This window comes from Planococcus sp. FY231025, from assembly GCF_052078085.1.
Taxonomy (GTDB): Bacteria; Bacillota; Bacilli; order Bacillales_A; family Planococcaceae; genus Planococcus.
In genome coordinates this window covers 114,698-172,045 of record NZ_JBQJJG010000005.1, presented here as the reverse complement: position 1 = coordinate 172,045, position 57,348 = coordinate 114,698, and the positions used below count along the sequence as shown (strand labels likewise).

General features: G+C 50.1%; 56 protein-coding genes, 1 riboswitch and 2 other annotated features (2 of these 59 only partly in view). Of the genes, 8 read left to right on the top strand and 48 right to left on the bottom strand.

Annotation, left to right across the window (positions count from 1 at the left end):
• The 4 genes in view from ACTL32_RS07210 to zapA are tightly spaced (at most 60 nt apart) and all read right to left on the bottom strand, a layout consistent with a single transcriptional unit that may run on beyond the window.
• On the bottom strand, positions 1-201 hold the 5' end (the start) of the coding sequence (locus ACTL32_RS07210; protein ID WP_441340826.1) for an endonuclease MutS2. Its footprint begins 2,160 nt before the window's first position; only the first 201 of its 2,361 coding nucleotides appear in the window; its start codon is at positions 199-201; its stop codon lies beyond the left edge, outside the window.
• 12 nt (positions 202-213) lie between these two features.
• Positions 214-1,917: a DNA polymerase/3'-5' exonuclease PolX gene (gene polX / locus ACTL32_RS07205; protein ID WP_441340825.1), complete on the bottom strand. Its 1,704-nt coding sequence runs from the start codon at positions 1,915-1,917 to the stop codon at positions 214-216.
• Positions 1,918-1,977: 60 nt separating this feature from the next.
• Positions 1,978-2,514 carry a CvpA family protein gene (locus ACTL32_RS07200; protein WP_204890305.1) on the bottom strand — a complete coding sequence of 179 codons (537 nt, stop codon included), beginning with the start codon at positions 2,512-2,514 and terminating at the stop codon, positions 1,978-1,980.
• A gap of 5 nt (positions 2,515-2,519) precedes the next feature.
• Positions 2,520-2,780 carry a cell division protein ZapA gene (zapA, locus tag ACTL32_RS07195; RefSeq protein ID WP_441340824.1) on the bottom strand — a complete coding sequence of 87 codons (261 nt, stop codon included), beginning with the start codon at positions 2,778-2,780 and terminating at the stop codon, positions 2,520-2,522.
• 84 nt (positions 2,781-2,864) lie between these two features.
• On the opposite strand from zapA, the gene rnhC reads away from it, so the two are divergent.
• Complete coding sequence (gene rnhC / locus ACTL32_RS07190) at positions 2,865-3,797, top strand: ribonuclease HIII (RefSeq protein WP_441340823.1); 933 nt, start codon at positions 2,865-2,867, stop codon at positions 3,795-3,797.
• A 156-nt stretch (positions 3,798-3,953) separates the two neighbouring features.
• Here the strand turns inward: rnhC and pheT are convergent, their stop codons facing one another.
• The 9 genes from pheT to ACTL32_RS07145 all read right to left on the bottom strand — a co-directional run bounded on the left by pheT (position 3,954) and on the right by ACTL32_RS07145 (position 12,945).
• Positions 3,954-6,353, bottom strand: coding sequence for a phenylalanine--tRNA ligase subunit beta (gene pheT / locus ACTL32_RS07185; protein ID WP_441340822.1), 2,400 nt, complete (start codon positions 6,351-6,353; stop codon positions 3,954-3,956).
• A 14-nt stretch (positions 6,354-6,367) separates the two neighbouring features.
• Positions 6,368-7,405, bottom strand: a complete 1,038-nt coding sequence (gene pheS, locus ACTL32_RS07180; protein ID WP_441340821.1) for a phenylalanine--tRNA ligase subunit alpha — start codon at positions 7,403-7,405, stop codon at positions 6,368-6,370.
• Between the two features lie 39 nt (positions 7,406-7,444).
• Positions 7,445-7,673: a binding site (T-box leader), on the bottom strand.
• A gap of 45 nt (positions 7,674-7,718) precedes the next feature.
• Positions 7,719-8,486, bottom strand: coding sequence for a TrmH family RNA methyltransferase (locus ACTL32_RS07175; protein ID WP_441340820.1), 768 nt, complete (start codon positions 8,484-8,486; stop codon positions 7,719-7,721).
• A gap of 53 nt (positions 8,487-8,539) precedes the next feature.
• Entirely contained in the window at positions 8,540-8,980 is a 441-nt protein-coding gene (locus ACTL32_RS07170) for a small multi-drug export protein (RefSeq protein ID WP_204890677.1), read from the bottom strand.
• Positions 8,980-9,480, bottom strand: a complete 501-nt coding sequence (locus ACTL32_RS07165) for a hypothetical protein (RefSeq protein WP_441340819.1) — start codon at positions 9,478-9,480, stop codon at positions 8,980-8,982. Before ACTL32_RS07165 ends, ACTL32_RS07170 begins: the two co-directional genes overlap by 1 nt.
• Positions 9,470-9,685, bottom strand: a complete 216-nt coding sequence (locus ACTL32_RS07160; RefSeq protein ID WP_441340818.1) for a helix-turn-helix transcriptional regulator — start codon at positions 9,683-9,685, stop codon at positions 9,470-9,472. Before ACTL32_RS07160 ends, ACTL32_RS07165 begins: the two co-directional genes overlap by 11 nt.
• Positions 9,686-10,029: 344 nt before the next feature.
• Positions 10,030-11,019 (bottom strand): nuclease-related domain-containing protein, encoded by a 990-nt coding sequence (locus ACTL32_RS07155; protein ID WP_441340817.1) that lies wholly within the window; start codon positions 11,017-11,019, stop codon positions 10,030-10,032.
• Between the two features lie 283 nt (positions 11,020-11,302).
• A complete protein-coding gene (locus ACTL32_RS07150) occupies positions 11,303-12,391 on the bottom strand; it encodes a M42 family metallopeptidase (RefSeq protein WP_204890296.1) in 1,089 nt (362 codons plus the stop codon).
• A 68-nt stretch (positions 12,392-12,459) separates the two neighbouring features.
• Complete coding sequence (locus ACTL32_RS07145; protein ID WP_441340816.1) at positions 12,460-12,945, bottom strand: dUTP diphosphatase; 486 nt, start codon at positions 12,943-12,945, stop codon at positions 12,460-12,462.
• An 89-nt stretch (positions 12,946-13,034) separates the two neighbouring features.
• Here ACTL32_RS07145 and ACTL32_RS07140 point away from each other — a divergent pair, with 89 nt between their 5' ends.
• Positions 13,035-13,421, top strand: coding sequence for a sigma-w pathway protein ysdB (locus ACTL32_RS07140; RefSeq protein WP_441340815.1), 387 nt, complete (start codon positions 13,035-13,037; stop codon positions 13,419-13,421).
• A gap of 14 nt (positions 13,422-13,435) precedes the next feature.
• Here ACTL32_RS07140 and ACTL32_RS07135 read toward each other — a convergent pair whose 3' ends face one another.
• The 28 genes from ACTL32_RS07135 to ACTL32_RS07000 form a co-directional block, all read right to left on the bottom strand.
• Positions 13,436-13,708 (bottom strand): DUF1294 domain-containing protein, encoded by a 273-nt coding sequence (locus ACTL32_RS07135; protein WP_441340814.1) that lies wholly within the window; start codon positions 13,706-13,708, stop codon positions 13,436-13,438.
• Positions 13,709-13,767: 59 nt separating this feature from the next.
• Entirely contained in the window at positions 13,768-14,127 is a 360-nt protein-coding gene (gene rplT, locus ACTL32_RS07130; RefSeq protein ID WP_036804741.1) for a 50S ribosomal protein L20, read from the bottom strand.
• A 171-nt stretch (positions 14,128-14,298) separates the two neighbouring features.
• Entirely contained in the window at positions 14,299-14,499 is a 201-nt protein-coding gene (rpmI, locus tag ACTL32_RS07125; protein WP_204890291.1) for a 50S ribosomal protein L35, read from the bottom strand.
• 28 nt (positions 14,500-14,527) lie between these two features.
• On the bottom strand, positions 14,528-15,034 hold the full coding sequence (gene infC, locus ACTL32_RS07120) for a translation initiation factor IF-3 (RefSeq protein ID WP_215098906.1): 507 nt from the start codon (positions 15,032-15,034) through the stop codon (positions 14,528-14,530).
• Positions 15,035-15,118: 84 nt separating this feature from the next.
• Positions 15,119-15,257: a sequence feature (ribosomal protein L20 leader region), on the bottom strand.
• A gap of 782 nt (positions 15,258-16,039) precedes the next feature.
• Positions 16,040-17,968 (bottom strand): threonine--tRNA ligase, encoded by a 1,929-nt coding sequence (thrS, locus tag ACTL32_RS07115; protein ID WP_441340813.1) that lies wholly within the window; start codon positions 17,966-17,968, stop codon positions 16,040-16,042.
• 398 nt (positions 17,969-18,366) lie between these two features.
• Positions 18,367-19,302: a primosomal protein DnaI gene (dnaI, locus tag ACTL32_RS07110; RefSeq protein ID WP_441340812.1), complete on the bottom strand. Its 936-nt coding sequence runs from the start codon at positions 19,300-19,302 to the stop codon at positions 18,367-18,369.
• Entirely contained in the window at positions 19,303-20,670 is a 1,368-nt protein-coding gene (locus ACTL32_RS07105) for a replication initiation and membrane attachment family protein (RefSeq protein ID WP_441340811.1), read from the bottom strand. It abuts the gene before it with no gap.
• Between the two features lie 11 nt (positions 20,671-20,681).
• A complete protein-coding gene (gene nrdR / locus ACTL32_RS07100) occupies positions 20,682-21,158 on the bottom strand; it encodes a transcriptional regulator NrdR (RefSeq protein WP_204890287.1) in 477 nt (158 codons plus the stop codon).
• 183 nt (positions 21,159-21,341) lie between these two features.
• Entirely contained in the window at positions 21,342-21,725 is a 384-nt protein-coding gene (gene speD / locus ACTL32_RS07095) for an adenosylmethionine decarboxylase (protein WP_135500321.1), read from the bottom strand.
• A 314-nt stretch (positions 21,726-22,039) separates the two neighbouring features.
• A complete protein-coding gene (locus tag ACTL32_RS07090) occupies positions 22,040-23,053 on the bottom strand; it encodes a glyceraldehyde-3-phosphate dehydrogenase (RefSeq protein WP_441340810.1) in 1,014 nt (337 codons plus the stop codon).
• A 106-nt stretch (positions 23,054-23,159) separates the two neighbouring features.
• A complete protein-coding gene (coaE, locus tag ACTL32_RS07085) occupies positions 23,160-23,759 on the bottom strand; it encodes a dephospho-CoA kinase (RefSeq protein ID WP_441340809.1) in 600 nt (199 codons plus the stop codon).
• A 9-nt stretch (positions 23,760-23,768) separates the two neighbouring features.
• A complete protein-coding gene (gene mutM / locus ACTL32_RS07080; protein WP_441340808.1) occupies positions 23,769-24,638 on the bottom strand; it encodes a bifunctional DNA-formamidopyrimidine glycosylase/DNA-(apurinic or apyrimidinic site) lyase in 870 nt (289 codons plus the stop codon).
• A 15-nt stretch (positions 24,639-24,653) separates the two neighbouring features.
• The gene (gene polA / locus ACTL32_RS07075) at positions 24,654-27,305 is read right to left on the bottom strand and encodes a DNA polymerase I (RefSeq protein ID WP_441340807.1); all 2,652 of its coding nucleotides are present in this window, start codon (positions 27,303-27,305) and stop codon (positions 24,654-24,656) included.
• A 707-nt stretch (positions 27,306-28,012) separates the two neighbouring features.
• Positions 28,013-29,227 (bottom strand): carboxylate--amine ligase, encoded by a 1,215-nt coding sequence (locus tag ACTL32_RS07070; RefSeq protein ID WP_441340806.1) that lies wholly within the window; start codon positions 29,225-29,227, stop codon positions 28,013-28,015.
• A 13-nt stretch (positions 29,228-29,240) separates the two neighbouring features.
• A complete protein-coding gene (gene pnpS / locus ACTL32_RS07065; RefSeq protein WP_441340805.1) occupies positions 29,241-30,638 on the bottom strand; it encodes a two-component system histidine kinase PnpS in 1,398 nt (465 codons plus the stop codon).
• Positions 30,635-31,342, bottom strand: coding sequence for a response regulator transcription factor (locus tag ACTL32_RS07060; protein WP_441340804.1), 708 nt, complete (start codon positions 31,340-31,342; stop codon positions 30,635-30,637). The genes pnpS and ACTL32_RS07060 overlap by 4 nt, the downstream gene beginning before the upstream one ends.
• Before the next feature lie 45 nt (positions 31,343-31,387).
• Positions 31,388-31,864, bottom strand: a complete 477-nt coding sequence (locus ACTL32_RS07055) for a MaoC/PaaZ C-terminal domain-containing protein (RefSeq protein ID WP_204890279.1) — start codon at positions 31,862-31,864, stop codon at positions 31,388-31,390.
• A gap of 138 nt (positions 31,865-32,002) precedes the next feature.
• Entirely contained in the window at positions 32,003-32,941 is a 939-nt protein-coding gene (gene mdh / locus ACTL32_RS07050; RefSeq protein ID WP_441340803.1) for a malate dehydrogenase, read from the bottom strand.
• Positions 32,942-33,003: 62 nt separating this feature from the next.
• Entirely contained in the window at positions 33,004-34,272 is a 1,269-nt protein-coding gene (icd, locus tag ACTL32_RS07045; RefSeq protein ID WP_204890277.1) for an NADP-dependent isocitrate dehydrogenase, read from the bottom strand.
• A 123-nt stretch (positions 34,273-34,395) separates the two neighbouring features.
• Positions 34,396-35,511, bottom strand: coding sequence for a citrate synthase (gene citZ / locus ACTL32_RS07040; protein WP_441340802.1), 1,116 nt, complete (start codon positions 35,509-35,511; stop codon positions 34,396-34,398).
• Between the two features lie 184 nt (positions 35,512-35,695).
• The gene (locus ACTL32_RS07035) at positions 35,696-36,079 is read right to left on the bottom strand and encodes an FxsA family protein (protein ID WP_441340801.1); all 384 of its coding nucleotides are present in this window, start codon (positions 36,077-36,079) and stop codon (positions 35,696-35,698) included.
• A gap of 26 nt (positions 36,080-36,105) precedes the next feature.
• Positions 36,106-37,866: a pyruvate kinase gene (pyk, locus tag ACTL32_RS07030; protein ID WP_441340800.1), complete on the bottom strand. Its 1,761-nt coding sequence runs from the start codon at positions 37,864-37,866 to the stop codon at positions 36,106-36,108.
• Positions 37,867-37,887: 21 nt separating this feature from the next.
• Entirely contained in the window at positions 37,888-38,847 is a 960-nt protein-coding gene (gene pfkA / locus ACTL32_RS07025; protein WP_441340799.1) for a 6-phosphofructokinase, read from the bottom strand.
• A 135-nt stretch (positions 38,848-38,982) separates the two neighbouring features.
• Positions 38,983-39,966 (bottom strand): acetyl-CoA carboxylase carboxyl transferase subunit alpha, encoded by a 984-nt coding sequence (gene accA, locus ACTL32_RS07020; protein ID WP_441340798.1) that lies wholly within the window; start codon positions 39,964-39,966, stop codon positions 38,983-38,985.
• A complete protein-coding gene (gene accD, locus ACTL32_RS07015) occupies positions 39,959-40,831 on the bottom strand; it encodes an acetyl-CoA carboxylase, carboxyltransferase subunit beta (protein ID WP_441340797.1) in 873 nt (290 codons plus the stop codon). Before accD ends, accA begins: the two co-directional genes overlap by 8 nt.
• On the bottom strand, positions 40,815-41,465 hold the full coding sequence (locus ACTL32_RS07010) for a FadR/GntR family transcriptional regulator (protein WP_441340796.1): 651 nt from the start codon (positions 41,463-41,465) through the stop codon (positions 40,815-40,817). Before ACTL32_RS07010 ends, accD begins: the two co-directional genes overlap by 17 nt.
• A gap of 114 nt (positions 41,466-41,579) precedes the next feature.
• Positions 41,580-44,639, bottom strand: coding sequence for a DNA polymerase III subunit alpha (gene dnaE, locus ACTL32_RS07005; RefSeq protein ID WP_441341195.1), 3,060 nt, complete (start codon positions 44,637-44,639; stop codon positions 41,580-41,582).
• Between the two features lie 22 nt (positions 44,640-44,661).
• Positions 44,662-45,600 carry a DHH family phosphoesterase gene (locus ACTL32_RS07000; protein WP_441340795.1) on the bottom strand — a complete coding sequence of 313 codons (939 nt, stop codon included), beginning with the start codon at positions 45,598-45,600 and terminating at the stop codon, positions 44,662-44,664.
• A gap of 94 nt (positions 45,601-45,694) precedes the next feature.
• On the opposite strand from ACTL32_RS07000, the gene ACTL32_RS06995 reads away from it, so the two are divergent.
• Positions 45,695-45,994, top strand: a complete 300-nt coding sequence (locus tag ACTL32_RS06995) for a YtpI family protein (RefSeq protein WP_441340794.1) — start codon at positions 45,695-45,697, stop codon at positions 45,992-45,994.
• A gap of 41 nt (positions 45,995-46,035) precedes the next feature.
• Here the strand turns inward: ACTL32_RS06995 and ACTL32_RS06990 are convergent, their stop codons facing one another.
• On the bottom strand, positions 46,036-47,343 hold the full coding sequence (locus ACTL32_RS06990) for a DRTGG domain-containing protein (RefSeq protein WP_441340793.1): 1,308 nt from the start codon (positions 47,341-47,343) through the stop codon (positions 46,036-46,038).
• Between the two features lie 147 nt (positions 47,344-47,490).
• Positions 47,491-48,171 (bottom strand): metal-dependent hydrolase, encoded by a 681-nt coding sequence (locus ACTL32_RS06985; protein WP_441340792.1) that lies wholly within the window; start codon positions 48,169-48,171, stop codon positions 47,491-47,493.
• Between the two features lie 86 nt (positions 48,172-48,257).
• Here ACTL32_RS06985 and ACTL32_RS06980 point away from each other — a divergent pair, with 86 nt between their 5' ends.
• Complete coding sequence (locus ACTL32_RS06980) at positions 48,258-49,355, top strand: M24 family metallopeptidase (RefSeq protein WP_441340791.1); 1,098 nt, start codon at positions 48,258-48,260, stop codon at positions 49,353-49,355.
• A gap of 368 nt (positions 49,356-49,723) precedes the next feature.
• Here the strand turns inward: ACTL32_RS06980 and ald are convergent, their stop codons facing one another.
• A complete protein-coding gene (gene ald, locus ACTL32_RS06975) occupies positions 49,724-50,839 on the bottom strand; it encodes an alanine dehydrogenase (protein ID WP_204890263.1) in 1,116 nt (371 codons plus the stop codon).
• 278 nt (positions 50,840-51,117) lie between these two features.
• Between ald and ACTL32_RS06970 the strand changes: the two genes are divergently transcribed.
• Positions 51,118-51,672: a universal stress protein gene (locus tag ACTL32_RS06970; protein ID WP_441340790.1), complete on the top strand. Its 555-nt coding sequence runs from the start codon at positions 51,118-51,120 to the stop codon at positions 51,670-51,672.
• A gap of 58 nt (positions 51,673-51,730) precedes the next feature.
• On the opposite strand, the gene ACTL32_RS06965 is transcribed toward ACTL32_RS06970, so the two are convergent.
• From ACTL32_RS06965 to ACTL32_RS06950, 4 genes are all read right to left on the bottom strand, one after another.
• Positions 51,731-53,266, bottom strand: a complete 1,536-nt coding sequence (locus tag ACTL32_RS06965) for a hypothetical protein (protein ID WP_441340789.1) — start codon at positions 53,264-53,266, stop codon at positions 51,731-51,733.
• Between the two features lie 250 nt (positions 53,267-53,516).
• Positions 53,517-53,948, bottom strand: coding sequence for a DUF4362 domain-containing protein (locus ACTL32_RS06960; protein WP_441340788.1), 432 nt, complete (start codon positions 53,946-53,948; stop codon positions 53,517-53,519).
• A 64-nt stretch (positions 53,949-54,012) separates the two neighbouring features.
• The gene (locus ACTL32_RS06955; protein ID WP_441340787.1) at positions 54,013-55,401 is read right to left on the bottom strand and encodes a M1 family metallopeptidase; all 1,389 of its coding nucleotides are present in this window, start codon (positions 55,399-55,401) and stop codon (positions 54,013-54,015) included.
• Positions 55,398-56,012 (bottom strand): kinase, encoded by a 615-nt coding sequence (locus tag ACTL32_RS06950; protein ID WP_441340786.1) that lies wholly within the window; start codon positions 56,010-56,012, stop codon positions 55,398-55,400. Before ACTL32_RS06950 ends, ACTL32_RS06955 begins: the two co-directional genes overlap by 4 nt.
• A 132-nt stretch (positions 56,013-56,144) precedes the next feature.
• A riboswitch (PreQ1 riboswitch) is annotated at positions 56,145-56,188 on the top strand.
• 7 nt (positions 56,189-56,195) lie between these two features.
• Between ACTL32_RS06950 and queC the strand changes: the two genes are divergently transcribed.
• The 3 genes in view from queC to queE are tightly spaced (at most 11 nt apart) and all read left to right on the top strand, a layout consistent with a single transcriptional unit that may run on beyond the window.
• Positions 56,196-56,861, top strand: coding sequence for a 7-cyano-7-deazaguanine synthase QueC (gene queC, locus ACTL32_RS06945; RefSeq protein WP_441340785.1), 666 nt, complete (start codon positions 56,196-56,198; stop codon positions 56,859-56,861).
• Complete coding sequence (gene queD, locus ACTL32_RS06940; RefSeq protein ID WP_441340784.1) at positions 56,858-57,283, top strand: 6-carboxytetrahydropterin synthase QueD; 426 nt, start codon at positions 56,858-56,860, stop codon at positions 57,281-57,283. The genes queC and queD overlap by 4 nt, the downstream gene beginning before the upstream one ends.
• Before the next feature lie 11 nt (positions 57,284-57,294).
• Positions 57,295-57,348, top strand: partial view of a 7-carboxy-7-deazaguanine synthase QueE gene (gene queE, locus ACTL32_RS06935; RefSeq protein WP_441341194.1) — the beginning only. Its footprint extends 639 nt past the window's final position; the window shows 54 of its 693 coding nt (coding positions 1-54); the start codon lies at positions 57,295-57,297; its stop codon lies beyond the right edge, outside the window.

Genomic DNA, 57,348 nt, shown 5'->3' with positions numbered 1-57,348 from the left:
GCCCAACGGCACATTGCCTTTGACGCGGAGGACGCTTGCGCCTTCGTCCATCTCCTCTAGCAGCCGGTTGACTTCGTTGATATCGGTGGAAGGCAATAGGCCTTCTATATGTGCTTTTCCGAGCGATGAAGTGGTATAGCGCGCCACTTCGTCCCGGATTTTATAAAATTCAAGTGTTCTTAATGCGCGTTCTGCGATCAAGAGGGACACCTCCTAATTTTTCAGGTACTCCCTTAGCCGCTCAAGCGGCCAAGTATTAACGACATGGTCTTTTTTCAGCCATGCCTTTTGTGCATGCCGCACGCCGATGGCCATGACTTCGAGCTGGTTGACGGCATGGGCATCGGTATTGATTGCGACCGGCACGCCTTTCTCCTGGGCCATTTCCAAATATTCGACGGCCAGATCGAGCCGGTACGGGCTCGCATTGAGTTCCACGATTTTGCCGTATTCCTTGGCCCAATCGAGGAGCTGCTCCACATCCGGATCATAGCCGCTGCGCTGGCCGACGATGCGGCCGGTCGGATGGGCGATCATATCGACATGCGGATTTTTCATCGCCGTCAAAATGCGCTCCATGATCTGTTCCCGCGGCTGCTGGAAGCTTGAATGGATGCTCGCAATGACGAAGTCGAGCTGGCTCAGCACTTCATCGCTGAAATCGAGCGACCCATCCGGCAGGATGTCCATTTCCGTCCCGGACAGCACTTCGATGTCGCTGTATTGTTTGTTGAGCTCCCGGATTTCCGCGTTTTGCGCCAACAAGCGCTCCGGCGTCAAGCCGTTCGCCACTTTCAAATAATGCGAATGGTCGGTGATGACCATATATTCATAGCCGCGGCTGCGGTTCGCTTCAATCATTTCTTTTAGGGAATGTGCGCCGTCCGACCAGGTTGTGTGCATATGGAGATCAGCGCGGATATCTTCAAGCGATACCAGATTTGGAATATCGTCCAGCCGGTCGAATTCGCGCCCGTCTTCGCGGACAGTCGGCGGAATGAACGGCAGCCCGAAATGGGCATAAAAATCTGTTTCTGAAGTGAACGTGGCGACCGCCCCGTCTTCCTGTTCCACGCCGTATTCACTGATTTTCTTGTTCTGTGATTTCGCCAACTGGCGCAATTTTACATTATGGTCTTTCGAACCGGTGAAATGGTGCAGCGCCGTGACAAACTCTTCAGGTGCCACCAAGCGGAAATCGATGTCGATCGGATCCTGGAATTCGACGGTCACCGATACTTTTGTATCCCCTGAGGCGATCGTTTCCTGAATGGGAAGGGCCGCAAGCAATTCCTCTTTCACCTTCGCCGGTTCGGCCGTTGCAACGATAAAGTCGAGGTCCTTGCTCGTCTCTTTTGTCCGGCGGTAGCTGCCCGCGACAGAGAATTCGCTGACGCCTTCGATTTTTTCCAGGACGTCTTCGATGAACCGGACCGCTTCTTCCGTCTTCCAGATCGGATGCCGGCCCGGCTTTGATTCGAAATCGGTCAATTCTTTCAGGATCTTGTCTTCCGATTTCGGCCCGAAGCCCGGCAGTTTCTGGATCTGATGGTCAAGGCACGCCTGCTTCAATGCTTCAGCGGAATCGATGCCGAGTTCCTTGTAGAGCTTGGCCAGCTTTTTGCCGCCCATCCCTTGGAGTTTCAAGAGCGGTACCAGGCCGCTCGGCACTTCCGCCTGCAATTCTTCTAGCACAGTGGATTTGCCCGATTCGATCAATTCCACAATGACGTCGCCTGTGCCCTTTCCGATGCCTTTCAGTTTCGTGACATCCTCGATTTCGTCCAAGCTGCGCTGGTCGAGTTCAAGTGCCTGCGCGGCTTTTCGGAACGCGCTGACTTTAAACGGGTTTTCCCCTTTCAGCTCCATATACAACGCAATCTTTTCAAGCGTTCTGATGATGATTTTTTTATTCATAGGGAGGCCTCCGGCATTTTGACTTAAAAAAACTTCCCTCGGTAAGAGAGAAGTCCTTACTTACATATAAATATACCACCATTCCTTCACTTTCTCGGAGAAATAAGGTGTATTCTCGAGGATACCCTGGGCGATTCCCGAGTTTTCCAGATGCGTTTGGATCGCGTCCATCGGGAACAGCGCAAAAACATACAGGAATATGAACAATAAGAGATAGATTTCGATAAAGCCTAACACCGCACCAAGGATTTTGCTGAGAAAACCAAGCACGGGCAGGTACTTCAGGAAATCAAACATCGACGCAATCAATTGCAGTCCGAACTTCACCGCGAAGAATATGAGTGCAAATGCGAAAAGCTGATAAAACGTCTGGTCAAGATCAAGCTGGTCGATGGCGATTGTGAAACGCGAATCGCTGTCGACTGTCGGATACGGAATCCACAGCACGAAGTATTCGGCAAGCGGTTTGTAATACAGATACGCTACGATAAAAGCGATGACAAACCCGACCATGTGGATCAGTTGGAGGACAAAGCCCCGTTTGGCGCCTACTATGATGCCGCCAAGCAATAAAATCAATAAAATAATATCAAGCATTTACGTCAGCCCTTCAACTTTTTCAATTCATTTTCTAATTGTTCTACTTGCTCTTTAAGTTTAAGATAGTCATGTACGGTATTGATCGCCGTCAGGACTGCAAGCCGAGAACTGTCGAGAGATGGATTCATCGCATGGAATTCACGCATTTTCTCATCCACCATCGATGCAACCAACCGCATATGGCCGGATGATTCTGTGCCGACGATTTTATAAGTATAGCCGTAGATTTCGACTGATGTACGAATTTTATGTTGCTCCGACAATGTTCCACCCCTCCTTAGAAATCCTATACATAATCATAACATGAACCGAACTAGAATGTGAATTATAAGAAAGGCGGCTCATCCATGTCAAACACCGTGCTAAAACTGCCTGAGGAAAGCCTCCTTCAGGTCATCGAATATTACAGCAGCAAGAAGATTGAGGCTAAAGCGCCGTATGTCCGCTTCACCGCAAAACTGGCCGATGCGGTCGTAACTGTCTATACATCCGGCAAAGTCATGTTCCAAGGCGCAGGCGCCGATCGCGAAGCCGCCAAATGGGGGTCCGTATCCGCTGACGCTCCAAAAACGCCGAATGCAAAAGGCGACACCCTGCCGCCAGGATTTGCCCATAAATCTGTCCTCGGCTCAGATGAGACCGGCACCGGCGACTTTTTCGGGCCCATCACCGTTGCCGCTTGCTTTGTGCCGGCGGAAGGAGTGGAACTTGCCCATGAGCTTGGCGTAAAGGATTCAAAATTGCTGACAGATGACTATATGCGAAAAATTGCTCCAGATTTGAAAGAAGCGTTTATCCACAGCGTCTTGACGCTCAAGAATGATAAATACAACGCCGTCCAAAGCAAAGGCTGGTCGCAAGGCAAGATCAAAGCACTGCTGCACAATCAGGCATTGAAGCATGTGCTACAGAAAATCCAGCCGCAAAAGCCTGATGCAATCCTGATCGACCAGTTCGCTGAGCGCGGCATCTATTATAACCATATTAAAAATGAACCCGAAATCATCCGTGAAAATGTGCTGTTCTCTACTAAAGCCGAAGGCCTGCATGTGTCGGTCGCCTGCGCTTCCATCATTGCCCGCGTCGCTTTCCTCGATGAAATGGATGCGCTCAGCGCAAAAGCCGGTGTGGTTTTGCCGAAAGGCGCCGGCAAGATCGTCGATGAAGCCGCGGCAAAAATTCTGCTGAAGCACGGCGAAGCTTTTCTGCAATCTTTGACCAAAGTCCATTTCGCCAATACCAAAAAAGCGAAAGACTTGGCAGCAAAGCGCCGCTCATGATAACCGATTACTTTTTTCGGCCGCTTTCAATTAAACAATTTTTCCGAACATTCTTATATTAACATACTGATTTCAGATTACTAGTAGTTTTAGGAGTTAAGGATTAGAAAATTTCCATAAAAAAAGCGGAATCCGAGGATTCCGCTTTTTTTGTTTTTATGAACGCAGTTCTGCGCCGGCTTGCGCCAAGGCAGTGCGTACTTTTTCATGGACTTGCGTCACTTCTTCATCTGTCAAAGTTTTCTCCGGATCAAAGTAAGTCAGTGAGAAGGCGACGGATTTCTTGCCCTCTTCCATCTTGTCTCCTTCATATAGGTCGAAGACGCGGACATCTTTCAGCAATTTGCCGCCCGCATTGCGGATGACCGATTCAATCGATCCCGCCTCAACGATTTTCGACAAGACCAATGCGATATCGCGGGAAATCGACGGGTAGCGCGGAACGGGCGTGTAAAGCAATGGCGCGACTTCTTCGTTCAATAATGCGGCCAAATTCATCTCGAGCACCAAAGTTTCTTTCAAATCGCGTGCTTTTTGCTCGTTCGGGTGCAATTGGCCGAGGATGCCGACGCGGTTGCCGTTCATCATGACGAAGGCTGTACGGCCCGGGTGCAGCCCGTCCATTTCGCCCCGCTCGAATTCCAATTCCACTCCGAGTTTATCGCCCAGGCCTTCCACGATGCCTTTCAGCACGAAGAAATCGACCGCTTTCTTTTCGCCCTGCCAGCTATTGTCGAGCCATAAGCCGGTCATGGCGATTGCCAAATGCTCTTCTTCGTCCAATAATTCGCCATCGTTCTTCAAGAACACGGCGCCGATTTCGTAAAGGGCGACCGAATCGCTGCGGCGCGCCGTATTGTAGGATACCGATTCCAAAAGATGCGGAAGCAGGCTTTGGCGCAACGTGCTGCGTTCTTCGCTCATCGGCATCAGCAAGCGTGTCATTTCAGTTTCCGTCAATGCGAATTTGTGTGCCGAAGCTTCTGACGTCAATGAATACGTCACAGCTTGCAAAAGGCCAGCGCCTTCCAAGTAATTGCGCACGATGCGGCGCTTTTGCTGGTAAGGCGTCAACCCGCCAGGCGCTGTCTCGGTTTCAGGAAGCGTTGAAGGAATTTCGTCGTACCCGTAAAGGCGGGCAATCTCCTCCACGACATCCTCTTCAATCTGGATGTCCTGCCGGCGTGTCGGCACGGAAATCACCAATTGTCCGTTGACCGCTTCCGTGTTGAACTTCAAGCGCTCCAGGATACGCATCATGTCTTCAAACGAAATCTTCATGCCAAGGCGTGCATTGATGAAGTCAGGCGACACTTTGACGATTTTCTCTTCTTTGTCCAATTGATCGAACATGACCGAGCCAGCCAGTACTTCCCCACCGGCAAGCTCAGCAATCAAGCTCGCTGCACGTTCTGCAGCCGGGATGACGCGGTTCGGGTCGACCCCTTTTTCATAGCGTGAACTGGCGTCACTGCGCAATCCATGGTCTTTCGACGTCTGGCGGATCGAGCCTGATGCGAAATAAGCGGATTCGATGACGATTGTCGTGGTTGAATCGCTGACTTCCGAATTCGCGCCGCCCATTACGCCGGCCAAAGCGACCGGCTCTTCCCCGTTCGTGATGACCAGGTTATGTGCAGATAGGGTGCGTTCTGCGTCATCAAGCGTGGTGATTTTTTCGCCTTCTTTTGCGTGGCGCACGGTGATATTGCCTGTTTTCAATGAATCATAGTCAAACGCATGGAGCGGCTGGCCGTATTCCATCAAAACATAATTCGTCACGTCGACGACGTTGTTGTGCGGACGGACGCCGGCAGCCATCAAGCGCTGCTGAAGCCACATCGGCGATTCTTTCACTTCGATGTTGCGGATCACTTTGGCGACGTATAACGGGTTCGCTTCTGGTGCGTCGATGTTCAGCGTCAGCATGGAATCCGCTGACTCCGCAGCTTCCGTATAAGTTGCTTCCGGCAATTTCACGTCTTCCGACAAGATCGCCCCTACTTCGTACGCGACTCCGAGCATGCTCATGGCATCTGCACGGTTCGGCGTCAAGCCAAGTTCAAGGACCGTATCATCTAGATCGAAGTTTGTCAGGACGTCGCTTCCGACTTCCGCATCTTCCGGCAATACGTAGATGCCTTCAGCATACGCTTTAGGCACGAGCTTGCCTTCGATGCCCAGTTCCTGCAGCGAGCAGATCATGCCGTTCGACTCTTCGCCGCGCAGCTTCGCTTTTTTGATTTTGATGCCGCCCGGCAGTTTCGATCCGGGGCGCGCCACGATGACATTCTGCCCTGCCGCGATATTCGGTGCGCCGCAGATGATCTGCGTCGTCTCTTCGCCGACATTCACTTGGCAGATCGACAATTTATCCGCTTCCGGATGTTTGGTGCATGATTCCACATAGCCGACAACAACATTCGTCATGCCGTGGGAACGGTCGATCACGGCGTCCACTTCGATGCCGGAGCGCGTGATTTTCTCGCCCAAATCTGCAGGCGCCAAGCCTTGTGTATCTACATACTCTTTCAGCCATTTAATGGATACTAACATGTTTTATTTCCTCCTTAAACTTCAGTGCGTTGGAATTGGGATAAAAAGCGGACGTCGTTCGTATAGAAATGGCGGATGTCTTCAACGCCGTATTTCAGCATGGCAATGCGCTCCGGCCCCATGCCGAAAGCGAATCCTGTCAGGCGCTTCGAGTCGTAGCCTGCCATTTCGAGTACGTTCGGATGCACCATTCCGGCACCTAGGATTTCAAGCCAGCCAGTCCCTTTGCAGACGTTGCAGCCCGACCCGCCGCATTTGAAGCAGGAGATGTCCATTTCAACAGACGGCTCTGTGAACGGGAAGAAGCTTGGGCGCAGACGGATTTCGCGGTCTTCGCCGAACATTTTCTTCGCAAATACTTCAAGCGTCCCTTTCAAGTCGCTCATGCGGATGTCTTCGCCGATGACCAATCCTTCAATCTGTGTGAACTGGTGGGAATGCGTCGCGTCGTCGTTGTCGCGGCGATACACTTTCCCCGGGCAAATGATCTTGATCGGCTCTCCGCCTTTCGCTTCCATTGTGCGCGCCTGGACCGGAGAAGTATGCGTGCGCAATAGAATATCTTCTGTTATATAGAAGGAATCCTGCATATCGCGCGCCGGATGCCCTTTCGGCAAGTTCAGCGCTTCGAAGTTGTAATAATCCTTCTCCACTTCCGGGCCTTCTGCAATTTCATAGCCCATCGAGATGAACAGGTCCTCGATTTCCTCGACCACGCGCGTCAATGGATGCGCATTGCCCGTTTTGACTGGGCGGCCAGGCAGCGTGATGTCGATCGTTTCACTCTGCAATTTTTCATTGATCGCCTGCTCTTCCAAGATCGCCATGCGCTCTTCAAGCGACGCAGTCACTTCTTCGCGGACGACGTTGACTAGCGCCCCCATTTTCGGCCGCTCTTCAGCTGGGAGTTTCCCCATGCCTTTCAAAAGATCCGTGATTGGCCCTTTCTTGCCTAAATACGCGACGCGGACGTCGTTCAATGCCTTTACGTTCTCTGCATTCGCGATCTTTTCGAGTGCTTCTGTTTTTAATGCCTGCAATTGTGCTTCCATCTTTTCTCCTCCTTTGAACATAAAAAAGCCCCGTCCCAGAAAAGGGACGAGGCATTATTCGCGGTACCACCCTAGTTATTGCGCCAAGCGCAATCACTCATTTGCATAACGGCTCTTCACCGGCCCGTCTTTACAGCACTTCTGCTGGTCCCGTCAGGCAGCTCGCGGGGTGAACTTCTGTGGCGTATGCATTTCCGCACTTTCAGTCAAGGTGCAGAATCCCTTCGATGCATGGGCGCAACGTACTTTTCCCGGTCGACGCTTTTGTTTATTTACCAATTAATTATACGAAAGTTCGAAGCTTTTATCAAATTTAGTTTTTCGGCACCAGGCTGTAGAGCAAAATGCCGGTCGCCACAGCCACGTTCAGCGACTCCGCATTGCCGTATAAGGGAACGACGAGATTCTGGTCTGCCTGTTGCAAGAGGATCGGATCCACTCCGCTGCCTTCATTGCCAACCAGCAGCGCGAATTGCTCGCGGCTTTCGGCTTCGTGCACCGGCGTTGCGTTATGGAGCGCAGTGCCATATACCGGGATGCTGCGCTTCTGCAAAGCGACGACCCATTCCAACAAGTCGCCTCTGACGACAGGCACTTGGAAATTCGCACCTTGCGCCGAGCGGACCGTCTTCGGGTTGTACGGGTCAGCGCTTCCTTTGCCGAGCACGACCGCGTCGATTCCGCTGGCTGACGCCGTGCGGATCATCGTGCCGACGTTGCCCGGATCCTGGACGGCATCAATCAGCAGGAGCTTGGTCCACGCCTGCTGCTCCTCTTCCGTAAACTCCGGCTGGGCGCAGTGTGCAAAAATCCCCTGCGAATGCTCCGTCTCTGAAATCTCTTTTGCCACTTGGGCCGTGATGGAATATTGCGGAACATCATCCACGTCCCAGTCCGCCGGGATGTCGACGCCTTCACGGACAATCAATGACTTGATGAGCTCTTTCTTCTTCAATGCCTCTTCCGTCATATGGAAACCTTCCACTAGGAATTCCGCAAACTTGTCGCGCTCTTTGCGGGTCGTTCCTAGCTTTTTCCAATGCTTGACGAGCGAGTTCTGTACCGATTCAATTCTTTTCATAGATCGTTCACGCCTTTATTTCAGAATAAAATCAGTATAGCACAGCTTTATGGCTAACTCGTGAAAAAGTCGAAGCCAAGTGCAGTCGCGATGCCAAAGACAAGGCTCCAGAGCGCAATGCTGGCTGTCAGCCACACCGTCGTGTTCCTCTTGGTCGCGCCGAGTGTCATGCCTATGAATGCAGCAATGTGGGTGCCGATTAGGATCGGGCCGAGCAGCGCAAGGCCAGGAAGGCCGTATTTGTTCATGATCTTTTTCGCCCGCTCGCTTTTCTTCGACGGCGCCTTGCCTTTCGCTTCCTGCCGTTTCGCATACCACACCCTGAATTTCTCAAAGCCGATGATCAGCGCGAGCACCGTCAGCATATTGCCGACAAATGCCGTAACGATGACCCAAAAAGGCGAAAGCCCCCAGACAATGCCGAGCGGGATGACCAGCGCAATCTCAAGCCACGGAACCGCAGCTCCGACAAAAACCATCAAATATTCGTACATCATTCCGCTTCCTCCTTGAAATGGCTCCGTATTTCCCGGTAGTAGATCCAGTACTGGCCGAGTGCGAGGAGGAGAATCCCCCAGATGATGAAAATGCGCGGCATCGGTATAACAATCGCAAATGCCGCGAGCAGCGGCAAGCTCCAAGTGATATAGGTATAGACTTTCTGCGCGGCCTTCCGGGTGATGAATGTCATCCCTTCATCCTGCTCCAAATATTCGGGCGGGCGGATGGAAAATGCCTTCACTTTTTGCTGCGGATTGTTTTTATTGTGCTTTCTTAATTGCAGGCTGAATATCAGCAGCATGATTAGGTAAACGATCACTGAACCGACTGCGAACATGCCCCCTGTCCCACCGATGCTGATTGTCATACTGGTTTCTGTCCCATTGTCGATCACCTCGGTGATCGGTGAACTGATCCCGTAAGCAAAAAGCCCAAGCACAACAATAAACCCCATCATCCATAATGGATACTGCAACCGAAAATCATTTTTCATGCGTCCCATCCCCTTCCAGCCAGAATAAATCATCCACTGTCGTTTCCAATGCTTTTGCGAGCTTCAGCGCAAGCGTGATCGAAGGCGAGAATTCCCCTTTTTCAATAAACGCTACCGTCTGCCTGGTGACATCCACCAGCTTGCCCAAATCACTCTGCGTAAAGCCGTGCCGTGCACGAAGCTCCTTGACCCGATTCTTGAGCATTTGCGTCATCCTCTCGACTATAATGTTCGGTATATATAACATAATGTACAGTATACTTAACATTAAGTAAAGTATTATTTACATATTTTTGGTTTTTCGGACCGCTATGGGCGGTCCCGGCATTTTAAAAGCCCTTCGCTGGAAGCGAAGGGCTGGAGTTTGGTTGGGGTGAGTTAAAGATCAAAGTCAAAGGCAGAGATGGATGCTTTTCGCAGGCGAAAAGCGAAAAAACTCCAGTAAGATTATTTATCGGCGATATTTTTGATTTATCGGCGATATGTTCATTATATCGGCGATTCCAGCGTTTTATCGGCGATTCTAGAAATATATCGGCGATTTTTGGATTATATCGGCGATTCCGACTTTACAGGTGAATCTACTTTGTCCCTCAACTGATATTTCCTGCCTTTTAACTCGCCTGTCTTTTGTAAATTCAAAGACGTGATCAACCTCTTAGCAACCGATTGTGATTCGATCAAACAAAACGCGCGAAATTGACGATTCGATATTGAACTGTCTATTAAAGAGAAATATTCACTGATGGCATAAACGTGGGCATGGGAATTTTTCTCTCCGCACTTCGTGCATTTCCAACTATGATTCGTCCGTTCCATCGAATACATGATGCATTTATTGCACAGTACACCTCTCTTCAACTCCCGCCAATCCAGCCGGTATTGTTCACACAACGGCATCCGCTGATAAGGCGCTTGGTTGTTTTCAATCGCTTTTTTGATGTCGTCTAATTTGAGTGATGCCATTCTTTGAGGATAATTCTGAAGAATCATATGCAGGTACTCCACCATCTGATAAGTCTTGCAAATGTACTTATCTTTCGGCTTTGATACAATTTCGCATTGTTTGGGGGTGAACACTACGAGGCCGTCGATCGGCACGGTGATATTCTGGATCTTGAACCACGCTTCGAGAAAGCGCATATGCTTGTTCAATTGTACGATTGGATCTTCCATTATCGTTTTTTCATCGTCATCGTTGAACCGGTAAAACTCACCTGTTTCTTCGTCAAAGACGATTCGGCCGCTGATATTCTTGGATTCGATGATTAACGCACAGCGGTCTGTCAGCAATAGGCCATCCATTTGCACCCGCCAACCACCGATGGCTAAACTGACATTCCAAATGATGTGGTGCTCTTCAGACAAATAAAATTCATTGAACTTCCTTTTCATCCGGGCTTCGCCTCTCTTGCCCGATTTGCTTCGGTGCAGCTCCACTTCGAAAAATTTCCGATATGAATGCTCCTCTGGCAATCGACGGAGCAGGCATTCCAGAGACTCTGCTTCACTCAGCATGACCACTTTTTTCTTCTCCATTCAACACCTCCTATAGTTAAATTAAACTATTCGAAAAGCCGTTTCAAACTATTTCTCAACGGGTATTTTTGAGGCGATTTCTTTAATGAAAAGCTACGTTTGCGGTTGTTTATTCCGTTGTGCGTTTCTAAGAGTAATTCTGTTTTCCGTGGCTTGTGTAAAAAAATTGCTTACTTGCAGTATTTTGAGTTTACTTGCAGCATTTCAGATTTGCTTGCAGCAACACCTCCTTCACTTGCACCAACCAAAAAAACCCCGCCAAATGGCGAGGTCTGAAACACAATTACTCGAACGTGATACGGGCAACCGTGTCCTTATCCAATTTCTTGATCACTTCGATGATCAATTTTACTGCGTTTTCGTAATCGTCGCGGTGCAGGATGCCTGCGTGCGAGTGGATGTAGCGGGTAGCAACGCCGATCGATAGCGACGGGACGCCGTTTGCCGTCAGGTGGATCGAGCCGGCATCCGTTCCACCGCCTGCAATCGTTTCGAACTGGTACGGGATGCCTGCTTCTTCAGCTGTATCCACAACGAGTTCACGCAAGCCGCGGTGAGACACCATGGAAGCGTCGTAAAGCAGGATCTGCGGGCCGTCGCCCATTTTGCTGTTGGATTCCTGTGCCGTGATTCCAGGCGTGTCGCCTGCAATGCCGACATCCACTGCAAAGCCGATGTCCGGCTGGATTTTCGCTGCCGCTGTGCGCGCGCCGCGAAGGCCGACTTCTTCCTGGATGGTGCCCACTCCGTAAACGATGTTCGGGTGGTCGACGCCTTTCAATCCTTTGAGCACGTCGATGGCAATCGCACAACCGATGCGGTTGTCCCAAGCTTTAGCCAAGAGCAATTTTTCATTTGTCATGACCGAGAATTCGAAATACGGCGTGACCATATCGCCTGGCGTGATGCCCCACTCTTTTACCTCGTCGCGGGATGAAGCGCCGATATCGATGAACATGTCTTTGATTTCCACCGGTTTTTTGCGTGCTTCCGGAGATAGGATGTGCGGCGGTTTCGAGCCGATGACGCCTGTGATTTCCTTGCCGCTGCGTGTCGTGATCGTCACGCGCTGTGCCAGCATGACCTGCGACCACCAGCCGCCGACCGTCTGGAACTTCAGGAAGCCTTTGTCGTCGATTTGGGTGATCATAAAGCCGATTTCGTCCAAGTGGCCAGCGACCATGATTTTCGGGCCGTCTGCTGCGCCTTCTTTGCGGGCGATCAAGCCGCCCAAGTTGTCCGTTTCCACAGAATCTGCAAACGGCGCTATGTATTTTTTCATGACTTCACGCGCTTGGCGTTCGTTGCCGGGAATTCCATTTGCGTCCGTCAATTCTTTTAGCATCACTAATGTATCGTCCATTTTAACCATTATTTCGACCTCCTAAATATTCATTCTGTTTTATTATAAATGAAAGCTCTTCCATTATCAAAACATTCTTAATAGCCTTCGTTCTGGCGCTCGTAATTGGTTTTGTTTTTTGCGATATACGCTTCCAAAATCTCGTCGTAGGTGAAGCCGAGCGCGTGGGCGATGCCGCCGTACCAGCTCCAGATGTCCTGATAATTCGAGACGGAGTAGTCTTCAAGGAACTCCAGTATCTGCCGCTGCGTGCCGATAAACAATTCGGTCAGGTCCGTCTCTCCAACGCGGTCCGGCCATTCTAACAGCATATTCAGATCTTTTTCGATGCCGAGCGACAACAAAAAGTGGATTGAATCGACGTATTCCTCCAGAATCACTTCGCGGGCGGATGCTTCTTTTGTGCTCCAGAATTTGAAGCACCGCGTCTCGTTTGCCAGTTCTGCAAGCTCCACCAAAAGCGCCAGCCCTTTTTTACGGAAAAGATCTTCTTCCATCCCGCGGTTCGATTGGATAAACCGGTCTAGTTCCTCCTGCATCACAAACAATTCCTGCAAATTCATGCAACCACTCCTTTTCCAATAAAATCTTGAAACCATAATACTTTCCGTACGTATTATACAATATAACGCTCGGAGCGGGGGGAAATTGGATGGGTTTTATGATTCGCCTTATTGTTATCGCTATTATCATTTACATTGCTTACCGTCTAGCAAAATACATGTTTGATCCGAAACGGAAAATCGAATCGGCTATGGCTTCGGGCACGTTCTATTTTCATGACGACCAGACCGATGCGCGGAAAAATTTCCACATCGTGTATCAAGGGGTTTTATTCTCAGGGGAAAAATACATGGGGACCGGCGAGGATGCCGGCACAGTTGAGTCCATCTTTGTCTGGACCGAGGATTCGGCCAAGCTGGATGCCCTGGGCAAAGAAGATTTCCGGTTCTTGGAGGATGAAATCCGCAAGAACTACCCGGATGCTCGGATCAATTGGAAAAATCCGATTGAACAAGTGATCATGCAGAAAGGGTGATAGCTCACCCTTCTTCAGCCAAATTCCTTGAAACTCCATACCAATAACGCCACATCAATAGCCGCGAGCAACAGAAAGCCGACGCGGAAATTGGTGTGTTTTGTTTTGTGGCGAAATGCCATCATGCCGGCATATGCTCCGATGCCGCCTCCAAATATGGCGACCGACCACAGATTCTTTTCAGGGATGCGCTGTCCGCGCCGCTGTGCCTGCTTCTTGTCGATGCGCATCATGGCGAATGCCAACAATGAAAGCACCGCAAAATAACCCAGGATAATCAAAAACATCGCATTTCCTCCTATAGAAAAAGACTGGCGAAGTTTCGCCAGTCTTTTCATTTGTATTCTTATTTGTTCATTGCGTTTTTAGCTTGGTCAGCCAATGCTGTGAAAGCAGCTGCATCAGATACAGCGATTTCAGCTAGCATTTTGCGGTTGATGTCGATGCCCGCAACTTTAAGGCCATGCATTAGGCGGCTGTATGAAATATCATTCAAGCGCGCTGCTGCGTTGATACGCGTGATCCACAGTCTGCGGAAATCACGTTTTTTGTTGCGACGGTCACGGTAAGCATAGTTACCAGACTTCATCACTTGTTGGTTAGCTACTTTATATTGAATGTGCTTAGCACCATAATAACCTTTTGCTAATTTAATGACCTTTTTACGACGCTGGCGCGTCACTGTTCCACCTTTTACGCGTGGCATAATACATTACCTCCTGCTTGAATATGAAAATTCGATTTTTAATTTTTGTCTAGACTGCAGCGCCCAGATTCTCGGGGTCATAAGCCGAAGTGGCTGTGCGGCAAAAAGCGCCGCTTCGCCCCTTCGTCTTATGCCCGTCGAATCTACATGGGCGCTTACGCTTTTCTAGTCTTACTTCATGTTGTAGATCAAAGATTTGATGCGCTTCAAGTCGCCTGCAGAAACAAGTTTCCCTTTGCGAAGGTGACGTTTTTGCTTAGTCGATTTGTTTGCAAATAAATGGCTTGTGTGTGAACGATTGCGTCTTACTTTACCAGTTCCAGTTTTCTTGAAACGTTTTGACGCACCGCTATGGCTTTTCATTTTCGGCATTTCGAGTTCCTCCTAAACAATTGTACTATTATTCTTTTTCGTTAACCGGCGCAAGCATCAAGAACATGCTGCGGCCATCCATTTTCGGGCGCTGCTCAACCGTAGCTACCTCTTTGCACGCTTCTGCGAAGCGTTCAAGGACGCGCTGTCCGATTTCTTTGTGCGTGATCGCACGGCCTTTGAAACGGATTGAAGCTTTTACTTTGTCGCCTTTTTCAAGGAACTTGATCGCGTTGCGAAGTTTCGTGTTGAAATCGTGATCGTCAATTGAAGGGCTTAGGCGCACTTCTTTGACAATGATGACTTTCTGATTCTTGCGGATTTCACGATCTTTTTTCTGCTGCTCGAACTTGAATTTCCCGTGGTCCATGATACGTGCGACCGGTGGCTTAGCTTGAGGAGCCACAAGTACAAGATCCAAGTTGACACGTGCCGCAATTTCAAGTGCTTCGTTACGTGTTTTAATGCCGAGTTGTTCACCGTTCTGATCAATAACCCGCAGTTCACGTGCACGAATACCTTCGTTTACATTAATGTCTTTGCTAATATTAATCCACCTCCGGATAGTGTCGCGAATAGCTTAAATGCTCGAACCGACGATTGCCGGCTTACAGGTTCCGATCCAAAACAAAAGCGGATGGACCACAGAGGTCCACCCGCAAATATGACAATACGCACGCATGCATATAGTAGTCAATCGTGTATACCTGCCAACAATCGGTCGATCAGGTGAGAAGCGGGTGCTCCTGCTTTGCACATATAAGTATTCTATAACCTTATCTATAATATCACGCGTACATGTCCTTGTCAACAGCTATATCAATATAAGCTGCGCTGAATAAATTCACTCTTCAACTTCACTTTGAGCGCTCGGAGCATGACTTTTATATAAAGCTAGTTTTTAACTCCGCATCGGTCGCTCAGGGCATGGCTCCAGCAATAAGCCGAGAAGACCACTCGTCTCATTGCTTCGCCTAGCCCATGGTCGCGCCGATGCTTAGTTATTTCTTAGCTGTATAAAATTCATCCTGTGATTTCTGTGTTTCATTATTGATTAAAGATATTGAGCAAGACAACGGAGCCCGCAGGAAAGTCATTAGTAGGATTCTATAGCACATAAATAATACATTATATGCTTCTATCTCTGCATGGCTACGCTGGCTATATTGTATGATAACCATCTCCGCGCCGCTAGCTTCATCGCAAATAAAAAGGCCCAAAAGTAATTTGGGTCTTTTTATCGCCTAGCCCGCAGGCGCGTCGGCGCTAGTATAGTTCATTGTAAGTTGGTAACTCACTCATTTAGCAATACTCCCTGAGATATGGAGCAAAACAGCGCAGAAAACCGTACTGCTCCTGCAGCACTGCGTGCTTCGTCGCAAAGTATCGGCCAAATGCTGTTTGGCCGATACTTGCCTGCGGGAGCAGCGTAGCGACGAAGTGCTGAGCTAACTCGGGCGGCTAGCCCGAGTTAGCTCAGCGCGAGCCCGCGGCAAGCGCAGCGGTTTTGCGGAAAATCGACAGTTATAGCTAATTAACCTTACCGAAGTTCGCTCTTAACCATGTTGAGGAAGTCGTCGAACGGCATGCTTTCGGACTTCTGTTCGCCGTACTTGCGGACGTTCACTGAGCCGTTCTCGAGTTCCTGGTCGCCGATTACGAGCATATAAGGGACTTTCTGCATTTGGGCTTCGCGGATCTTATAGCCGAGTTTCTCATCCCGCTCGTCGATGTCGACGCGCAGGCGGTTCAAGCGAAGCTTGTCCTGTACTTGTTTCGCATATTCGCTGTGCGCATCAAGCGAAACCGGGATCACTTCCACCTGTATCGGTGCGAGCCATGTCGGGAATGCTCCTTTGTATTCTTCAATCAGGAAGGCAACAAAGCGCTCCATTGTTGAAACGACGCCGCGGTGGATGACGACTGGGCGGTGCTGTTTGCCGTCTTCTCCGATATAGTTCAAATCGAAGCGCTCTGGCAATAGGAAATCAAGCTGGACAGTCGACAACGTTTCTTCTTTGCCGAGTGCAGTTTTCACTTGGACGTCCACTTTCGGGCCGTAGAATGCCGCTTCCCCTTCCACTTCAGTGTATGGAAGCGCCAATTCGTCCATCGCTTCTTTCAGCATCGCCTGGGCGCGGTTCCACATGGCATCATCGTCGAAGTATTTCTCTTTGTCTTCCGGATCGCGGTAGGACAGGCGGAATGAATAATCTTTGATATCGAAATCCTTGTAAACTTCGATCACCAGATTCACAACACGCTTGAACTCTTCTTTGATCTGGTCGGGGCGCACGAAGATATGCGCATCGTTCAATGTCATGCCGCGCACGCGCTGTAGCCCTGAAAGCGCACCGGACATTTCGTAGCGGTGCATCAACCCAAGTTCCGCGATGCGGATCGGCAGGTTGCGGTAGGAATGGATCCCCTGCTTGTAGATCATCATGTGGTGCGGGCAGTTCATCGGACGGAGCACAAGGTCTTCATTGTCCATGGACATGACCGGGAACATATCGTCCTGGTAATGGTCCCAGTGGCCGCTTGTCTTATAAAGTTCAACGCTTCCCATGACAGGAGTATAGACGTGGTCGTAGCCCAGGCTTTCTTCCTTGTCGACGATATAGCGCTCGATGATGCGGCGGATTGTCGCGCCTTTTGGCAGCCACATCGGCAACCCTTGGCCGACTTTCTGGGAGTTCATGAACAAGTTCAGCTCTTTCCCGATTTTGCGGTGGTCGCGCTCTTTCGCTTCTTCGAGCATAGCCAGATGCGCTTTCAGCTCGTCTTTTGTGAAGAACGCAGTGCCGTAGATGCGCTGCAGCATCTTGTTGTCGCTGTCGCCTCTCCAATATGCGCCTGCTACGCTCAGCAATTTGAATTCCTTCAGTTTGCCAGTCGATGGCACGTGGATGCCGCGGCAAAGGTCGAAAAAGTCGCCTTGCTCATAGATTGAAACTTGATCGTCTTCCGGAATGGCTTCAAGAAGCTCCAATTTGTATGGGTCTTCGATTGCCGCGAAGCGTTTTTGCGCTTCCGCACGCGAAACATCGTGGCGGACGATTTCAATATTTTCGTTGATGATTTTCTTCATTTCTTTTTCGATGACCGGCAAATCTTCTGCAGTAATGGCAGTTTCGGAATCGATATCGTAGTAGAATCCGTTCTCGATGACCGGGCCGACGCCAAGTTTGGCATCCGGATAAATGCGTTTCACCGCTTGGGCCAATAGATGCGCAGTCGAGTGGCGCAGGATCTCAAGCGCTTCATCGGAATCCGGTGTGATGATCGCAATGCTGCCGTCTTGGGAGATCGGCCATTTCAAATCCACCAGCTGGTCGCCGACTTTTCCGGCCAATGCTTTCTTGCGGAGGCCTGGCGAAATGGATTGAGCAATTTCTTCAGTAGTCGTGCCTTTGGAAAACTCCTTTACTGCTCCATCAGGGAATGTTAATTGAATCATGTCTGACATATTACTCTCTCCTTTTTCATTTAGATTTGAACAACTTGCCCGATCCAATTGGCAGCCAAGGGACTGCCGTTTTCCGGACAAATAAAAAAAGCCTCATCCCAAAGGGACGAAGCTATGTTCGTGGTTCCACCCTTCTTCTATTTGGGACAGAAAGATCCTGTCCAAAACGAAGCTCTGCATCGGCTAACGGGCCGGTACCGTCAGCTGCTACTCCAAAGTTTCACAGCTGCTGCTCGAAGGTGGTAAGCGTTGTGCCGGTACTTGAGAAGCTTGCAGCCGGTGGCTTCTCTCTCTAGAAAGTCGTACAGTTCCGCTCTTGTCCTTGTCAAAGCATTTCAAATCATATTCTGATTGTTATTACTATACTGCGAAAATCTCCAAAATGCAACACCCGCAAATCAATTCCTGCGGTTTCTGCCGTCCAGCTTCACCGGCTCTGTCAATGCGCGGATGCGTTCCATGACCCGGGCCGCTTTCAAGTCTTCCTTTTCGCCGCGCTGGGAATATGTCAAATGGTGCTGGAGTTCGGAATAGCTGAAGTTCGATGTCATGAACGTCGGCAGCCGCTCCGCCATCCGGTAGTGGAGAATTGTGCCGAGCACTTCGTCGCGCGTCCAACTCGACATCGCTTCCGCACCGATGTCGTCAAGCATGAGAACATCGGCTTTTTTCACGTAGTCGACTTTTTCCTGCAACGTCTGGTCGCCGATCGCCTGTTTCATTTCCCGCATGAATTCCGGGACAAAGACCAGGACGGACCGGATGTTCATCTCTGCCAGTTCGTTGGCTACGGCACTCAGCAAATAGGATTTCCCGATGCCGAATTTGCCGTACAAATACAGGCCTTTCTTCGGCATGTTGTCCGGGCCGGTCGTTTCATCCAAAAACTTGCTGACGGCACGGAATGCTTCCATGCGGCTGTCATCCAACTCGAAGCCGCTGAGCGTCGCCTGCATCACTTCTTTCGGCATGTACATGCTGTGGATCATTGAAGATGCCCGGCGTTTATTGTCGTGGGCATTTTTCAGGCGGCACGGCGTATAGGAAATGCCGATGGTTCCGCGCTCCAATACCAGATTCGGTTCGAAGCCTTTCAGATGGTTGATGCAGCCTTCAAAGCTCGGGCATTTATTGCAATCGTGGGACTGGTCGATGTACTCGTATAATTTATGCAGCCCTCTGTCCACGGTGCTTTTATCGATTTCCGAAGAATGCTCCTCCAGGAACTTCTGGACGCCGGGATTTTCAAGCACTTCTTTTCGCATATCGTTGTAGCGCTCCGAGAAAGCGGGGGCATTGACCACCCGTTTCAATGTTTCGCGAATCGGCTCCATTTAATCACCCTTGCCTTTCTTCATCGCCAATCTAGCGAGGAGTTTTTGTTTTTCGATTTCCAGATCGGTGTTCTGCGGCTTGGCAGCGGCCGGCTGCGCCTCGTCTTTCTGATAGAACCATTCCGGCAGCTTCTCTTCCCGCACCGGCTTGCCGCGGTTGGAGCGAGTGGCAGATTTGGCGGCGGAAGAAGGCGAACCGTCCGCTTTCCATTTCATGTATTGTTCGTGTTCGATGCGCGCCAAATCCATCGCTTCCTTGGCTGTCGTGACATTTTTACGAAGCCAATGCGAAGCGATTTTCTCGACATACGCTTTTGTCAGTTTCATATCCGTCCGAAGCAGGACGTATTGCAGCAGCACGTTCACGACGGCCGGTTCCATGCCGTGCTGAATGACCAATTGGTTTGCCAGCTGGACATCAGCCGGCAGCGGCTCTTTGCCATTGGCAATATCGCGCAGCACTTCGACAGGCGAAGCGGATTCCAGGTACTGGATCAACTCCTCCTGCCGGGTTTTCGGCTCTGCCGATTCTGCCGGCTCTTTTTTGCGGGCCTGGACAAGTTTAGGGGCCGTCGTCGCCACGGTCAGTTTATAGTATTCCGAAGCCGCTTTTTTCAGGCCTTCGGGCGTCAGTTTGGAATCGTCGTCGATTGCCAAAAGCACCACTTTCTGCATATCTAGCGGTCCCCAGCTATAGAGGAACGCCAGTTTGGCAATGGTGTCTTTGACCGAAGCCGTCAATACGCGCTTTGGCACAAGCTGTTCCGACAACCCTTGCCGGAGCAGCGCAAAATCGAAATCTTCCTCTGTCTTATAGCCGCCTTCCGTCCGTTCGTGGAAATCCTTCGGTTCGGACGGGTAGCCCGCCTTGGCGTGGACCGGCTGGAAGATGTCTGTGAATGTGCGCGACACTTCTTCAAAGCCATCCGGGATCTCGGTCTGGTTCAAGAAGCGGTCCCGCACTTTCCGGTAGGACGTCTCACCGATCTTGCTGAAAAGGAACATTGAAAGCAGCGGATCCTGGAAAAACTTCTTGGGGTCGAGCGGCGGGCAAAGTTCATAGACGAACGACCGGTGATCGCCGTCCCTCTTGAACGTCTTCATGAGGCCGATCGCCTCGAGCTGTATGCGGGATTCGAAAATCCGTGCTATGGGCACACCCAAGGTATTCATCAAGGAATAATGGGTTGCTTCTTCTCCGCCGGCTTCCCCTTCCGCCCAGAGCGTCAGGTAGAAAGCCGTAGCTTCCGCGCCGATCATCGGCTGATACAGGAGCGTCAACAGCTGGCGGTCATAATTTGAAAAAGGGTACGGCAAACGGATTTTAAACGAGTCCGCGGGTTGGAGTTCTTTATAAAGTGCAGACATGGTTCACCGCCTTACTCGGTTTTCTTGTCTTCCGGATTCTTTTTTAAAAGATCCTTCAGTTCATCAATAAATACAGTAATGTCTTTGAATTGGCGGTAGACGGAAGCGAAACGGACATACGCCACTTCGTCGATTTCCGCCAGCCGGTTCATGACCAGCTCACCGACTTCTTCGGATTTCACTTCAGCATTGCCAGTTCGGCGCAGTTCCTTTTCGATGTCAAAGACGACATTTTCAAGCGTCTCCAGCGGCACCGGCCGTTTTTCGCAAGCCCGGATCAAGCCGCGCAATACTTTCTCGCGGCTGAACTCTTCGCGCGAACCGTCTTTTTTCACGACGATCAGCGGCATTTCTTCCACTTTCTCGAAGGTCGTATAACGGTAGCCGCACGCTTCGCATTCCCTGCGCCTCCGAATTGATTTGTTATCATCTACCGGGCGCGAATCGACTACACGCGTCCCGTTATGCTGGCAAGCCGGACATCTCATATGGACCTCTCCCTAAACGTTCTATCTGTTTCTTCTATATATAAATCTCATCTTTCATACCGCTCCTGCAGATTATCGACAATGATTTTTTAGCCTAATATATATAGTATAACAAAACTTCCTCTGTAAAATAGAAAAAGCAGAGGAATTTATCCTCTGCTTAGTATGTTTCATGTTAACGGATTATGCATTTACTGAAACTTTGGATTGGCCAGCACTGACTGGACCCATTCCACGCGGAATTTCTACGAATTCGCGTGTACCTGAATTCAACGCTTCAGCAATATAATTCGCTGCAACAGTTGGATCAAGATCGCCGCAAGTATAAACATCGATACTTGCATAGCCGTGTTCCGGGAAGCTGTGGATCGTTAAATGCGATTCAGAAATGATGACTACCCCGCTTACGCCTTGAGGTGCAAATTTGTGAAAAGCTACTTCTCTGACTTCGGCTCCGGATTTAAGTGCTGCATCAACAAAAGTTTGTTCGATAAAATCCATATCGTTTAATTTGTCAAAATCACACTGCCAAAGTTCTGCAATTACGTGACGTCCCATTGTTTCCATGGTTCGTTTTCCCCCTTTGATATCATTTTGTTTTGATGCGCAAAATATTCAAAGTTGACTACCACGGGGGAAAGTTAGTCCAAAGAGGTCCTAACCCTTTAAGCAGTCATGTGAATAAAGATTGCTCCATCCGTTGCCGTAAACCTGTTGGTAACGAAGAAGTTCGCAGTCGTTTTTAGACTACGAATGTTAGTATATGATGTATTGAAATGAAATGCAATAAAAATTACTCGAAAAAACATCTTTTTTCAGGAAATTATTTTCAGGAAAAAACCGCACCCCTCTTGTACAAGGGATGCGGTTCGTATCATTTATCATGCATAAACCATAGATTTTGCGACTTTCTTTGCTAAATCGACAACACGTGCGGAATAGCCCCATTCGTTGTCGTACCAAGCCAGTACTTTCACTTTGCGGTTGCCGATGACCATTGTTGAAAGGCCGTCGACAATTGCCGACTGTTCCGTCGTGTTGAAGTCGACCGATACGAGCGGATCCATCGTCAATGACAAAATGCCGGTCAAGCCGTTTTCGGAAGCATTAACAAACGCCTCGTTGACTTGTTCCGCCGTTACGTCCTGCTTCACGTCTACGACAAGGTCGACAAGTGATACATTCGGTGTCGGTACGCGCAATGCCATGCCGTGAAGTTTTCCTTCAAGCTCCGGCAAGACCAAAGACAGCGCTTTCGCGGCACCCGTAGATGTCGGGATGATCGACTGTGCACATGCCCGTGCGCGGCGAAGATCCTTATGCGGGTTGTCGAGATTTTTCTGGTCGTTCGTATACGAATGGACCGTCGTCATCAAGCCGTTTTCGATGCCGAATGCATCATTCAGCACTTTCGCGACCGGAGCCAAGCAGTTCGTCGTGCAGCTCGCATTTGAAATGACATCATGCTTATCGATTTCCAAAGCGTCGTCGTTTACACCCATAACAATCGTGACATCCGCGTTTTTCCCAGGTGCCGATAAGATGACTTTGCGCGCGCCTGCTTCCAAGTGAAGCGCCGCTTTCTCGCGTGCGTTAAATTTGCCGGTTGCTTCAATAACAATATCAATGCCCATTTCTTTCCATGGTAAAAGGAGTGGATCCCGCTCATTCACCAACTGCACCCGTTTGCCGTTGACGATCAACGCATCTTCTTCGTGAGACACATCGGCCTGGAAGATTCCATGATTTGTGTCATACTTAATCAAATGCGCCAAGGTTTCAGCAGGATAGCTGGCGTTCACCGCTGAAATCGTGATGTCATCCATTAAAATGGCCTGTCTGAATACCATGCGGCCGATGCGGCCAAACCCGTTAATCGCAATAGATACTGTCATTTATTAGTCCTCCAGTAAATTAAGTTATACTTTTATTTTTAATTCGTTATATAGTATAACACATTTTACGTAATCTGGAACCTTTAACTTCTATTCTTTGCCTCTTTCAGGATTCCGCTGCATTCCAGCTTTCCAAAATTCGGTTGAGCTGCCATTTCGTTTCTTCGATGGAGCCGTTGTTGTAGATGACGGCATCCGCCCCTTCTTCTTTTACCGACATCGGCAATTGCGAAGCGATGCGCGCCCGGGCTTCTGCTTCAGACAGGCCGTTGCGCTCCATCAGCCGCGCCAACTGCTTCTCTTCCGTCACACTGACCACCAGGATTTTATCGGCAAAATGCTGAAGCCTGCTCTCGAACAGCAGCGGGATATCCATGATGACGGTCTTGTGGCCTTCTTCCAGAAATGCCGCGCGCTGTCGCATCATTTCCGCCCGGATTGCCGGGTGGATGATGTCATTCAGCCTTTTCCGGCTCGCCGGATCGTTGAAGATGATATCGCCCACCTTTTTCCGGTCCATTGCGCCATCCGGCAAAATCACTTCGCTGCCGAAATCCTCTTCAATCTTTTTCAATGTATCGCTGCCCGGCTCCACGACCTGCCTTGCCACCTGATCGGCATCGACAATCGGATACCCAAGCTCTTGCAGCATTTGGGAAACGGTGCTTTTCCCGCTCGCTATGCTGCCCGTCAAACCAATGATCATTCCAAGCCCTCACTTCTGGCACGACGGGCAATATACCGAAGTCCGCCCGCCGATTTGGAGGGACTTGGTCATGCTGCCGCATGCCGTGCACTGTTTTTTGCCATACATGCCGAACCGGTTCTGCATCTGCCCCGACTCGCCGTTTATGTTGCGGTAATCCGAAATCGTGCTTCCACCTGCTTCAATGCTTTCAAGCAGGATCGCAGCAATTGCCTCGAACAATTGCGTTTTCCGCAGACGGCTGATGCGCCCTGCTTTTCGGTTCGGATGGATCTTCATCCGGAACAGCGCTTCGGTCGCGTAAATATTGCCGCAGCCGGAAATCACCCGCCCGTCCATGATCACTTCTTTGATGGGCTTGTTCTTATACTTCGGGCTTTCCGACATGTCCAGGAAATGCTCGAGTGCTCCGTCGTCAAAGGGTTCCGGCGCCATCAAAAGCAGCGCCGGAAAATCCCTTTCTTCGTTCAGTACCCGCATCTCCCCGAAACGCCGGATATCCGCGTATGCAAGCAAGTTTCCATCGTCAAGCGTCAAAATCACATGGACATGCCGGCGGAACTTCTCCTCCTGGATGGACAGCAAGCTGTCGACAAAAAACCAGGCCCCCGACATCCCCAAATGGTTCACCAATAAAAACTCATTGTCTTTCTTCATCTGAAAATATATATATTTGCTGCGCCGGTCCACCCGCACAATTTCAGCGCCAATCAGGCTGTCGATAAAGGCGTCGGCTTCCATCCGTTTGATGATGGCCTCCTTGCCCCCTTCTTTCGAAAGGCGGATTGTATCCGACACGAAAACATCCCGGATCACCTTGCCGGCAGCAACCGGCCGGATCAGGCGGACGACGCCTTCCACTTCAGGAAGTTCTGGCATCCAAAAGCACTCCTATCATTTTGTATCGTACCAAGTATCGCCGTAAGCGAAATCCACTTTCAGCGGCACATTCAGTTCCACTGCATTTTCCATGACTTCAGGAACCAGTGTCTTCAGTTTCTCCAATTCTTCCGGCGGCGCTTCGAAAATCAATTCATCGTGCACTTGCAGCAGCATGCGCGTCTGCATGCCTTCCCGCTCCAGCGCATCCGCCATATCGATCATCGCTTTTTTGATGATATCCGCGGCGCTCCCCTGGATCGGTGTATTCATCGCCGTCCGTTCAGCAAAGCTGCGCAAATTGAAGTTCGAGCTGTTGATATCCGGCAAATAGCGGCGGCGGTTCATGATGGTAGTGACAAAGCCGTTTTTCTTCGCCGTCTGGATGCTCGTATCCATATAATTCTTGACGCCCGGGAAGCTCTTCAGGTAGCTGTCGATGAATTCAGCAGCTTCTTTCCGGGTGATGTTCAGGCTCTGGGACAATCCGTAATCGCTGATGCCGTAGACGATGCCGAAGTTGACCGCTTTCGCTGCGCGGCGCATATTCGACGTCACTTCTTCCGCCGGCACGTGGAACACATCACTTGCCGTTTTCGTATGGATGTCCATATCGTGCTTGAAGGCATCGATCAGGCTGTCATCTTTCGACATATCCGCAAGCACCCGCAATTCGATCTGCGAGTAATCCGCAGCCACCATGAGCCATCCAGGCACCGACGGCACAAATGCTTTCCGGATCTTGCGCCCTTCCTCCAGCCGCACCGGGATGTTCTGCAAGTTCGGGTTGATCGAACTGAGGCGGCCTGTCGTCGTGAGCGCCTGCTGGAAGCGCGTATGGACTTTGCCGTCTTCGTGGATTTCCTTCAGCAGCCCTTCTATATAAGTGGAAAGGATCTTGCCAAGCTGGCGGTACAATAAAATATACGAAATGATTTCGTGTTTGCCTTCCAGCTTTTCCAGCACATCCGCTGCGGTCGAATAGCCGGTCTTGGTTTTTTTCTGGACCGGCAAGCCCAGCTTCTCGAACAGGATCGCCCCGAGCTGTTTGGTCGAGTTGATGTTGAACCGTTCGCCCGCAAGGCCGTAGATTTCGAATTCGATTTTTTCAAGCTTATGCGATAATTCCTTGCCCATTTCCGCCAACTGGTCACGGTCCACCTTGACGCCGAACGATTCCATTGCGCCGAGAATCGTTGCCAATGGCAATTCCAGGTTGCGGTACAAGCTGAATTGTTCGTTCTCCTCAAGCTTCTTCAGCACCAGCGGACGCACTTCCCAGATCGTCCGTGCTTTTCGCGCTAGATGCTCATGCAGGATCAGATCGCCCGGAACGGATTTCTTCGCGCCTTTGCCATAGATCTGTTCGTTTTGGGAAACTTCCGTATAGCCGTATTCCTGGACAATGTTCGACAAGTCCGTATACGTCAGCGACGGATTGACGATGTAAGCACCAAGCATCAAATCGAAGTCGACGCCTTTCACTTCCAGTCCGCAGCGCAAAAATGCCGCCGTTGCCGCTTTGGAATCGGACATAAATTTTTTCTTTGTTTCATCCTCGAACCAAGCTCTGAAAGCCTCTGACGAAGTGATTGTCTCCATCGTTGCCACATATGTCTTGTCGGCTGTCGCAAGCGATACCCCTAAGAGATCACAGGTGTGGTATTGTTCATCGTACATCTCCAAATGGATGGCCATCTCGTCTTCCAGAATCGAGGCGTCGATTTCATTTAGCACTTCGAATTCCAGCTCTTTTTTCACCGTTTCCTCTTGGGTGTATTCGCTTTTCTCCAGCAGCGATTTGAATGCCAGCTCGTTCCATACCTTGATGAGCTCATCCTGGTCCGGCCCCGAATAGCCTAGGTCATTGATGGATACTTCAATGGGTGCCTCGCGCTCGATCGTCGCGAGCTTTTTGCTGATATGGGCAAGCTCTTCGTTTGCCGCGAGCTTTTCCTTCAACTTGCCTTTCTGCTCGTCAATTGCTTCATAGACGCCTTCCACTGAACCGTAGGCAGCCAGCAATTTCAACGCCGTCTTCTCCCCAACACCCGGAACGCCCGGAATATTATCCGAAGAATCGCCCATGAGCCCTTTCATATCGATGATCTGCTCCGGCGACAAGCCGTATTTTTCACGGATATGGTCAACGGTATATTTTTCGATATCGGTGATCCCTTTGCGCGTGATGTAAACCGTCGTTGAAGGGGATGCCAGCTGCGTCAAATCCTTGTCGCCGGAAATGACCACCACTTCATCGCCTTCTTTTTCCGCCTCCAGGCTCAATGTGCCGATGATGTCATCCGCTTCGTAATTTTCGAGTTCGTATGTTTTGATGCGGTAGGCATCGATCAATTTTCTCAAGTACGGAAATTGCTCGGACAGTTCAGGCGGCGTCTTTTGGCGCCCTCCTTTGTATTCGCCGAACATCGCATTCCGGAACGTTGTTTTCCCGGCGTCAAACGCCACAATCATATGGGTCGGCTGCTCTTCTTCCAAGATTTTCTGCAGCATCATCGTAAACCCATACACAGCATTCGTATGGACCCCTTGTTCATTGGTCAAAAGCGGCAGCGCGAAGAACGCGCGATATGCCAAACTGTTTCCGTCTAATAAAAGAATTTTCTTCGCCACAAAATTACCCCTCTCAAATAAAAAAGCCGTCATTCCCTACATTTTACCATGACGGCAAAAAGAAGAGAAATGACGGCTGTTTTACGTTCCTGTTATTAGTTATCCTCTTACTAAGTTTTACTAATGAATCATCCTTTTATATACCGCTTCGGCGCTTTGGGCATGGCTTACGGAAGAAGCCAGGCAAAGAACGCCAGTCTTCTTGCTTCGCCTAGCCCGTGGGCGCGCCGGCGCTGGTTCAGTTTATTGAAAGCTGATAACTCTACCTAGTTAGCAGTACTATCTGAGATATGAAGCAAAACAGCGGAGAAAACCGTACTGCTCCTGTCCCTGCATCGCTGCGCTAGCTTCGGGACATAAAAAACCGTTGCAGCACTTCGTGCTTCTTCGTAAAGACTTGCCCTCGCAGGCTTCGGGTAAGTCTTGCCTGCGGGAAAGCGAGACGGCTGAGACCCGCAGGGAGCGTAGCGACTGTGGAGGTTTAGACGCGAGCCCACGGCAAAGAGATGGCTCTAAGGAAGTTTGAGCCATCTCTTTGCGACGAGCGCATAGCGCGCAGGAGCACACGGGTTTACGAAGCTGTTTTGCGGAAAAATATCTTTAATTAAATATAGCTTATCTGTCCTATAAATTAGAAAAAGAGCCCTGGGGAGGGCTCTTTTTCCCTTCATGCGGTTGAAGGGGGGTTCTATTAAACCTTAACATCCCTTTGTGAAGGCAGTGTTAATCCTGTGTTAATATTACCACTGATTGTTTTTATATTTTTTGTAATAATTTACCTGTCTTGCGAACAAATACAGTTTGCGCTTCAGATGCTTGTCTTTTTTATAGAATAACGGATTGCCGTATTTACCCTTTTTCAGCAGGTCATCGATATCGCGCTGGACAGCTTTATTGGCTACAAACTTGCGCAGCACGATTTTCGGCACGACTGTGAAGAGGAAATCCTCATTCAAGTAAGTGACCGGCTTCTCGACATGGTAGATCAAGTCATCCACCAGGTAAGACGCCATATTGTGGCCAAGTGCAGTCACATAATAACTTGAGCGTCCCTGGCGGATATTCACTTCGAACACCTTGAATTTGCCGTCTCGCTCATCGTATTTCAGATCGAAATTCGCAAATCCGGTATAGCCGACCGCTTCCAGGAAATTCTGGAGCTTGACCATCATTTCCTTGTTGAAGCGCGTAATCAGCGCGGTGTAGTTTCCGATGGCCGTTACGGTGTGTTCCTGGAGAACCACTTGGGCGAACGTCACCAGCTGAGTTTTGCCTTTCGAGCTGGCATAAATGACGGAATCCCACATGTACGTATCGTCGCCCGGAATGAAATCCTGGATGATCAGTTCGTCGTCATAGCCGCTTGAGGTAATCTTCTGGATGACTTCCTGCAATTCGCGCGGATTTTCCACTTTATAGACTTTTTGCTGGCCTTCGAATTTATTGAGGTTATAGGCAATGCCGTTGCTCGGTTTCACGATGACCGGGTACATCATCCCTTCGTCGAACGGCTCGCCGGAACGGCAATCGTAGAAGAAAGTCGTCGGCGTGTCGATGCCGTGCTCTTTGCAAAGTTTATAGAAATTCGATTTGACCTGCAGCTGGTTCATCAGGTTTTCCGTGATGTAATTGAAGACGAAATGCTCTCTCAGAATCGATGCATTCTCAATAATGAGCCGTACGTACAAATCGTTCGTCCCGACGAGAAGCAATGTTTTCCCCGGTGTCCGGTATTTCTGGGCGATGCTTGTCAGGATTGAAGCGAACTGCGATGAATCGGCAAGGCCGGTACGCAATTCGATCGTATCTGTGATCGTGCTCATTGCCGTGAACGACAATGGCTCTTTGCCGACTAAGACCGGCTTGATGCCATAAGCTTCATGAAAAGAGATGGCCATATTGTAGGCGTTCATATCCGTCCCTACAATAATCGGCAAAAAAGGTAGTGTTTCCATATGTTCCTCCTAATTATCTTGCTAACGGCAGATAGATCGTAAAAGTGGTGCCTTTGCCCACTTCGCTGCGGACTTCCACTTTGCCATGATGCGCTTCTATTAAATGTTTGACGATGGACAGGCCGAGCCCCGTGCCCCCTTGGTTCCGGCTGCGGGCCCGGTCAACCCGGTAAAAACGCTCGAACAGGCGCGGCAGTTCCGATGCCGCGATGCCGATTCCCTGATCTTCGACTTCTGTTACCGCCTCGCCGTCCTTTTCAAACAGGCGGACGGTGATGGCAGTGCCGGCGCCGGAATAAGTAATGGCGTTGATCAGCAGGTTGATCATCACTTGGATCAGGCGGTTGGCATCGCCTTGCACAAGGACCGGTTGGAGTTCGAGCTTCAAGCTGATATTCTTTTCTTCAAGCCTTCCCTGGATCCGTTCAGCTGCGGTTTCAATAAGCGCATCCATTTCGGTCGGCTGTGCATCCACTTGGAAGCCTTCCCTTTCAATCCGCGACAATTCCAGCAGATCCTGGATCAGCATTTCCAGCCGGTTGCTTTCTTTATGAATGATTTCTAAAAATGACAATAATGCGGATTGATCGACATACGCGCCGTCCAGAAGCGTTTCGGAAAATCCTTTGATCGAGGTTACCGGTGTGCGCAATTCATGCGACACGTTGGCAACAAAATCGCGCCGGATGCCTTCAAGCCGCTTCAGTTCGGTGATGTCGTGCGCGACAATGACAATGCCGTGCCATTGTTCATGTTTCCCTATAACAGGCGCTCCGTAAACATCGATGTGGCGGATGTTCATCCCTTGTGTGAATTTCAGCTGTTCCCGGGCCGGCTGTTCTAGCATGAAAACATGCTCGATAAACGCTTCCAGCTCAGCGGGAATCTCGATTTCCTTATAGAATTTATGGGAAAGATCTTTGTCTTTCAACGCAAATTCATAAGTGAAGGCTTTGTTGAAAAGCGTCACGCTGCCTTGTCGGTCAATCATGATCAATGCGCTTCCCATGTTTTCGATCAAGGTTTTCAGGCGTTCCTGCTCCATTTCACGGACTGCGGTGATTTCCTGCAGGTTTCTTGCCAGCACATTGATCGCAGAACTCAATTCCACCGTGCCGATATTGCTGTATTCATATGCCCGGGCCCGGTAATTCCCTTTGGCGAGCTCCAAAGCGGTTTCCGTGACATTTTCAATCGGCAAAGCCTGGACTTTGATGATCCGGTAGCCGATCACCGCAGAAAACACCATCGCTACGATAAAGATCAGCGCCAAAAATGACCAGATTTGCATCTTATTTTCCATCTGCTCATAAACGGGAAAAAGCTGGCCGATTAAAATCAGCATGCCAGCTAATAAAATCCCGAGCCATATTAAAATGGTCGTCAACAGCCGTTGCTGGAATGATTTCATCCCGCTTTCGGCTCCTCAAGCTTATACCCCAGCCCCCGGATCGTCTTGATGAATACCGGTTTCCGGCTGTTCACTTCGATCTTGTCCCGCAGATGGCTGATATGTACGTCCACGATGCGGGTGTCACCGGCGAAATCGTATTTCCACACGGCGCTGAGCAATTGGTCGCGCGTCAGCACCCGGTTCTTGTTTTCCATCAAATAGACAAGCAGTTCGAATTCTTTCGGCGTGAATTCAAGCTGGCGTTCTCCCAGATACACTTCGAACCGGTCCGGAAAGACCTTCAGATCGCCAAGAATGATCGGCAAAGAACCGTCCGAAGCAGTGCTTGGAGCCGTCGCGCTCCGGCGCAGCACCGCCTTGATGCGCGCTACGACTTCGCGCGGGCTGAACGGCTTGGTCATATAATCATCTGCACCCAGCTCCAAGCCGAGCACTTTATCGAATTCATCGTCTTTTGCAGTCAGCATGATGATCGGAATATTGACTTTTTCCTGGCGCAGCGCTTTGCAGACATCAACGCCATCCATTGACGGCAGCATCAAATCCAGCACGATAAGCGCCGGCTTTTCCGAAAGCGCCAATTCGTACCCTTCCCTGCCGTCATTTGCGATGACTGTTTCAAATCCTGCCTGGACCAAGTTATAGGATAAAAGCGTCGCAATCGAATGTTCATCTTCAATGATCAATATTTTATTCTGCATTTAACACCCTCCACATTCAGTTTGAAACCCCCATCTCAAACCGGTTCAGAAGTTATCCATTGCATGTGTGGTGAGCTGTTGAAGCAATTGCGGCGGATTGACTTGCACCAAGCCTTCGACAGCCGGGCTTCCGTCTTCGACGGTCGCTTCGATCCGGATGCTTACTTCATTGTTTTTGGCGTCGACTTCTACGACCTCGAGCAGAAACTCGATCGTCGAATAATGATAGACGGGCTGGAGAAATTTCAGGTGCTGTTCTTTAATATAAGAACCTGGACCTGGCAAGTATTTGGAAATGGCGGATGTGATGATTCCCGTCAGCATGATGTTCGGCACGACCGGTTTCTCAAAAGCTGTCTGTGAAGCAAAATCATGTTGGATATATAGCGGATTCCCATCATTCGTCAAACCGAGATAAAGCAGCAAATCTTTGTCCTCGATCTTTTCAGTCAGCTTCAATTTTTCACCGACATTCATGTCCTCGATTTTACGTCCTAACTTGCGTTTCTTTCCAAGCAACAATAAATTCCCCTCCTATTGTCTTGCTTCTTTAATAGTATCAAGTTAGTACACAAAAGCGCAAGCGCATGTGACAGGCGGGCCGCTTTCGTGATCTATAAAAACCGCCGGACAGGAAGTCCCTGTCCGGCGGTTTTGTGCTTAAGCGAGCACTTCCATCACTGCTTTGACGGATGCTGCAGATTTTTCAAGCAATTCCTTTTCTTCATCGTTCAATTCGATTTCAAGGATTTTCTCGATGCCGCCTGCTCCAAGAATCGTCGGCACCCCCATATAGATGCCATCCATGCCATATTCGCCTTCCAAAAATGCAATCGATGGCAGGATGCGGCGCTGGTCTTTGATAATGGCTTCCGCCATTTCCACCAGCGAAGCAGCCGGCGCGTAATAAGCGGATCCGTTGCCGAGCAAGTTGACGATTTCCGCTCCGCCTTTCCGCGTACGCGCGACGATTTCATCCAATCGCTCCTTGGCGATCAGTGTTTCGAGCGGTATGCCGCCTGCATATGAATAGCGTACAAGCGGCACCATGTCATCGCCGTGTCCGCCAAGGACAAAGCCGGTGACATCTTTAACAGAGACATTCAGCTCTTCTGCGACAAATGTGCGGAAGCGCGCGGAATCCAGGACGCCCGACTGTCCGATGACGCGCTCTTTCGGAAATCCGGATTCCTTGAAAACCGTATAGGTCATCGCATCCACCGGATTGGTCAGCACGATGATTGTTGAATCAGGAGAGTATTTTACGATATCCGCCGTAACGGCCTTCATGACTTTCTGGTTGGTCTGGACAAGATCGTCGCGGCTCATGCCGGGTTTGCGCGCGATGCCGGCCGTGATGATCACCAAGTCCGAGTCTTTTGTATCTTCATAATTCGCCGTCCCTGTTACCCGGGCATCAAATCCTTGTACCGGACCTGCTTCTGCCATATCCAACGCTTTGCCTTTGGCCGGATTCTCCATTTGCGGAATATCGACCAGAACGACGTCGCCCAGTTCTTTTTGCGCCAAAAGAAAAGCAGCTGTCGCCCCAGTAAAGCCGGAACCGATTACAGAAATCTTTTTACGTTTGAATGTCATAAAAACTCTCCTTTGAAATAGGATTTGGGTAAATAAAAAAAGAGGGGTTTCCCCCTCTTATCTTACATGTTTTTAATTAATTCGTCAGCGAACTCAGAGCATTTCACTTCTGTAGCGCCGTCCATCAGGCGGGCAAAGTCATAAGTAACAACTTTAGAAGCGATTGTTTTCTCCATTGACGACATGATCAATTTAGCCGCTTCAGTCCAACCCAAGTGTTCAAGCATCAAAACGCCTGACAAGATGACTGATGAAGGGTTCACTTTATCTTGGCCAGCATATTTCGGTGCTGTACCGTGTGTAGCTTCAAAGATCGCGTGGCCAGTCAAGTAGTTGATGTTTGCGCCAGGAGCGATCCCGATTCCGCCTACTTGTGCTGCCAAAGCGTCAGAGATGTAATCGCCGTTCAAGTTCATTGTTGCAACAACGTCGAACTCGCTTGGGCGTGTAAGGATCTGCTGAAGGAAGATATCAGCGATTGAATCCTTAACAAGGATTTTTCCTGAAGCAAGAGCTTCTTCCTGTGCTTTGTTTGCAGCATCAGTTCCTTGCTCGTCTTTGATTGCATCGTATTGGTTCCAAGTGAAGACCTTGTCGCCGAATTCCTGCTCAGCCACTTCGTAGCCCCAGTTTTTGAAAGCTCCTTCAGTGAACTTCATGATGTTCCCTTTGTGGACAAGTGTTACCGATTCGCGGCCTTCAGTGATTGCATAGTTGATGGCAGCGCGAACTAGGCGTTTTGTTCCTTCTTCTGAAATCGGTTTGATGCCGATACCTGAAGATTCAGGGAAACGGATGTTTTTAACGCCCATTTCATCTGTAAGGAAAGCGATCAATTTTTTGACTTCGTCAGAACCATTTGCATATTCGATGCCCGCATAGATATCTTCTGTGTTTTCGCGGAAGATGACCATATCCGTGTCTTCAGGGCGTTTAACCGGTGAAGGCACGCCTTCGAAGTAGCGTACAGGGCGCAAGCAAGTGTAAAGGTCCAATTCCTGGCGAAGCGCAACGTTCAATGAACGGATCCCGCCGCCGATTGGCGTCGTAAGAGGTCCTTTGATCGCAATCAGGTATTCACGGATAACGTCCAATGTTTCTTCTGGAAGCCATTCGCCGGTTTCGTCGAACGCTTTCTGGCCAGCAAGGACTTCTTTCCAGACGATCGATTTTTCGCCGTTGTATGCTTTTGTCACAGACTGCTCAAGTACGCGTGAAGCTGCGTTCCAGATATCCGGTCCAGTACCGTCACCGATAATGAAAGGAATTACTGCATTGTTAGGTACGTTCAAAACGCCATTTTCTACTGTGATTTTTTCACCGTTAGCCATTTATAATTGCCTCCTGTAGTCAAAGTCATAGGGCTTCGCAAGGTGCGAGCCCCATTCTTTTTTTGTCGTTTGTTCTGTTGCCATACTGTGGTCTGCCCCTCGGGGCTAGACCTTTCGCTTTTTTTAACGCTCGTCGATTGGCACGTATTTCTGCATGCCAGGTCCGATGTATTCAGCGCGCGGACGGATCAAGCGGTTGTCGGCATATTGCTCAAGAATATGTGCAAGCCAGCCTGAAGCACGTGACACGGCGAAGATCGGCGTGAACAAGTCATGCTCGATGTTCAATGAATGATAGACAGAAGCTGAGTAGAAATCCACGTTCGGCGGAAGGTTCTTCTGGCCGGAAACGATTTCGTCGATTTTGATCGACATTTCGTACCATTTTTCTTCGCCGCGGATCTTCGTCAATTTCTGTGACATTTCACGAAGGTGCTTCGCACGCGGGTCCCCTTTGCGGTAGACGCGGTGGCCGAAGCCCATGATTTTTTCTTTGTTCTCAAGCTTTGCGTTGATATAAGAGTCAACGTTGTCCACTGAACCGATTTCAGTCAGCATCTTCATGACCTGCTCGTTCGCTCCGCCGTGCAATGGGCCTTTAAGGGCACCAATCGCAGCTGTTACGCCTGAGTACACATCAGAAAGAGTCGCGACTGCAACGCGTGCAGTGAATGTAGATGCGTTCAATTCGTGGTCTGCATGCAGAACCAACGCTTTGTTGAATGCTTCCTCTTCGATGTCAGCCGGATTTTCGCCGGAAAGCATGTAAAGGAAGTTTGCCGCGAAGCTCAAGTCGCTTTTCGGTGCAATCGGCTCCTGGCCTTTACGGATGCGTGCGAAAGCTGTTACCAATGTTGCGATTTTCGCTTGGATGCGGATCGCTTTGCGGTAATTCGCTTCCGGGTTCATTTCTTCTGCTTCTTCGTCGAACAAGCCGATCATTGATACGGCTGTACGGAGAGCGGCCATCGGATGAACTTTTTTGATGTCGTATGTTTTAAAATGATCCAGCACTGCCTGAGGCACTGCCATATTGTCAGCCAATTGCTGTTTGAGCTCCGCCAGTTCATCGGCTTTCGGCAAACGCTGATGCCAAAGTAAATAAACCACTTCTTCAAAGCTTGCATTGATTGCCAAATCATCGATATCGTAGCCAACGTATGTAAGAGTGTCATCAATAATTGAACTGATGGCGGACTGGGTTGCTACAACACCTTCTAACCCTTTTGACGATGTCATAATAATCGCTCCTTCTACTGTAGTTCACCATTCCAAAAAAAAAGCCCAGAATGGTGGGTCATCCCTTTTTTGAAGCTTGTATATAATTCCTTACCTAGCCATTATAATCAATATTGTAGAATTTGTGAATGAAAACGCTTGTTTTTTTATTCATTACCCGAAATAAAGATAAGCACACTCGAGATTATCGGACGATAACCCGAGTGTTTTTCATCTTATTTTGGATTATTTTATACACCAGCGGCCGGTATAATTTCTGTGTCGGCCGGAACAGCAGCGATAGCCCGAGAGCATCGGAAATAAATCCCGGCGTCAACAGCAGGACGCCGCCTACCAAGACAAAAGCTGCATTGATAAGGTGATCGCCGGGCGGCTGAAAGCGCCCGAAGCTGTCCTGAATATCCCGTACCGCTTTCATCCCTTGCTTTTTCGCCAGGAATGCACCGATGAATCCGGTCGCGATGATAAGCGCAAGTGTCGGAAAAATGCCGATGGCGTCGCTCGCCCAGAACAAGAGCGCAAGCTCCAGCGACGGCACAACGATCAGCGCCAAAAACAGCCATTTCATATCGAGCCCTACTTTCTTATATTGCCTTATAATACACTGGCATGGCCGTCGTAGACGATGCCTGTTTCTGCATCAATCGTAACATCGTAGTCATTTTTGATCAAAGATGTCGCTCCGTTCACACCGACGATGACAGGAATGCCCAAGCTAAGCCCGACCACTGCAGCGTGGCTCGTCAAACCACCTTCTTCAGTGATGATCCCTGCGCAATTGCGGATGGCCGGCATCATATCACGGTCCGTTCCGATAGTGACGATGATTTTGCCCGTAGCATCAAATGCCGAAAGCTCTTCCGAGTTCTTCACTACAAGCGTCTTGCCGAAAGCGCTTGATCTGCCGATGCCCTGCCCGTTCGCAATGCTGTCACCGATCAAATGCACTTTCATCAAGTTCGTCGTTCCTGCTTGGCCGACTGGCACGCCTGCTGTGATGACGACCAAATCGCCGTGCTTCACGAAATGGTGGCGCAAGCTTTCTTCCACTGCGTTTTCCAATACTTCATCCGTTGAAGTTACGGCCTTGCTGACAATCGGCTGGACTCCCCAGACAAGCGTCAGTTTGCGGGAAGGACGGTCTGTCGAAGTCACGGCGATGATCGGCACCCCGGCACGGTATTTCGAAATCATCTTCGCCGTGTGCCCGCTTTCCGTCGGCGCGATGATGGCTTTCACTTTCAGGTTCAATGCCGTATAGGAAACGGCTTGACCGATCGCTTCCGTCATATTCGTCTCTTTTTCCTTGCGGCGGTTGTCGACGATCTGCTTGTAATTCAACGCGTCTTCTGTCGTCATTGCGATGCGGTGCATCGTTTCAACCGATTCCACTGGATAAAGCCCTGCTGCCGTTTCACCGGATAGCATGATGGCATCCGTTCCGTCAAAAATCGCATTGGCGACGTCGCTTGCTTCTGCGCGAGTCGGGCGCGGATTGCGCTGCATCGAATCGAGCATCTGTGTGGCCGTGATGACCGGCTTGCCGGCGCTATTGCATTTTTCGATCAATTTTTTCTGGACAAGCGGCACTTCTTCGGCCGGAATCTCGACGCCAAGGTCGCCGCGCGCCACCATCAAGCCGTCGGATACGGTGATGATTTCATCGATATTGTCGACGCCTTCCTGGTTTTCGATTTTCGGAATGATCTGGATGTGGGAGCCGTTGTTCTTCTCCAGCAATCCGCGGATTTCCATAACATCCGACGCTCTGCGGACAAATGATGCCGCAACGAAATCGATGCCTTGTTCGATGCCGAACAGGATGTCCTGTGCATCTTTATCTGTTATACCCGGCAATTGGACGGAAACACCCGGGACATTGACGCCTTTTTTCGTCTTCAGCGTTCCGGCATTTTCTACGACCGTGTGAATCAGGCCTTGTGCTTTATCGATGCGTTTTACATGAAGTTCAATCAGTCCGTCATCAAGCAAGATAACAGACCCCTCGTGCACATCGTCGATCAATTGTTCATAGGTGATGGAGAACATTTCTTCGGTTCCGAGCACTTCTTTCATGGAAATGGCGATTTCTTGCCCAGTTTCCAAGTCGATTGCATCGTTTTCCATTTTATGGGTGCGGATTTCAGGCCCTTTGGTATCCAGCAGGATGCCGACGATCTTCCCGGTTTTCTTGGCAGCTTCGCGGATGCGTTCAATGCGCAATGCGTGTTCTGCGTGGTCGCCGTGTGAAAAGTTAAGGCGGGCCACGTTCATTCCAGCCTGGATCAAAGCTTCCAGTGTTTCCGGCGATTCGCTAGCCGGCCCGATTGTACAAACGATTTTTGTTTTTCTCAATGTGCTCACTCCAATTGACTTTTAAATTGATAGTTCTTTTGATAATTCATACAAGCTCATATCCGCATCGTGTTCAGCAGTGAATGCTTCAGTCATATCGTAATCCACGACTTTATTGTTCACCATGCCGACTGCCTTCCCGCCATCACCGGCAAGGAGCACTTCAACGGCCCGTGCACCGAACAAGCTGCCGAGCACACGGTCCCGCGCGGTCGGCGTGCCGCCTCGCTGAATGTGGCCAAGCACGGAAATGCGTGTTTCAGCATCGGATTTTTCAGCCAGCAGGCTTGCCAGCTCCTGCGCGCTCATGACTCCTTCAGCGACGATGATGATACTGTGCTTCTTACCACGCTTTTTCCCTTTTTCCAGCCTTTCAATCATATCATTGATGTCAAAATCCTGTTCCGGAATCAGAATGGTTTCCGCTCCCCCGGCTAGTCCGGCCCATAAAGCCAAATCGCCCGCATCTCTTCCCATTACTTCAATAATGAATGTGCGTTCGTGGCTGGTCGCGGTGTCCCGGATTTTGTCGATTGCTTCGATCACCGTATTGAGCGCCGTATCGAAACCGATCGTGTAATCCGTTCCTGGGATATCGTTGTCGATGGTCCCCGGGACACCGACAGCAGGAAAGCCTTTTTTCGTCAATGCCATAGCGCCGCGGTAGGAGCCGTCGCCCCCGATGACAACCAGCCCTTCAAGGCCGTGTTTTTTCATTTGCGCAATTGCTTTTTCCTGTCCTTCATCCGTGATGAATTCCGGGCACCGGGCTGAATACAGTGCCGTGCCGCCGCGCTGGATAATATCGCCGACATCGCCGGCTTCAAGAACGGAGATGTTTCCGTCGATCAATCCCTGGTAGCCATGGTATACACCGGCCACCTCGATTCCTTCATAAATTCCTTTTCGCACCACTGCACGTACAGCGGCATTCATGCCAGGGGAATCTCCGCCGCTGGTCAATACGCCAATTCGTTTCATGCCATACCTCCTAAGAACCATTTACTCTTTTCACCTTACCACGCACGTCCGCCACTGTCAGTCTTGAATACCCTCTAGTTTTATTAAGTTTTTGTGTTGTCCGCCGGAAATGAAAAAAACCGCCGCGGCGGTTTCTTACTCACTAAAAATCCCGATCGATTTGAATTTGTCATAGCGCTGGCTGACGAGTTCTTTGGGGGTGAGCCCCGACAGCTGCTCCAATGAAATTTTGATCGCTCCGGCGATTTTCCGTGCCTGCTGCTTATAATCGTTATGCGCGCCTCCGCGCACTTCCGGTATCATGTGCTCGATGATGCCCATTTCAAGCAGATCCGGCGCTGTGATTTTCATCGCTTCCGCTGCCGTCTTCGCCAATGCGGAATCTTTCCAGAGAATCGATGCAGCACCTTCCGGTGAAATGACGGAAAACGTGGAGTTTTCGAGCATCAGAATCTGATTCCCGACGCCAAGTGCGAGCGCGCCTCCGCTTCCGCCTTCCCCGATGACGATCGACAGGACCGGAACTTCCAGGCCGGCCATCTCGACCAGGTTGCGGGCGATTGCCTCGCTTTGTCCGCGTTCTTCAGCAGCTTTTCCGGGATAGGCGCCTTTCGTGTCGATCAGGCAGATGATCGGCCGATTGAATTTCTCAGCTTGTTTCATCAGGCGGAGCGCTTTCCGATAGCCTTCCGGATGCGGCATGCCGAAATTCCGGCGGATGTTTTCTTTTGTGCCTTTGCCTCTTTGATGGCCAATCACCGTAACGGGCGTGCCTTCGAACATTGCAATCCCGCCGACGATCGCCTCGTCATCCCCATAAAGCCGGTCGCCATGAAGTTCGATAAAGTCCTCGAACACCAGAGGGATGTAATCGAGCGTGGTCGGACGCTCAGGATGGCGTGCAACCTGCACCCGGTCCCACGGCTTCATGTTTTCATAGATTTCATTTTCCAGCTTGGCCAGCCGTTCTTCGAGGCTTTGTATTTCGGCGCTCAAGTCCACTTCGGCCGTTGTGGTGTATTCTTTCAGCTCATCGATCTTTTTGCGCAATTGAATGAGCGGTTCTTCAAAGCCCATGGATTTTGGAGCCGTTTTTGATGGCGCCTTGTGCTTAGACATGCTGCCCAGCCCCTTTCGTGTGCAGCCGTACGATGGCTGATAGTATTTCTTTCATATCCGACCGGTGCACTACGGCATCCAATTGGCCATGCTCCAACAGGAACTCGGCGGTCTGGAAATCTTCGGGCAGTTTTTCGCGGACCGTCTGCTCAATCACCCGCCGTCCGGCGAAACCGATCAATGCTTTCGGCTCGGCGATGTTGATGTCGCCGACAGAAGCGAAGCTGGCAGATACGCCGCCTGTTGTCGGGTGGGTCAGGATGGATACGAACAAGAGGCCTTCATTGCTGTGGCGCTTTAGCGCGACACTTGTTTTGGCCATCTGCATCAGCGACAGAACGCCTTCTTGCATGCGGGCGCCGCCGCTCGCCGTGAAAATCAGGACCGGCAGCCCTTTGTCAGTCGCCGCTTCGATTGCCCGTGTGATTTTTTCGCCGACCACAGAGCCCATCGACCCCATTCGGAAATGCGAATCCATGATAGCAACGACAACTTCACGTCCGCTGATTTTTCCGGTCCCCGTCAAGACCGCCTCATTCAAACCGGTCTTTTCGCTGTCCGATGCCACTTTTTCCGAATACCCGGGAAACCCGAGCGGATTTTCCGATTTCAGGTGATCATCCATGGACTGGAAAGTCCCTTCATCCATAAGCGATTCCACACGCTCGAACGCGGTCATTTTGAAATGGTGGTCGCATTTCGGGCAGACTTTGAGCAGCTTTGTCAATTCCTTGGTCAAGGTTATATGTTTGCACGAAGGGCATTTTGTCATCAGCCCTTCAGGCACATCTTTGGATTTTTTGCTTGGTATGGTTGTTTCCTTATTGTCTCTATTGCGTTTGAATATTTCACGAATCATCGCCATTTTGCATTCTCCTCTTCTGTATCCAACCGCTCCAGATTTTGAAAGATTGGATCGCCTGTTCTGTATCTTGCCGTTCCATTGCCTCCAGAACCGGCAGCAGCAATTCTTTTTCAGGTTCTAGCACCGCTTCGGAATAAGGATTGCCGCTGTATTGATGAAGCAGGAACCAGATTTTCAGCGAAAGGCGGTTGCCTGACAGCACCATCAATTCACGGACAAAATCATCCCGCTGAAATCCTTCATCTTCGAATTTCTTCCTGAAACTGTCCCAGAGCTTCAATCCTTTGAGCGAGCCGTTTTCACAGATCGCCTGGATTGCGCCCGTTTCGTGCAGCAGCCTGGTTTCCCATACATCTTTCTGGGATTGGTTGTCCTGCAATATGAATGTGGATAATACCTCCACTAATTGATGGTTCCGGTGGTCCGATAGAAATGTGCCCTCGCCTCTGCGCGTTTCGATCAACCCGAGCAATTCAAGGCTGCGCAAAGCTTCTCGCAGCGTCGACCGGCCGACTTGAAGCTTTTCAGCGAGTTCCCTTTCAGATGGAATGCGGTCTCCCGGCCGGATTTTCTCCTGCCTGATCATGTCGCGCACTTCTTTGACAATGTCTAAATATCGCTTTGACTGTTTCATGATCGCCCCTAATTTCCATTAATTTGAAAGTGGTCTGGCCACTCATATTGTCTAGAATACAAAACTTTTCGCTCCACGTAAAGAAAAAACTGCCTTTCTTTGATAGAAAGGCAGTCAAGTGGAGATGGTCTTGCATATGATGGCGGTTTTATGGTTGCGGTTTTCAATGGTGCCCTGGATTTCCAGGACCGCATGCGGTTCGAGAGCCGCGTTATATTTGGCGTATTCAGCCGGAAATAGCGTCAGCGACGCTGCGCCTGTATCGTCCTGAATGTTCACGAATGCCATCGCGTCCCCTTTTTTTGTACGGATCCGCTTGATTTCCTCCACCATCCCGAGCACCGTTACCTGATCCCGGTCTTTCCGGCTTTTCAAGCCGTTCAAATCGGCATATGATTTTCCGCGTGTTTCTTTCTCGCGGGCAATCGGATGCGTCGACAAATAAAACCCGAGCACGTCTTTCTCGTAATCCAGCTTCAAGTTTTCAGGAATTGGGGATGCTTTTGCGTATTTCGGCTTCATGAAACTTGAGCCAAGGTCGTCAAACAGCCCCGGTTCTTCATTCGGCTTGACGAGCTCTGCGTGCTTCACCGCGCTGTCGATTGAGGCAAGCAGCACCCCGCGGTCCAAACCGAAATCGTCAAGCGCACCTGCCTTAACCAACGGTTCGAACGCTTTCCGCGTGAAATGGATGGCTGAAATGCGTTCTGCAATATCAAACATGCTGCTGAACGCGCCTCCTTCTTTACGTGCCTGCATCAATGCCCGCACGGCAGTTCCCGGGACGCCCTTTACGGCATTCAGGCCGACACGGAGCTGACCGTCTTCTACGGAGAACGAATGGAAGCTTTTCTGGACAGAAGGCGGCAGCAGCGCAATGCCGCGCTCTTTTGCCTCTTGCAGCAATTGCTGCGTCTTTTCTGCATTTCCGGCACTATTGGCCAGCATGGCTGCATAGAAAGGAACGGCATAATGCGTTTTCATAAAGCTGAGCTGGTAGGAAATCATGCTATAGGCGACTGCATGGCTTTTCGGGAAGCCGTAATCCGCAAAGCGGACAATCAGGTTATAAACTTCAGTCGCCGCTTCCTCGGTGAATCCTTTCGAAGCCGCCCCTTTGCTGAAGTGGATGCGCTCTTCATCGAGGATCTCACGCTTTTTCTTGCTGACTGCCCGGCGCAGCAGATCCGCTTCTCCGAGCGAAAAGCCGGCCATGCGCGATGCAATCTGCATGATCTGTTCCTGGTAGACAATGACGCCATAGGTTTCGCTGAGTATCGGTTCCAGCACCGGATGGACATAATCGACCCGCTCCTGTTTGTGTTTGCGCCGTGCGTATAATGGAATAAACTCCATCGGGCCCGGCCGGAACAAGGCGTTGACCGCGACAATGTCGCCAAACGCCGTCGGCTTGATCTGCTGGAGCGCCCGGCGCATGCCGTCCGATTCCAATTGGAAAATGCCCGTCGTATCCCCTTTTGCCAATAGCGCATATGTGGCATCGTCTTCGAGCGGTATTTTCCGGTAATCGATCCACTTTCCGATATCCCGGTGGACAAGCCGGCGGATTTGCTCGAGAATCGTCAGATTGCGCAGCCCTAGAAAGTCCATCTTCAAAAGCCCGATCGCTTCAAGCTCGCCCATCGGCCATTGGGTGATGAAAATCCCTTCGCTTCCTTTTTCTATCGGCACATGGTCGACAAGGGACGTCGGGCTCAAGATGACGCCGGCTGCATGTGTTGAAGCATGGCGCGGCAAGCCTTCCAGTTTCAGCGCCGTTTTGAACCACGTCTTCCGTGTGTCCTCGGCAATGATCCACTCATTGAGCGCCGGCGAATCTTTCAGCGCCGACCTGAGTGTGGTGCCGGGACGGTTGGGGATCATTTTCGAGATGGCATCCAGCTCCTCGGCTTCGAACCCGAAGACACGGGCGGTATCGCGTGCGACTGCTTTCGCCGAAAGCGTTCCGAACGTAATGATCTGGGCCGTCTTCGCTTCCCCGTATTTGCGGGCGACGTACTCCACGACCTCATGCCGCCGATGATCTGCAAAATCGATATCGATATCCGGAAGCGTGACCCGCTCCGGATTTAAGAAACGCTCGAACAGCAATCCGTGTTCCAGCGGATCGACGTCCGTAATCCGGAGCGAAAATGCCACCAATGAACTTGCTGATGAACCGCGTCCCGGCCCCGTCAGGATTTCCTGTTCCCGGGCGAATTTCATGAAATCCGCGACAATAAGGAAATAGTCGATAAACCCCATCTGTCCGATGATGGACAGTTCGTACATCAAGCGTTCGGTGTAGGCCTTGGAATAATTCGGCAGCCTTTCTGCGAGTCCTTTTTCGCATAACTCGACGATGTACCGATGGCGGTCGGTGCCTTCCGGAAGCGGAAAGACCGGCAGAAGCTGCTGATTGAGGGCAATCGTCACCTGGCAATCCAGCATCAGGCGTTCAGCTTCAGCACGCCACTCCGGACGGTCTTCAAACCACGCCGCAAATTCCGCAGCAGCCGGCACATAAGCCTTAGTGTGTTCCGGCTTTTGCCGTTCCGGATCGTTCAGCTTCACTCCTTGCCCGATGGCAGAAGCCACTTCATAAGCAAATGCGTCGCTTTCGTGCACGTACCGGCTTTCCTGGCTCGCTATAATCTTTAGCCCTGCCGCCTTGCATGCAGCCGCAAAGGCATCTTCCTGCGCATGGCGCTCGCCTCCCGGCCGCTCCACACTGCCGTAACAGGCATCCGGGAAAATGCTTTGAACAAAGCTGAACAATCCTTTGTGTTCATCGATCTCACCGTCGAACCGGTTTAAAATCGAACAGGCCAGGCCTTGGCGATACGCTTTCAGCCATTGTTCCGGAATCGCTTCTTTTTCTCTTGTGGAAAGGGCACTGGTGATTTTCAGCAGATTTTTATATCCGGCATTCGACCGGGCATACAAAACAGCTGGATAAGACCGCCCTTCGAATTCCAGGGACACCGAAAGGCCGAGCACCCCATGGATGCCGGCCCGTTTGCACGCTTCCCAAAAAGGAAGGACGCCGTATAATTTTGAATTGACGATAGCTGCGGCCACCGTCCCTTGCTCGAGCATGTAAGGGAAAAGCTCGTCAAGGCGCACGGTGCTTTTCAGCAGATCAGCCGATGTGCTTATATGCGGATAGACCATTGACAAGACATTTCCTCCTTTTTTACGATGAACAAATTTCTTTCAGCCGTTCAATCACTTTATCCGCCTCTTCCCATGAATAAGCGGTAGCGCCAGAGGCCATCGGGTGGCCCCCGCCGCCGAACTCCTTGGCCAGGCCATTGATGACCGGCCCTTTTGAGCGAAGGCGGACACGGATTTCCGTTTCTTCTTCGATGAAGATGACCCATGCCTTCAACCCTTTGACATTCCCGAGAGACCCCACCAAAAGCGACGTTTCCGTTGCGGTCACACCGAACTCTTTCAGGATATCCATCGTAATTTTCACATAGGCTGCGCCGCTTTCATCCATGACGAAATTCTGGTAAATGAATCCTTGAAGATGCAAAAGGCTGCGGTCCATCTCGTATAGGCCGTTATGGAGCGCATTGCGGTCAAAATCGTATTTGATCAGTTCTCCGGCAGCGTCGAATGTTCTTTCCGTGGTGCTTGGAAACAAGAAGCGCCCGGTATCCGCGATAATGCCGGCATATAGCTGCCTTGCCGCTTTTGCAGGAAGCTCCCACCTTTCTTCGCTTTGCCCGTATGCAAACAATTCGTAGATCAACTCAGACGTGGAACTCGCAGCGGTATCGACCAAGGAAACTTCCCCGTACGCATCATCATTCGGGTGATGGTCGATTTTCATCATTTTCGCACCCTTCGTATAGCGCTGGTCATCGATCCGTTCCGTGTTCGCGGTATCGGTCACAATGACGAGCGCCCCTTCGAAATCACTGTCTTCGACCGCATCCGGGAAGCCCAGGAAATCCAGCGTGAAATCGTGTTCGCCGGCAGCAAGCACACGCTTGTCCGGGTAGTTCTGTTCGATGAGGTATTTCAGGCCGAGCTGTGAACCGTAGGCATCCGGATCGGGCCGTACATGGCGGTGGATGATGATCGTATCGAATTGTTTAATTGTGTCGATGATTTGACTGTTCAATGTTCAAGTTCCCCCAATTCAAAGGAAATCCATTCGCAATTTCGCCCGATTCTCAGTACAATAGAAAGGAATTATGCAAAACAGGAGGTCCCTCATGTTAGTTTTCGTATTATTGATCATTGTATCATTTGTTTTTTATTTTTATTATAAAACAAAGCAATTCCGTGCGACGCTGCTAATCCGGAAAAAATGGTACGGCGCTACTGCTTCATTCTCACTCGGCGCATTCATCCTGTTTTTCGGAATCAATCAATTGTTCGTCTTCCAGACTGCTGTCACTTATATCATCGCCGGCATCTTTATCGTCCTAGGCTTGGCCATGATGGTCACCAACTACAAAGCGGCGAAGCATTACCACCAGTTTGTCGCTGAAGAAACCCGGATCAATCAGTAAATCTCTCCGTATGGAGGGATTTTTTTATTTCCCTGCCGGCTTTACCGGTCCAAAAGCTGGAAGGTCAGGAGCGCCTTTCCGACGATTTCGTTGTCGAGGGAAACTTCCACGTCCACTTTCGCCGATTTCCGGCTGATGTCCAGGATCACTGGTTTGATGTGGACCAGCGAATCCAGCTGGACAGGGTTCAGGAAGTAGACCGTAATGTTTTCGAGGGCGCTGTCTTTCCGGTTCTTGGTCTTCAGGGCGGCCATAGCCGCTTCGATCAAAATGGTCGAATAAGCCCCGTACGACATCGATCCATAAGCATTCGTCATCTGAGGCGTCACCCGGAACTCGAGCGACAGCTTGTCAGAGGACGGCATGCGGAGCTGGCTTTTGATGATGTCGTCGATTGTTTCCCCTTGCTGCGGCTGGCGCTGCGCCGTCTGGATTGCTTTCAGGACGTCCTGGCGGCTGATCACGCCGCGCAGCCGGTTGCCGTCATCTGTGACCGGGAGCAAATCAATGCCTTCCCAGATCATCCGGTGTCCGGCAGCGGCAACACTTGTTTGTTTAGTCACCGTGATGGGATCTTTCGTCATCGCTTTCTCCACCAATTCGCCCGGTGCATGGCCGATGACATCCCGCGATGTGATGATGCCTGTCAGTTTCCCGTTTTCATCAACAACCGGAAACCCGCCATGGGTGGTTTCTGCGTTTTTCTCGTGGTAGCGGCTGATCGGATCTTTTTCGTGCAAAAGATGGGTCTCCTCAAGCGGAATCAGGATGTCTTCAATCAGCAGGATCTCCTTCTTGATCAGCTGGTCGTAAATCGCCCGGTTGATCATGGTCGCCACCGTGAACGTGTCGTAGCTGGTGGAAATGACCGGCAGCTCGTTTTCATCCGCCAGCCGCTTAACGATGTCCGACGCTTCAAAGCCACCCGTGATCAATACCGCAGCACCTGCTTTCAGCGCATATTCATGAGCTTTGCTGCGGTTGCCGACGATGAGCAGATTGCCTGCTTCCGTATAGCGCATCATGTCGTCGAGCTGCATTGCGCCGATGACGAATTTCGTCAGTGATTTATGCAGGCCCGCACGTCCGCCAAGAACTTGCCCGTCAACAATATTAACGATTTCGGCATATGTCAGCCGTTCGATGTTTTCTTTGGTCTTCCGTTCGATGCGTATCGTGCCGACCCGTTCGATTGTCGACACCAGGCGCTGCGTTTCCGCTTCCTTGATAGCTCGGTATGCAGTGCCTTCACTGACCTGCAGTTCTTTGGCGATGCGCCGGACCGATATTTTCTCGCCTACCGGCAATGTCTCGATATACTCCAGAATCTGTTCGTGTTTTGTTGCCATTCCCTCACCTTTTCCTTCTGCTTGCTCTTCCCTTCAGTGTATCATATTCCCTAGAAAAACGGATTAGGAATCAGGCTTCTTCAATAGCACCCAAAGGATTCGCCCATCAAAAAAAATCCAGAGAGCAGGGCTCACTGGATTTCATTCTTACAACTCGATCACTTCGCCTGGTTTCAGGATGTTCACTTCCGCACTTTTCACCATGCTTTTGAATTTCTCAGGGTCCTGTTTGATCGGAGGGTAAGTATCATAATGAATCGGCACTACCGTTTTCGGTTTCAGCAGATCCACCGCATAGGCGGCATCTTCCGGCCCCATCGTGAAAAAGTCGCCGATCGGTACAAACGCAACATCGATGTCATTCCGTTTGCCGATTATTTCCATGTCGCCGAACAATCCGGTATCGCCTGCATGGTAGACGGTCTTGCCTTCCGCTTTGAAAAGGATCCCCGTCGGCATGCCGCCGTAGATGATATCGCCGCCGACTGTCGTGTACGATGAGCTATGGAACGCTTTCGTATACTTGACTGTGCCGAACTCGAACTCGAACGATCCTCCGATATTCATCCCGACCGCATCGACTCCCTGGCTTCCCAAATAATTGGCCAGTTCCACCGGGGCCACGACTTTGGCATTCTTCTTCTTCGCCAATTCCACCGTGTCGCCGACATGGTCATTATGAGCATGCGTCAAGAGGATGGCATCCGGTTTTTCATCTTCTGCAATCAAATCGGTCAAGCTGTTGCCGGTGATGAACGGATCGATTAAGATCGTTTTTCCGTCCGTCTGGATTTTAACGACTGAGTGTCCGTGATATGAAAGTTGCATGAAATCCCTCCAAGTTTGTGGGCAATGTTTTCAAGCAGTATTATACCCTGAAATTTGTTAGACTACACATATGAGGAGGAATACATATGAATAAAATCACCCAATTGAAAAATTATTTGAACGAATTCGACATCGATGCAGCGTTCATCACCAATCCGGATAACGTGTTCTACGTCAGCGGTTTCAAAAGCAATCCGCATGAACGGCTGCTAGGCGTCATGGTCTTCAAAGAAGCGGAGCCGTTTCTCATCTGCCCTAAAATGGAAATGCCGGATGCCAAGAGCGCCGGTTGGGCAGGCGATATCGTCGGCCACGCTGACACAGAAGATTCGATGGAAATGCTTTATCGCACGGCGTCCGACCGCATGGGCAAATCCGGTAAGATGGCAATCGAGAAATCCCATATGACCGTCGACCGGTTCGAGACATTGTCGCGGCTTTTCGATACGGCAGAATTCATCGCACTAGATAATAAAATCAATGCAATGCGCGTGACCAAAGATGAAGACGAACTTCAAATCCTGCGGGAAGCTGCCGAACTTGCAGATTACGCCATTGAAGTCGGAGCACGAACATTGAAAGAAGGCATCACGGAAATCGAAGTGATGACGGAAATCGAGTTGGCTTTGAAAAAGCGCGGCGTCACCCACATGTCATTCGACACTACTGTGCTTAGCGGACCTAAAGCCGCTTCGCCGCACGGAAAAACCGGCGACCGGAAAATCCAGAAAGGCGATTTGGTGCTGTTCGATCTCGGCGTCGTCCACAAAGGCTATTGTTCAGACATCACCCGGACGCTCGCATTCGGCGAGCCGAATGAAGAACAAAAAGCGGTTTATAATACAGTGCTCGAAGCGGAACTTGCCGCTGTCAATGCTGTCCGCCCCGGCGTCACTGCCGCAGACCTCGATGCGGCAAGCCGGAATGTGATTGAAGATGCTGGATACGGCGAGTACTTCACCCACCGCCTCGGCCACGGGCTCGGCATTTCGGTCCATGAATACCCATCCCTTCACGGCGCAAACAATATGGCCATGGAAGCCGGCATGGTGTTTACGATCGAACCGGGCATTTATGTACCGGGCAAAGTTGGCGTGCGCATCGAAGATGATGTCGCGGTGACGGAAAACGGCGTAGAAGTATTGACGCAATACCCGAAAGAACTTCAGATCATCCATAATTAAAGGAAAAAGGGCAGCTCCGGATTTTGGAGCTGCCCTTTTCAGGCTGTCTAGAAACTTTCTATGAGATGAGTTCAAAATAGAAATGATTTTTTCACACCGCTTCGGCCGCTTTGGGCATGGCTCCCGCCAGGAGCCGAGAAGGCCACTCGTCTCCTAGCTTCGCCTAGCCCACCGACGCGCCGGCGCTGGATAGGCTTTTTAGAATAGAGAGATACCTAAAATCTTCTTGGTTCAATAGCTTCTCTTAGATATGAAGCAAAACAGCTGCGAATCTATCGGTTTACCATTTTCAAAAAACAAAATCAATTTCTTTCTTAACAAGTCGAAAGGCAGCTCCGGAAAAATTCCGTAGCTGCCTTCTTTTTTGCTTACGCCAACAATTCGTCGACTGATTTGTATTCGAGTCCTTGATCGTCCGCAACGGCTTTATATGTGACATGCCCTTGGAACGTGTTGACGCCTTTTTTCAGCGCTTCGTTTTCACGGATCGCTTTTTCAAATCCTTTGTTCGCGATTTGTACTGCGTATGGAACCGTTACATTTGTAAGGCCCATCGTCGATGTGCGCGGAACAGCACCAGGCATGTTCGCAACAGCATAATGCACGACGTCATGTTTGATGTATGTCGGGTTGTCATGCGTTGTGATGCGGTCGCTTGTTTCGAAAATGCCGCCTTGGTCGATAGCGATATCCACAACCACAGATCCCGGTTTCATCGATTTGATCATGTCTTCAGTTACGAGCTTCGGAGCTTTAGCGCCTGGGATCAAGACCGCACCAACTACCAAATCCGCTTCTTTTACTGATTCAGCAATATGAAGAGGGTTGGAAATCAAAGTTTGGACGTCCGATCCGAACAGATCATCAAGCTGGCGCAGACGGTCCGGATTCAAGTCGAGGATGGTCACAGATGCGCCCATCCCGACTGCCACTTTTGCAGCATTTGTTCCGGCTACACCGCCGCCGATAACCGTTACTTTCCCACGGGAAACGCCAGGAATTCCGCCGAGCAGAATGCCTCCGCCGCCGTAGATTTTCTCAAGGAATTGAGCACCGATCTGTGTGGACATCTTGCCTGCCACTTCGCTCATCGGCGTCAATAAAGGCAATGTGTTGTTCGGAAGCTGAACCGTTTCATATGCGATTCCGATCACTTTCGAATCAAGCAGCGCTTTTGTCAATTCAGCTTCTGGAGCCAAATGAAGGTACGTGAACAGGATCATGCCTTCACGGAAATAGCCGTACTCGGCAGGAGTCGGTTCTTTCACTTTCATGATCATTTCCTGCGCCCAAGCTTCTTCTGCCGTTTCGACAATTTGAGCCCCTGCAGCTTTGTAATCTTCATCCGTGAAACCAGATCCGAGGCCGGCACCGGCCTGCATGAATACTTCATGGCCATAAAGTGATAGGTTCACTACGCCTGCCGGTGTCATCGCTACCCGGTTTTCATTGTTCTTGACTTCCGTCGGTACTCCAATACGCATTGCAAAACCCTCCAATTAAAGTTATGTAAATGTTCAAAGCAAATCCATTCTATCAGATATCTCCATTTCCTGCTCAACTTTTTCCTTTGTCCGGCTTTTTCTAGGAAATGCGGAATTTTCTTTCTTCGGCGCTTTCCGTATTGCTCTGCAGATATGTCCAAGTTATTTCAAATTTTAGGGATTTTCATGTTAATTGAAAATATAATTGATCCAAAAAGAAGGATTTCACCTATTGTTTAAAGAAAGGTTTATACATAAGACTTTAGGAGGAATGTAAAATGACGTTGAAGTATTCACAGATTCTTGTAGCGGTAGACGGATCGAAAGAAGCGGAATATGCTTTCAAAAAATCGGTAGGGATTGCTGAACGGAACAATGCAACATTGAACCTGGTCAATATCATCGATACGCGCTCTTTTGCGGCAATCGAAGCTTATGACCGTTCCATTGCGGATCGTGCACAGAAATTTGCTGAAGACCTTCTCGGCGGCTATAAGCGGGAAGCGGAAGCCGGCGGCGTACAGAAAGTGAATATCATCGTCGATTACGGTTCTCCCAAAACGTTGATTTCCCGTGAATTGGCTGAGCGCATCCACGCAGATCTGATCATCTGTGGCGCCACCGGTTTGAATGCAGTGGAACGGTTCCTAATCGGCAGTGTCTCAGAACACATTGTCCGGTCAGCGAAATGTGACGTCCTGGTCGTACGTACAGATGAAATCGACGACAAACTATCTGCCGCCGATTCTAGCAGCGAACAGATCGTCGGCGATAAGACGCCATTGCAGCAACAAGGTGATACAACTGTCGGAGATGATATCGGCCGACGCTGATAGCACCTCATGCATGTCAAAAGAGGCCAGCCCTACTCGGGCTGGCCTCTTTTTCATTTTAGAATTGCTCTGGAAACTCTTTCTTAAGTTTACTTTCCAGATCTTCAATCACATAAATATTATAGATCAGCTCTTCTTCGAACAGCATTTTATAGCCGCCTGCTGCATTCGCTGAATTGATTTTTTGATAAGCAGCAATCAAACTGTCGAAATCGTAGTAGTCCATATCCCCTGATGCGAGAGCTTCCTGCTCGGCCCGTTCTGCCAGTTCAAGTGATTTTTTCGGATTGCTTATTAAATGGATTTCCGCCAACAGCAGCAAATCGTCGATGAGGAAACGTTCGTCCCCTTTTGCGGTTTTGGCATTCATCAGCTCCGCGGCTTTGCTATAAAGCTCCTGCTCCAGATAAAAATCCGCCATGATCCAGTACGCTTCGTCAATATCATACGCATCCCCGGTGTTTTCTATCGCCTGGAAATGCCCTTCGGCCACTGTGTCCTGCTTGGCTTCCATGGCGGCATAAAGGCTGTCGAACATTTTTTTCATTTCTCTCTGTTCGGCGATCATTTCTTCCAGGAAGGTCTCTTGGAACTCTTCAATGCTTTGGCCAGTCTTCTCCTCGAACATCGAATAGAACGCCCGTACCGATTCAGATACCATCAGCTCTAAAATCACTTCTTCGCCGTAGTCATCCACCAGCGCTTTTACCGCAAGATAAGCTTGGGCGTAAGGGTCGAATTCGGCTGTGCTTGAGGCATCAAAATCCTCCAGATCGTCCATTGAGCGGAAATCGGCTAGCCTGATTGTTTCCAGGTCGTACCAAAAACTGCCCGCTTCTGCAAAATACTCGGCAATGCCTTCTTCAAACCAATGGGGAAGATGCGAAATCGGCAAGCCGTTTTCCAAGGCGAAAAGGTGGCTTTGGTAATGTGTGTACTCATGTACCAGGACCGTTTCCCATTCTGCATCATCCGGCACCAGATGGATGGTGCGATTGAGCGTGTTGTAAAATGCGGATACATCCTCGATGCCTGCCAACTCCTCCATTGACTCATAATCCTCATGGAACTCGATTGCAAGCCCGCCGGAATCATCCGTTCCGAAAAAGGCGTTCAGCTCTTCCCGCTGTTCTGCGAGCAGCCCTTCCATCTTTTCGATTTCGTTTTTGTTCTCTTCCATCACGTAATATGTGACGCCATTTTTCTCTTCGGAAACCAGCTCTTTTTGGGCCGGCACTTGGAAAATGGTGCTGGCAAACAAGCGCATCTTTTCTCTATGCGCCAAGTTGGTTTCCCCTGCGGTGAATTCTACAAAGGAATTGGCGACGGTCACCACACTGACCACTGTGAAGAAAATGACGGCAAAAAGAATGGTGCCGACCGCTTCCCATGTATTCCGGATTCTGAAGAAATCCAGCTTCCCTTTCAGGACGCCGGCAATGCCTGCAGCGAACAAGACCGCACTGAACAGAGCGGCCATTGCTGCGAGCATCAGTCCACCGATCAGGCCTTGATTGAAAATCAGCAAAAAACTCATGATGGAAAGCGCAACCAGGACGACGAATAAAACCAAAAATTTTCGTATGCTTTTCATGATGCCTCCGAGTAAAGTATTTGATTGATAAAGGTTCTTTATACTATAGTTCTTAAACTTTTCTCTCTAATCTTTTCTATATATTAACAGCATAATCAGGAAGAATATAGAAAAATTTGCACAAATGTTTCCGTTCCGCCTTCCTGAATCCAGCTTTCCTTTAAAGGAACACTTCGATCAAACGAAAAAGCTGCAGAAACGCCTGGCATTGCCAGGTTTCTGCAGCTTTTTTCCACTCCTTCAACGGGTTCTACTTTTCGAGAGTCAGTACATTGAAGGTCTCACCTTGTTCACACCCTGTCAGCACGTAATCCACGGTGCTGGCCGTTTCCTTTTTAGAGATTGACCCGCAATTCATTGTGGTGATGCTGCCAGAGCCGAATTTGTCCCTCGAACTATCATGGGTGAATTCGATTTCATCGCCGTCAAACTCGAGCGTCTGGTAAATCGGATCGCCTTCTGTCGTAAAGTTCACCACTTGCACCGCATCGTTTTTCCGCTGCTCCACAGAAGAGACGAATTCATCCAGTCTGCCGGCGTTCTCCACGGTGCCATGCGTATTGACCACTTGCTCCACATCCGGCTCGCCCTTTCCGTTGCCGGCTATCTTGCCGGGTTCTTCTTTCCCGCAGCCGGCGAGCAGCAGGAAAAGGAGAAGAGCAACTGCATTCTGTTTCCGCATGCCGATCACCTTCCTTTACTCATTAGACGGGAACAACTGAAAAAAATTACGGAAGCCAACGTGATTATTTTAGCCAGCTGTCCAAAAATTCGCTTTGGTCGCCTTCAAAATACGCTTCGAAAAACCGCTTGAATTTATCCGTATTCACGAAGTCGAATTGAAATTCACTATAATAGGCAGACAGGAATTGGAGCGCTTCTTCTTGCCCTCCCCGCTCCTCAAAAAAGTTCCGGAGCGTCAGCGGTGCGGCTCCGTATACGGTCGATAAATACTGTGCCCCGACGAATTCATCCAACGGCAAATTGGCGTACTTTTCCTGGCGGTAGGCATTCGCTGCAGCCTCCGCCGAGCTGAAGCCGTATTCTTCGTCCCCGTAATAATCCGACAGGAACAGTGAAGCAGCGAATTCCGTGATGCTTTCGTCAACCCACGCATCCTCAAACGGATCATTGCCGACGATGTAATAAAACCATTGGTGTGCGATTTCGTGGACCAGCACGGAATCCAGGGCATCCCAAGTGGTTGCAACTTCAATGATGTTCGGGTATTCCATATAGCCGTCATTTCCGATGATATCGAGTTCCGGGAACGGATTGTCACCGATCCGTTCTTCGAAAAACACGTAAGCCGCTTCCGCCATGACCGCCGACTCCTCCAGAAGCTCCGGATCGTCCGGCATGAACAAGCGGAGCTCGGCTCCTTCAACAGAAACCGTTTCATGGATCCACTCTTCCGGGTCCATCAGCGCGAGATAGAAATCTTTGATGCGGTCCCCCTCGAGTGTCCCTGAAACGGATGGCTGCACTTCGCCGTCAGTGGCAGAACTCGCGACCAAATACTCCCGGGGCAATTGATAGTCTATCCGGAAGTCCCCGAATCCGGTATGGTAGGATTCGCCGTCCATGTCAAACGGTTCGATATCCCAGCCATTGTCGAACTGGGCAAGCATCGGATACCACTGCGCCAAAAAGAAATTGTTGCCGTCCTGGGACAGCCGCATGCCGTTTTCCGGCAGCGTCAGTGAATAAACCACTTCGATGGTTTCTTTCTCTCCTGGCTCAAGCGGCTCCGCGAGCTCCACCAGCAGCTCGTTGTTTTCAAGCGTGTATTCTCCCTCTTCGCCCCCGACTTTTATGGAGCCGATAGCCGTTTCGGCAGCTTCCTGCGGCAAGTCCGCCGTTTCATCGGAATTCAGGGCATTGGGCACAAAATAGAACCCGATGTCTTCGAACGGCCCCTCCGTTTCATTGGCAACTTCTATGACGGTGCTGATCCCGAATTCATCCGCTTCATTGAGGGACAGTTCGATCTCGTAAGTTGCACTGGCGCCCATAGCGGTGTTTCCGTTTTCACCTTCTCCGTTTTCCTTGAAATAGAAATACCAGACGGTTAATGTAATGATTGCGGCAATTGCCGCGGCTATAACGATCCAAATCCTGCTGCTGATCTTCATGTTGTCTCTCCTATCTCTCGACCGCTTTGAATAACCCAATCCGCCCGCTCTTTCGGCCTTACGGTTTCTTCATAATACTGCTCCGCTGCCCAGTACCTGTCGGCCAGTTTCCTGCTATTTCGCTTTGCTGCTTCGGATTCCCGCTCGAATCGCTGTTCTTTGGGACAATCCAAGTAGAAGACGGCGTCAAAATTAGGCCGCCATTCCGGCCGTTGAAGAAATACGCCTTCAATCAGGACAATCCCGGTTGCCGGAAGCCGAATTTTCTTGCTTACATGACTGTCCGAGCCGGCATTATAAAAAGCAAGACTGATTTCCGTTTCAGTTTTCAGTTTGCCTAAGAACTGTTCTTGAAGGGTTTCGATTTCCCATTGCATAAAATAATATTCCTGCCACTCAGCGCGGCCGGTTCCGTACCGCCGCTTTCGTTCGACGATCAAGTCATCGATATGGAACAGTTTATAAGGTACGTTCTGCACCGATAAATATTCCGCCATCCTGTCCGACAAAGTCGTTTTGCCGGAGCGGCTAAGCCCATCGATGGCGATGATGGTTCGGCTTTCCGGCTGCCTTGCCCATATTTCATCCAGAGCTGCTTTCACTTTTTCCATGTCGTCCTTTTCCAGCCTTCCATAATGTACTCCTGTACTTGATTCGACAAAAGCGCTGCTTTCCCTTTAGCAATGGATGAAACAGCCGTACCATTTTTATGCAGCCCTATGGTATTATTAACGATGTTCTGAAAAAAAGAGGTTCGCAAACTCCCTCTCTAAAAAACTAAGGAGATGTTTCACTTGAAAAAAGAAAAAGCGGTTGTCGTTTTCAGCGGCGGCCAAGACAGTACAACTTGCCTGTTTTGGGCAATAGAAAACTTCAGCGAAGTAGCGACTGTGACATTCGATTACGGACAGCGCCATTCAGCTGAAATCCAATGCGCACGAAAAATCGCCGATGAACTCGGTGTTTCATTCAAAGTGCTCGACATGACCTTGATCAACCAACTATCAGCGAATGCGCTGACGCGCGACGACATCGAAGTTTCCGCTAAAGAAGGTGAATTGCCTTCAACATTCGTTCCCGGCAGAAACCATCTTTTCCTATCGTTTGCAGCGGTATATGCCGATGCCATTGGGGCCCGCCATCTGGTAACAGGTGTCAGCCAGACCGATTTCAGCGGCTATCCCGATTGCCGGGACACGTTTATCCGGTCGCTGAACGTGACATTGAATCTGGCTATGGACAAGCAATTCATCATCCACACACCGCTTATGTGGCTGGATAAATCCCAAGTCTGGGCCCTTTCCGATCAGCTTGGCGCATTGGACTTTGTGCAGGAGAAGACTTTGACCTGCTATAACGGCATTTCAAGCACAGGCTGCGGCGAATGTCCGGCGTGCGTTTTGCGCAACGAAGGGCTGGCCGAATATAAAACACGGAAAGCTGCAGGTGAGCCTTTATGATGCAGCAATTCTATCCTTCCGTCCCGCATGATTACCGGTTCGAGCTGAACAAGGACCTGAACTTCTCAGCTGCGCATTTCATCCCGAGCGAAGACGCCGGCCTGTGCCAGGAAATGCACGGCCACACCTATTTCGTCAATGTGACGATCGGCGGCAATGAACTCGATGCGACCGGATTTTTGATTGACTTTAAAAAGCTCAAACGGGCAATCCATAAAAAATACGACCATTCGGTGCTGAACAACCATCCTGAATTTGAAAACAAGTTTCCGACAACCGAGTTGCTGGCCGAGCAGATCTGGCACAGCATCCAAGGGCTCCTGAAAGCGACGGACAACCGGCCGGACTGCCTTCAAATCATCGTACGCGAAACGCCGACAAGCTATGTCGTCTACCGTCCGCGCAAGGAGGGCCTCCAGTGAAGATACCGGTAATGGAAGTGTTCGGCCCAACAATCCAAGGCGAAGGCATGGTCATGGGACAGAAA

Bases quoted from the DNA above. Each gene is read 5' to 3' on its own strand.
- ACTL32_RS07155 (WP_441340817.1), bottom strand. From the start codon at position 11,019: ATGGAGAAGAAAAAAGTGGTCATGCTGAGTGAAGCAGAGTCTCTGGAA.
- ACTL32_RS07135 (WP_441340814.1), bottom strand. From the start codon at position 13,708: ATGTTTTTGATTATCCTGGGTTATTTTGCGGTGCTTTCATTGTTGGCA.
- ACTL32_RS06985 (WP_441340792.1), bottom strand. From the start codon at position 48,171: ATGCAACTTTCATATCACGGACACTCAGTCGTTAAAATCCAGACGGAC.
- ACTL32_RS06965 (WP_441340789.1), bottom strand. From the start codon at position 53,266: ATGAAAAGCATACGAAAATTTTTGGTTTTATTCGTCGTCCTGGTTGCG.
- rplT (WP_036804741.1), bottom strand. From the start codon at position 14,127: ATGCCACGCGTAAAAGGTGGAACAGTGACGCGCCAGCGTCGTAAAAAG.
- accD (WP_441340797.1), bottom strand. From the start codon at position 40,831: ATGGCGATGATTCGTGAAATATTCAAACGCAATAGAGACAATAAGGAA.
- ACTL32_RS06980 (WP_441340791.1), top strand. From the start codon at position 48,258: ATGAATAAAATCACCCAATTGAAAAATTATTTGAACGAATTCGACATC.
- ald (WP_204890263.1), bottom strand. From the start codon at position 50,839: ATGCGTATTGGAGTACCGACGGAAGTCAAGAACAATGAAAACCGGGTA.
- speD (WP_135500321.1), bottom strand. From the start codon at position 21,725: ATGGAAACAATGGGACGTCACGTAATTGCAGAACTTTGGCAGTGTGAT.
- ACTL32_RS07035 (WP_441340801.1), bottom strand. From the start codon at position 36,079: ATGAAATGGCTGTTTTTGGCGCTGATCGTTGTGCCGTCGCTGGAGCTT.
- queD (WP_441340784.1), top strand. From the start codon at position 56,858: ATGATGCAGCAATTCTATCCTTCCGTCCCGCATGATTACCGGTTCGAG.
- mutM (WP_441340808.1), bottom strand. From the start codon at position 24,638: ATGCCAGAACTTCCTGAAGTGGAAGGCGTCGTCCGCCTGATCCGGCCG.
- ACTL32_RS07010 (WP_441340796.1), bottom strand. From the start codon at position 41,465: ATGAAACAGTCAAAGCGATATTTAGACATTGTCAAAGAAGTGCGCGAC.
- ACTL32_RS07145 (WP_441340816.1), bottom strand. From the start codon at position 12,945: ATGAATTTGCAGGAATTGTTTGTGATGCAGGAGGAACTAGACCGGTTT.
- mdh (WP_441340803.1), bottom strand. From the start codon at position 32,941: ATGACATTCAAACGTAAAAAGATTTCTGTAATCGGTTCCGGCTTTACT.
- dnaI (WP_441340812.1), bottom strand. From the start codon at position 19,302: ATGGAGCCGATTCGCGAAACATTGAAACGGGTGGTCAATGCCCCCGCT.
- pfkA (WP_441340799.1), bottom strand. From the start codon at position 38,847: ATGAAACGAATTGGCGTATTGACCAGCGGCGGAGATTCCCCTGGCATG.
- ACTL32_RS07090 (WP_441340810.1), bottom strand. From the start codon at position 23,053: ATGACAGTATCTATTGCGATTAACGGGTTTGGCCGCATCGGCCGCATG.
- accA (WP_441340798.1), bottom strand. From the start codon at position 39,966: ATGTCTAAGCACAAGGCGCCATCAAAAACGGCTCCAAAATCCATGGGC.
- dnaE (WP_441341195.1), bottom strand. From the start codon at position 44,639: ATGGTCTATCCGCATATAAGCACATCGGCTGATCTGCTGAAAAGCACC.
- icd (WP_204890277.1), bottom strand. From the start codon at position 34,272: ATGGCTAACGGTGAAAAAATCACAGTAGAAAATGGCGTTTTGAACGTA.
- ACTL32_RS07105 (WP_441340811.1), bottom strand. From the start codon at position 20,670: ATGTCTGCACTTTATAAAGAACTCCAACCCGCGGACTCGTTTAAAATC.
- ACTL32_RS06970 (WP_441340790.1), top strand. From the start codon at position 51,118: ATGACGTTGAAGTATTCACAGATTCTTGTAGCGGTAGACGGATCGAAA.
- pheT (WP_441340822.1), bottom strand. From the start codon at position 6,353: ATGTTAGTATCCATTAAATGGCTGAAAGAGTATGTAGATACACAAGGC.
- ACTL32_RS07150 (WP_204890296.1), bottom strand. From the start codon at position 12,391: ATGGTTAAAATGGACGATACATTAGTGATGCTAAAAGAATTGACGGAC.
- coaE (WP_441340809.1), bottom strand. From the start codon at position 23,759: ATGATCATTGGTTTGACGGGCAGCATAGCGAGCGGGAAAAGCACCGTT.
- ACTL32_RS07160 (WP_441340818.1), bottom strand. From the start codon at position 9,685: ATGCTCAAGAATCGGGTCAAGGAGCTTCGTGCACGGCACGGCTTTACG.
- polX (WP_441340825.1), bottom strand. From the start codon at position 1,917: ATGAATAAAAAAATCATCATCAGAACGCTTGAAAAGATTGCGTTGTAT.
- ACTL32_RS06990 (WP_441340793.1), bottom strand. From the start codon at position 47,343: ATGGCAACAAAACACGAACAGATTCTGGAGTATATCGAGACATTGCCG.
- ACTL32_RS06950 (WP_441340786.1), bottom strand. From the start codon at position 56,012: ATGGAAAAAGTGAAAGCAGCTCTGGATGAAATATGGGCAAGGCAGCCG.
- nrdR (WP_204890287.1), bottom strand. From the start codon at position 21,158: ATGAGATGTCCGGCTTGCCAGCATAACGGGACGCGTGTAGTCGATTCG.
- citZ (WP_441340802.1), bottom strand. From the start codon at position 35,511: ATGACATCGTCAAAAGGGTTAGAAGGTGTTGTAGCAACCCAGTCCGCC.
- thrS (WP_441340813.1), bottom strand. From the start codon at position 17,968: ATGTCAGACATGATTCAATTAACATTCCCTGATGGAGCAGTAAAGGAG.
- ACTL32_RS07165 (WP_441340819.1), bottom strand. From the start codon at position 9,480: ATGAAAAATGATTTTCGGTTGCAGTATCCATTATGGATGATGGGGTTT.
- ACTL32_RS07170 (WP_204890677.1), bottom strand. From the start codon at position 8,980: ATGTACGAATATTTGATGGTTTTTGTCGGAGCTGCGGTTCCGTGGCTT.
- ACTL32_RS07200 (WP_204890305.1), bottom strand. From the start codon at position 2,514: ATGCTTGATATTATTTTATTGATTTTATTGCTTGGCGGCATCATAGTA.
- ACTL32_RS07175 (WP_441340820.1), bottom strand. From the start codon at position 8,486: ATGAAAAGAATTGAATCGGTACAGAACTCGCTCGTCAAGCATTGGAAA.
- ACTL32_RS07140 (WP_441340815.1), top strand. From the start codon at position 13,035: ATGGGTTTTATGATTCGCCTTATTGTTATCGCTATTATCATTTACATT.
- ACTL32_RS06995 (WP_441340794.1), top strand. From the start codon at position 45,695: ATGTTAGTTTTCGTATTATTGATCATTGTATCATTTGTTTTTTATTTT.
- ACTL32_RS07060 (WP_441340804.1), bottom strand. From the start codon at position 31,342: ATGCAGAATAAAATATTGATCATTGAAGATGAACATTCGATTGCGACG.
- ACTL32_RS07070 (WP_441340806.1), bottom strand. From the start codon at position 29,227: ATGGAAACACTACCTTTTTTGCCGATTATTGTAGGGACGGATATGAAC.
- ACTL32_RS06960 (WP_441340788.1), bottom strand. From the start codon at position 53,948: ATGCGGAAACAGAATGCAGTTGCTCTTCTCCTTTTCCTGCTGCTCGCC.
- rpmI (WP_204890291.1), bottom strand. From the start codon at position 14,499: ATGCCGAAAATGAAAAGCCATAGCGGTGCGTCAAAACGTTTCAAGAAA.
- rnhC (WP_441340823.1), top strand. From the start codon at position 2,865: ATGTCAAACACCGTGCTAAAACTGCCTGAGGAAAGCCTCCTTCAGGTC.
- polA (WP_441340807.1), bottom strand. From the start codon at position 27,305: ATGACGGCTTTTTTATTTGAGAGGGGTAATTTTGTGGCGAAGAAAATT.
- pnpS (WP_441340805.1), bottom strand. From the start codon at position 30,638: ATGAAATCATTCCAGCAACGGCTGTTGACGACCATTTTAATATGGCTC.
- ACTL32_RS06955 (WP_441340787.1), bottom strand. From the start codon at position 55,401: ATGAAGATCAGCAGCAGGATTTGGATCGTTATAGCCGCGGCAATTGCC.
- pheS (WP_441340821.1), bottom strand. From the start codon at position 7,405: ATGGAAGCACAATTGCAGGCATTAAAAACAGAAGCACTCGAAAAGATC.